53 protein-coding genes (2 of these 53 running past the window's edge) are annotated in these 56,474 nt (G+C 68.4%); 27 read left to right on the top strand and 26 right to left on the bottom strand.

Annotated elements, in window-relative coordinates; translation table 11 throughout:
* On the top strand, positions 1 to 1,359 hold the 3' portion of the coding sequence (locus ACIRD7_RS30390; RefSeq protein WP_403458604.1) for a YibE/F family protein. The gene continues 195 nt to the left of window position 1, outside the view; only the last 1,359 of its 1,554 coding nucleotides appear in the window; its start codon lies off the left edge, out of view; it ends in the stop codon at positions 1,357 to 1,359.
* A 350-nt stretch (positions 1,360 to 1,709) separates the two neighbouring features.
* Here ACIRD7_RS30390 and ACIRD7_RS30385 read toward each other — a convergent pair whose 3' ends face one another.
* The 4 genes from ACIRD7_RS30385 to ACIRD7_RS30370 form a co-directional block, all read right to left on the bottom strand.
* Entirely contained in the window at positions 1,710 to 2,147 is a 438-nt protein-coding gene (locus ACIRD7_RS30385) for an SsgA family sporulation/cell division regulator (RefSeq protein ID WP_403458603.1), read from the bottom strand.
* A gap of 98 nt (positions 2,148 to 2,245) precedes the next feature.
* Positions 2,246 to 3,106 (bottom strand): IclR family transcriptional regulator, encoded by an 861-nt coding sequence (locus tag ACIRD7_RS30380; protein WP_403458601.1) that lies wholly within the window; start codon positions 3,104 to 3,106, stop codon positions 2,246 to 2,248.
* A gap of 196 nt (positions 3,107 to 3,302) precedes the next feature.
* Complete coding sequence (locus tag ACIRD7_RS30375; protein ID WP_403458599.1) at positions 3,303 to 3,515, bottom strand: DUF5326 family protein; 213 nt, start codon at positions 3,513 to 3,515, stop codon at positions 3,303 to 3,305.
* Positions 3,516 to 3,695: 180 nt separating this feature from the next.
* Positions 3,696 to 4,013: a cupin domain-containing protein gene (locus ACIRD7_RS30370; protein ID WP_403458597.1), complete on the bottom strand. Its 318-nt coding sequence runs from the start codon at positions 4,011 to 4,013 to the stop codon at positions 3,696 to 3,698.
* A gap of 60 nt (positions 4,014 to 4,073) precedes the next feature.
* Between ACIRD7_RS30370 and ACIRD7_RS30365 the strand changes: the two genes are divergently transcribed.
* The 5 genes from ACIRD7_RS30365 (at position 4,074) to ACIRD7_RS30345 (ending at position 7,859) form a co-directional block, all read left to right on the top strand.
* Entirely contained in the window at positions 4,074 to 4,451 is a 378-nt protein-coding gene (locus ACIRD7_RS30365) for a phage holin family protein (protein ID WP_403458596.1), read from the top strand.
* 7 nt (positions 4,452 to 4,458) lie between these two features.
* The gene (locus ACIRD7_RS30360) at positions 4,459 to 4,974 is read left to right on the top strand and encodes a low molecular weight protein-tyrosine-phosphatase (RefSeq protein ID WP_403458595.1); all 516 of its coding nucleotides are present in this window, start codon (positions 4,459 to 4,461) and stop codon (positions 4,972 to 4,974) included.
* Between the two features lie 31 nt (positions 4,975 to 5,005).
* Positions 5,006 to 6,151, top strand: a complete 1,146-nt coding sequence (locus tag ACIRD7_RS30355; RefSeq protein ID WP_403458594.1) for a cystathionine gamma-lyase — start codon at positions 5,006 to 5,008, stop codon at positions 6,149 to 6,151.
* A 231-nt stretch (positions 6,152 to 6,382) separates the two neighbouring features.
* Positions 6,383 to 7,288 carry a LysR family transcriptional regulator gene (locus ACIRD7_RS30350; protein ID WP_403458593.1) on the top strand — a complete coding sequence of 302 codons (906 nt, stop codon included), beginning with the start codon at positions 6,383 to 6,385 and terminating at the stop codon, positions 7,286 to 7,288.
* Between the two features lie 88 nt (positions 7,289 to 7,376).
* A complete protein-coding gene (locus ACIRD7_RS30345; RefSeq protein ID WP_403458592.1) occupies positions 7,377 to 7,859 on the top strand; it encodes an NUDIX domain-containing protein in 483 nt (160 codons plus the stop codon).
* Between the two features lie 33 nt (positions 7,860 to 7,892).
* Here the strand turns inward: ACIRD7_RS30345 and ACIRD7_RS30340 are convergent, their stop codons facing one another.
* Both ACIRD7_RS30340 and ACIRD7_RS30335 read right to left on the bottom strand, forming a co-directional pair.
* Positions 7,893 to 9,572, bottom strand: coding sequence for a globin domain-containing protein (locus ACIRD7_RS30340; RefSeq protein WP_403458591.1), 1,680 nt, complete (start codon positions 9,570 to 9,572; stop codon positions 7,893 to 7,895).
* Between the two features lie 395 nt (positions 9,573 to 9,967).
* Positions 9,968 to 10,600: an HAD family hydrolase gene (locus ACIRD7_RS30335; protein ID WP_403458590.1), complete on the bottom strand. Its 633-nt coding sequence runs from the start codon at positions 10,598 to 10,600 to the stop codon at positions 9,968 to 9,970.
* A gap of 250 nt (positions 10,601 to 10,850) precedes the next feature.
* On the opposite strand from ACIRD7_RS30335, the gene ACIRD7_RS30330 reads away from it, so the two are divergent.
* Complete coding sequence (locus tag ACIRD7_RS30330) at positions 10,851 to 11,717, top strand: GNAT family N-acetyltransferase (protein WP_403458589.1); 867 nt, start codon at positions 10,851 to 10,853, stop codon at positions 11,715 to 11,717.
* A gap of 82 nt (positions 11,718 to 11,799) precedes the next feature.
* Here ACIRD7_RS30330 and ACIRD7_RS30325 read toward each other — a convergent pair whose 3' ends face one another.
* Positions 11,800 to 12,222, bottom strand: coding sequence for a heme-binding protein (locus ACIRD7_RS30325; protein WP_403458588.1), 423 nt, complete (start codon positions 12,220 to 12,222; stop codon positions 11,800 to 11,802).
* Positions 12,223 to 12,328: 106 nt separating this feature from the next.
* Positions 12,329 to 13,540 (bottom strand): MFS transporter, encoded by a 1,212-nt coding sequence (locus tag ACIRD7_RS30320; RefSeq protein ID WP_403458587.1) that lies wholly within the window; start codon positions 13,538 to 13,540, stop codon positions 12,329 to 12,331.
* A 142-nt stretch (positions 13,541 to 13,682) separates the two neighbouring features.
* On the opposite strand from ACIRD7_RS30320, the gene ACIRD7_RS30315 reads away from it, so the two are divergent.
* Positions 13,683 to 14,141 (top strand): MarR family winged helix-turn-helix transcriptional regulator, encoded by a 459-nt coding sequence (locus tag ACIRD7_RS30315; RefSeq protein WP_403458586.1) that lies wholly within the window; start codon positions 13,683 to 13,685, stop codon positions 14,139 to 14,141.
* A 9-nt stretch (positions 14,142 to 14,150) separates the two neighbouring features.
* Entirely contained in the window at positions 14,151 to 14,603 is a 453-nt protein-coding gene (locus ACIRD7_RS30310) for a GNAT family N-acetyltransferase (RefSeq protein ID WP_403458585.1), read from the top strand.
* A 47-nt stretch (positions 14,604 to 14,650) separates the two neighbouring features.
* On the opposite strand, the gene ACIRD7_RS30305 is transcribed toward ACIRD7_RS30310, so the two are convergent.
* Together ACIRD7_RS30305 and dnaB are read right to left on the bottom strand one after the other, a co-directional pair.
* Positions 14,651 to 16,042 carry a serine hydrolase domain-containing protein gene (locus tag ACIRD7_RS30305; protein WP_403458584.1) on the bottom strand — a complete coding sequence of 464 codons (1,392 nt, stop codon included), beginning with the start codon at positions 16,040 to 16,042 and terminating at the stop codon, positions 14,651 to 14,653.
* Positions 16,043 to 16,103: 61 nt separating this feature from the next.
* The gene (gene dnaB, locus ACIRD7_RS30300) at positions 16,104 to 17,582 is read right to left on the bottom strand and encodes a replicative DNA helicase (RefSeq protein WP_403458583.1); all 1,479 of its coding nucleotides are present in this window, start codon (positions 17,580 to 17,582) and stop codon (positions 16,104 to 16,106) included.
* Between the two features lie 460 nt (positions 17,583 to 18,042).
* Here dnaB and ACIRD7_RS30295 point away from each other — a divergent pair, with 460 nt between their 5' ends.
* On the top strand, positions 18,043 to 19,380 hold the full coding sequence (locus ACIRD7_RS30295) for an MATE family efflux transporter (protein WP_403458581.1): 1,338 nt from the start codon (positions 18,043 to 18,045) through the stop codon (positions 19,378 to 19,380).
* A 193-nt stretch (positions 19,381 to 19,573) separates the two neighbouring features.
* Here ACIRD7_RS30295 and rplI read toward each other — a convergent pair whose 3' ends face one another.
* The 4 genes from rplI to rpsF all read right to left on the bottom strand — a co-directional run bounded on the left by rplI (position 19,574) and on the right by rpsF (position 21,301).
* The gene (rplI, locus tag ACIRD7_RS30290) at positions 19,574 to 20,020 is read right to left on the bottom strand and encodes a 50S ribosomal protein L9 (RefSeq protein ID WP_389337743.1); all 447 of its coding nucleotides are present in this window, start codon (positions 20,018 to 20,020) and stop codon (positions 19,574 to 19,576) included.
* Positions 20,021 to 20,038: 18 nt separating this feature from the next.
* A complete protein-coding gene (rpsR, locus tag ACIRD7_RS30285; RefSeq protein ID WP_003949403.1) occupies positions 20,039 to 20,275 on the bottom strand; it encodes a 30S ribosomal protein S18 in 237 nt (78 codons plus the stop codon).
* Between the two features lie 57 nt (positions 20,276 to 20,332).
* Positions 20,333 to 20,932 (bottom strand): single-stranded DNA-binding protein, encoded by a 600-nt coding sequence (locus tag ACIRD7_RS30280; protein WP_403458580.1) that lies wholly within the window; start codon positions 20,930 to 20,932, stop codon positions 20,333 to 20,335.
* A gap of 78 nt (positions 20,933 to 21,010) precedes the next feature.
* A complete protein-coding gene (gene rpsF, locus ACIRD7_RS30275; protein ID WP_005482942.1) occupies positions 21,011 to 21,301 on the bottom strand; it encodes a 30S ribosomal protein S6 in 291 nt (96 codons plus the stop codon).
* Positions 21,302 to 21,564: 263 nt separating this feature from the next.
* Between rpsF and ACIRD7_RS30270 the strand changes: the two genes are divergently transcribed.
* The 3 genes from ACIRD7_RS30270 to ACIRD7_RS30260 all read left to right on the top strand — a co-directional run bounded on the left by ACIRD7_RS30270 (position 21,565) and on the right by ACIRD7_RS30260 (position 24,336).
* Entirely contained in the window at positions 21,565 to 21,870 is a 306-nt protein-coding gene (locus ACIRD7_RS30270) for a hypothetical protein (RefSeq protein ID WP_403458579.1), read from the top strand.
* Positions 21,871 to 22,087: 217 nt separating this feature from the next.
* Positions 22,088 to 23,206, top strand: coding sequence for a peptidoglycan bridge formation glycyltransferase FemX (femX, locus tag ACIRD7_RS30265; RefSeq protein WP_403458578.1), 1,119 nt, complete (start codon positions 22,088 to 22,090; stop codon positions 23,204 to 23,206).
* 98 nt (positions 23,207 to 23,304) lie between these two features.
* Positions 23,305 to 24,336, top strand: a complete 1,032-nt coding sequence (locus ACIRD7_RS30260; RefSeq protein WP_403458577.1) for an alanine racemase — start codon at positions 23,305 to 23,307, stop codon at positions 24,334 to 24,336.
* A 176-nt stretch (positions 24,337 to 24,512) separates the two neighbouring features.
* On the opposite strand, the gene ACIRD7_RS30255 is transcribed toward ACIRD7_RS30260, so the two are convergent.
* Both ACIRD7_RS30255 and ACIRD7_RS30250 read right to left on the bottom strand, forming a co-directional pair.
* Entirely contained in the window at positions 24,513 to 26,012 is a 1,500-nt protein-coding gene (locus ACIRD7_RS30255; RefSeq protein ID WP_403458575.1) for a glycosyltransferase family 87 protein, read from the bottom strand.
* A gap of 170 nt (positions 26,013 to 26,182) precedes the next feature.
* Positions 26,183 to 28,816, bottom strand: a complete 2,634-nt coding sequence (locus tag ACIRD7_RS30250; RefSeq protein WP_403458574.1) for a transglycosylase domain-containing protein — start codon at positions 28,814 to 28,816, stop codon at positions 26,183 to 26,185.
* 351 nt (positions 28,817 to 29,167) lie between these two features.
* Here ACIRD7_RS30250 and ACIRD7_RS30245 point away from each other — a divergent pair, with 351 nt between their 5' ends.
* The 4 genes from ACIRD7_RS30245 (at position 29,168) to ACIRD7_RS30230 (ending at position 32,966) form a co-directional block, all read left to right on the top strand.
* Positions 29,168 to 29,851 (top strand): PadR family transcriptional regulator, encoded by a 684-nt coding sequence (locus tag ACIRD7_RS30245; protein ID WP_403458573.1) that lies wholly within the window; start codon positions 29,168 to 29,170, stop codon positions 29,849 to 29,851.
* A 43-nt stretch (positions 29,852 to 29,894) separates the two neighbouring features.
* The gene (locus ACIRD7_RS30240) at positions 29,895 to 30,977 is read left to right on the top strand and encodes an inositol-3-phosphate synthase (RefSeq protein WP_403458572.1); all 1,083 of its coding nucleotides are present in this window, start codon (positions 29,895 to 29,897) and stop codon (positions 30,975 to 30,977) included.
* Between the two features lie 96 nt (positions 30,978 to 31,073).
* Positions 31,074 to 32,351 (top strand): MFS transporter, encoded by a 1,278-nt coding sequence (locus ACIRD7_RS30235; protein WP_403458571.1) that lies wholly within the window; start codon positions 31,074 to 31,076, stop codon positions 32,349 to 32,351.
* A gap of 111 nt (positions 32,352 to 32,462) precedes the next feature.
* Positions 32,463 to 32,966 carry a hypothetical protein gene (locus tag ACIRD7_RS30230; RefSeq protein ID WP_403458570.1) on the top strand — a complete coding sequence of 168 codons (504 nt, stop codon included), beginning with the start codon at positions 32,463 to 32,465 and terminating at the stop codon, positions 32,964 to 32,966.
* A 98-nt stretch (positions 32,967 to 33,064) separates the two neighbouring features.
* On the opposite strand, the gene ACIRD7_RS30225 is transcribed toward ACIRD7_RS30230, so the two are convergent.
* Entirely contained in the window at positions 33,065 to 34,507 is a 1,443-nt protein-coding gene (locus tag ACIRD7_RS30225; protein ID WP_403458569.1) for a CCA tRNA nucleotidyltransferase, read from the bottom strand.
* 269 nt (positions 34,508 to 34,776) lie between these two features.
* On the opposite strand from ACIRD7_RS30225, the gene ACIRD7_RS30220 reads away from it, so the two are divergent.
* From ACIRD7_RS30220 to trxA, 7 genes are all read left to right on the top strand, one after another.
* On the top strand, positions 34,777 to 37,188 hold the full coding sequence (locus ACIRD7_RS30220; RefSeq protein WP_403458568.1) for a DUF6049 family protein: 2,412 nt from the start codon (positions 34,777 to 34,779) through the stop codon (positions 37,186 to 37,188).
* Positions 37,189 to 37,233: 45 nt separating this feature from the next.
* On the top strand, positions 37,234 to 39,462 hold the full coding sequence (murJ, locus tag ACIRD7_RS30215; protein ID WP_403458566.1) for a murein biosynthesis integral membrane protein MurJ: 2,229 nt from the start codon (positions 37,234 to 37,236) through the stop codon (positions 39,460 to 39,462).
* Between the two features lie 137 nt (positions 39,463 to 39,599).
* Positions 39,600 to 41,324: a protein kinase family protein gene (locus tag ACIRD7_RS30210; protein ID WP_403458565.1), complete on the top strand. Its 1,725-nt coding sequence runs from the start codon at positions 39,600 to 39,602 to the stop codon at positions 41,322 to 41,324.
* A 31-nt stretch (positions 41,325 to 41,355) separates the two neighbouring features.
* On the top strand, positions 41,356 to 42,096 hold the full coding sequence (gene sigM, locus ACIRD7_RS30205; RefSeq protein WP_403458564.1) for an RNA polymerase sigma factor SigM: 741 nt from the start codon (positions 41,356 to 41,358) through the stop codon (positions 42,094 to 42,096).
* Positions 42,093 to 43,013 carry an anti-sigma factor family protein gene (locus tag ACIRD7_RS30200; RefSeq protein ID WP_403458563.1) on the top strand — a complete coding sequence of 307 codons (921 nt, stop codon included), beginning with the start codon at positions 42,093 to 42,095 and terminating at the stop codon, positions 43,011 to 43,013. Before sigM ends, ACIRD7_RS30200 begins: the two co-directional genes overlap by 4 nt.
* A 172-nt stretch (positions 43,014 to 43,185) precedes the next feature.
* Positions 43,186 to 44,154, top strand: a complete 969-nt coding sequence (gene trxB / locus ACIRD7_RS30195) for a thioredoxin-disulfide reductase (RefSeq protein ID WP_403458562.1) — start codon at positions 43,186 to 43,188, stop codon at positions 44,152 to 44,154.
* A gap of 41 nt (positions 44,155 to 44,195) precedes the next feature.
* On the top strand, positions 44,196 to 44,528 hold the full coding sequence (gene trxA, locus ACIRD7_RS30190) for a thioredoxin (RefSeq protein WP_403458561.1): 333 nt from the start codon (positions 44,196 to 44,198) through the stop codon (positions 44,526 to 44,528).
* Between the two features lie 52 nt (positions 44,529 to 44,580).
* On the opposite strand, the gene ACIRD7_RS30185 is transcribed toward trxA, so the two are convergent.
* The 9 genes from ACIRD7_RS30185 to rpmH form a co-directional block, all read right to left on the bottom strand.
* Positions 44,581 to 45,198 carry a GNAT family N-acetyltransferase gene (locus ACIRD7_RS30185; protein WP_403458560.1) on the bottom strand — a complete coding sequence of 206 codons (618 nt, stop codon included), beginning with the start codon at positions 45,196 to 45,198 and terminating at the stop codon, positions 44,581 to 44,583.
* A gap of 318 nt (positions 45,199 to 45,516) precedes the next feature.
* Positions 45,517 to 46,614, bottom strand: coding sequence for a ParB/RepB/Spo0J family partition protein (locus ACIRD7_RS30180; protein ID WP_403458558.1), 1,098 nt, complete (start codon positions 46,612 to 46,614; stop codon positions 45,517 to 45,519).
* Positions 46,611 to 47,684: a ParA family protein gene (locus tag ACIRD7_RS30175; RefSeq protein ID WP_403458869.1), complete on the bottom strand. Its 1,074-nt coding sequence runs from the start codon at positions 47,682 to 47,684 to the stop codon at positions 46,611 to 46,613. Before ACIRD7_RS30175 ends, ACIRD7_RS30180 begins: the two co-directional genes overlap by 4 nt.
* Before the next feature lie 298 nt (positions 47,685 to 47,982).
* The gene (rsmG, locus tag ACIRD7_RS30170; protein ID WP_403458557.1) at positions 47,983 to 48,699 is read right to left on the bottom strand and encodes a 16S rRNA (guanine(527)-N(7))-methyltransferase RsmG; all 717 of its coding nucleotides are present in this window, start codon (positions 48,697 to 48,699) and stop codon (positions 47,983 to 47,985) included.
* A 127-nt stretch (positions 48,700 to 48,826) separates the two neighbouring features.
* Positions 48,827 to 49,339, bottom strand: a complete 513-nt coding sequence (locus ACIRD7_RS30165) for a protein jag (RefSeq protein WP_403458556.1) — start codon at positions 49,337 to 49,339, stop codon at positions 48,827 to 48,829.
* A gap of 15 nt (positions 49,340 to 49,354) precedes the next feature.
* Positions 49,355 to 50,623, bottom strand: a complete 1,269-nt coding sequence (gene yidC, locus ACIRD7_RS30160; RefSeq protein ID WP_403458554.1) for a membrane protein insertase YidC — start codon at positions 50,621 to 50,623, stop codon at positions 49,355 to 49,357.
* A 3-nt stretch (positions 50,624 to 50,626) separates the two neighbouring features.
* Entirely contained in the window at positions 50,627 to 50,980 is a 354-nt protein-coding gene (gene yidD / locus ACIRD7_RS30155; protein WP_403458551.1) for a membrane protein insertion efficiency factor YidD, read from the bottom strand.
* Positions 50,977 to 51,348: a ribonuclease P protein component gene (rnpA, locus tag ACIRD7_RS30150; RefSeq protein WP_403458549.1), complete on the bottom strand. Its 372-nt coding sequence runs from the start codon at positions 51,346 to 51,348 to the stop codon at positions 50,977 to 50,979. The genes yidD and rnpA overlap by 4 nt, the downstream gene beginning before the upstream one ends.
* Positions 51,349 to 51,369: 21 nt before the next feature.
* Positions 51,370 to 51,507: a 50S ribosomal protein L34 gene (gene rpmH, locus ACIRD7_RS30145; RefSeq protein WP_015659252.1), complete on the bottom strand. Its 138-nt coding sequence runs from the start codon at positions 51,505 to 51,507 to the stop codon at positions 51,370 to 51,372.
* Between the two features lie 383 nt (positions 51,508 to 51,890).
* On the opposite strand from rpmH, the gene dnaA reads away from it, so the two are divergent.
* The 3 genes from dnaA to gnd all read left to right on the top strand — a co-directional run.
* Positions 51,891 to 53,864, top strand: coding sequence for a chromosomal replication initiator protein DnaA (gene dnaA / locus ACIRD7_RS30140; protein WP_403458545.1), 1,974 nt, complete (start codon positions 51,891 to 51,893; stop codon positions 53,862 to 53,864).
* A gap of 893 nt (positions 53,865 to 54,757) precedes the next feature.
* The gene (gene dnaN, locus ACIRD7_RS30135) at positions 54,758 to 55,888 is read left to right on the top strand and encodes a DNA polymerase III subunit beta (protein WP_403458543.1); all 1,131 of its coding nucleotides are present in this window, start codon (positions 54,758 to 54,760) and stop codon (positions 55,886 to 55,888) included.
* 178 nt (positions 55,889 to 56,066) lie between these two features.
* Positions 56,067 to 56,474, top strand: the beginning of a protein-coding gene (gnd, locus tag ACIRD7_RS30130; RefSeq protein WP_403458542.1) for a phosphogluconate dehydrogenase (NAD(+)-dependent, decarboxylating). 468 nt of this gene lie beyond the right edge of the window; 408 of the gene's 876 nt are visible here — the first part of the coding sequence; it begins with the start codon at positions 56,067 to 56,069; its stop codon lies beyond the right edge, outside the window.

The raw sequence follows: 56,474 nt of genomic DNA, 5'->3' as shown, positions 1-56,474 counted from the left end.
CGTGATGGGAACGGCGGACATGGGCCGGGGAACGGTCATGGGCACTCGCACAGTCACGCCCACGGTCCGGCGGCTCCCGTCTCGCAGCATTTGCGCAAGGTCATCGCGGCGGTCCTGATCCCGTTCGCCGCGGCGGTGGTCGTCGGGCTAGCGGTGCTGTGGCCGGGCGGTGCCCCGCCGCACGAGCGCACCGGGGTCGGCTTCGACCGGCAGACCCAGCAGGCCACCGTGACCAAGGTCGTTGAGGTGAACTGCAAGGACGTGGGCGCCTCGGGAGTGCCCCCGACCGGCGACACCTCCACCGCCGAGGGGTCCGCCGCGGTGCAGCAGGAGAAGGGGACCTGCAAGAAGGCGACGATCCGTGTCGACACCGGCAAGGACAAGGGCCGTACGTTCACCGAGATCGTGCAGCCCGACCAGTCGCGCCAGCTGCACGAGGGCCAGGAGGTCGTGGCCGCCTACGAGCCATCCGCCCCCAAGGACCTGCAGTACTCGGTGACCGACGTGAACCGGCGCGTTCCGTTGGCGGTCCTCGCCGGGATCTTCGCACTCGCCGTCGTGGTCGTCGGGCGGTTGCGGGGCCTCATGGCGCTGATCTCGCTGGCCATCAGCTTCCTGGTGCTGAACTTCTTCATCCTGCCCGCGATCCTCCAGGGCTCGAACCCGCTGGTCGTGGCGGTGGTGGGATCGAGCGCCATCATGCTGATCGCCCTCTATCTGTGCCACGGTCTCTCGGCCCGTACCTCGGTCGCGGTACTCGGCACCCTCATCTCACTGCTGCTGATCGGCGTCCTCGGCTCGGTGTTCATCGACTGGGCCGCGCTCACCGGGAACACGGACGACAACACCGGCCTCATCCACGGGCTGTATCCGTCGATCGACATGAGCGGTCTGCTGCTCGCCGGCATCATCATCGGCTCGCTCGGTGTCCTCGACGACGTGACGGTCACGCAGACGTCCGCGGTCTGGGAGCTGCACGAGGCGAACCCGACGATGGGCTGGCGTGGGCTGTACCGCGCGGGCATCCGCATCGGCCGTGACCACATCGCGTCCGTCGTCAACACCCTCGTCCTCGCCTACGCGGGCGCCGCGCTGCCGCTGCTGCTGCTCTTCTCGATCGCGCAGAGCGGCGTCGGCACGGTCGCCAACAGCGAGCTCGTCGCGGAGGAGATCGTGCGCACACTGGTCGGCTCCATCGGACTGGTCGCGTCGGTACCGGTCACCACGGCCCTCGCGGCCCTGGTGGTCTCGGCCGACCGACCGGAAAAGGGTGCGGTGCCGGTCGGTGCCGAGCCGGTTCCGGCGAGCGGTCAGGCAGCTCCGGGACGGGGCGGGCGGGGTCGTCGGCGCAAGCGGTGACGTGTCAGGGGGAGGCTTCGGTGGGCGGCTCGGGGGGTGGGGCTTCGGTGGGCAGGGCTTCGGTAGGTAAAGCTTCGGTAGGTAGGGCTTCGGTAGGCGGGGCTCCAGACGTCGGCCGACAGAGGCGATGAGGCCCCAAGCCCCGTCGTCGGCGCCCAAAGCCCCGTACCCGGCACCCCAAGCCCCGTACCCGGCACCCCAAGCCCCGTGCCTTCGCCCAGAAGCCCCGCAGCCGACTCCGCCCATCCGGCGGAGCGCGAAGCACACTCCGCGGGGCGGAAGCGCCCTCACGCGCCCCTTGTGCACCCGCTGAAGCGTTACGCCACCCTGGCCCACGCAGACGTAACGCTTCAGCCGGCGCTCTGCTCCTCCGCCAGGATGCGGTCCAGAGCCTCGTCGAGGTGGGCGTCGAAGTCGGCGAGCGTGCCCTCCTGCCCAAGCGGCACCAGCTTGTCCGTGCGGTCGAGAAAGGCCACCAGCGGCGCCACGGAGGACCGGAACAGCGCCTGATCCGCGCCGACCTGAAGCCGGATCAGAACGTCACCCAGCGTCTCGGCGCCCGCGGGCGAGACCCGCACGTCTCCCTCCCCGCACGGCCGGCCCACCCCGTCGACCAGCAACTCGCGGCCGAAGGCCCAGGTCACCGGGGCATCGCCGGGCAGATGGAAGGTCAGTCGCACCGCATAGGGATCACAGGTCTCGTACCGCAGCTCCACCGGGATGCGGAAGGAGAGCTCCTCGGACACGAGAAAGCTCATCATGACCTCTGCCTGTACGGACTCTCGCATCGCCCTACCCCGTCGTTTGCCTTCGACTGGCCGGGACCGGACCCCGAGCCTGGTGGAATCTTGCTGAACGTACACGAGAGATCACAAGGAGTGAGTTTTCAGATACTGATAGAGATCGCCAGTGACCCCAGACGCCGCCCGACTTCCTCCTGCAGCTGACGTGCCGCCTCGAACAGGCGGTCGTCCTGCTCGACGGGCAGGGAAATGGCCATCGTCGCGGCCGTGGTGCCCACCGTGATCGGGATCGCGGCGCACACCGTGCCCAGGGCGTACTCCTGACGCTCGGTCACCGGCTCCATCCGACGCATCCGTTCCAGCCGCCGGAGCAGCGTGCGGCTGTCTCGGACCGTGTACGGGGTGATGGCCTGCACGGGATGGCGGTCCAGGTGATCGCGCCGGGCGTCCTCGTCCAGCTGGGACAGCAGGCACTGACCGATGGCGTGCGCGTGGCCGGTCTCACGGAAGTCGGCCCACTCCTCGACCGCCGGGTTACCAGGGGTGTCCGAGACGCACATGACCTCGATCTCACCCTCGCGGTACTGGGCGTAGTACACGGGTACGCCGATGGCGTCGCGGCACTGGGCGAGCGCGTCGGCAACCGTGCTGCGACGTTTCTGCTCGGCTCCGCTGCTGCTCAGCCGCACGGCTGCCTCGCCGAGGAAGAACAGCCCCCGGTCGCGTTGCAGATAGCCCTCGTGCACCAGTGTGCGCAGGAGGTGGTAGGCGGTGGGCAGTGCCAGGCCCGTCTCACGGGCGAGTTGCTTGGCGGGGGCGCCGCACTCGTGGTCGGCGACGCATTCCAGCAGGCGCATCGCGCGCTGGACGGAACTGATGAGGGTCGCGGAGTTGGACTGCGCGGTGGGTTCCGGGGAGGCCTGGCGCGGTACCTGAGGTACGGCGGAGCGGGGCCGTCCGGGGGGTGCGTGGGGTGCTGAGCGTGCGGTGTCAACCGTGGCCAAGGGTCACTCCCGAAGCGCGAGGGGGGCAGCCCGTGCGGGGAACACGGGTGGGGGTGTACGCCGCTCGCGGGGTCGTCCCCGCGTCGATTTTCGGACTCTATTGGTCCGTCGACGCCTGTGAACGCCCTGTCCGGGAAACTTCCCTCCCCCGAGGGAACCGGTGATTCCTGTTACCGCCCACCGGTCCCCAGGGGCCTCACCAGTCCCTGCGTGACGAAGAGCTCGACATGAACTTACGTACGACGTAGATCAGTCCACCGACCAGTGCCACGAACACCAGCACCTTGAAAAGGAGTCCGATCACGAACCCGACCACGCTGGCTATCAGCCCGCCGAAAACGACCAGGGCGATGACCGGCACCGCGATCCACTTCACCCACCACGGCAGTCCCGCGAAGATCTCACGCATCGCCCTCGTCCTTACCTCTCCGCCCGTGCTGTGCCGGGTCCTGATTCCTCGAATCCGCTGGGGAACCTTCTGACTCCTTGATTCCCTGCACTCGATGCTAGGACCGACAGGTGCCCGAGCGGGGGCCTCGCAGCCCTTGTCCTCCCCTGATCGATCCCCTAGGGAACCCCGGGGCCCGGGTCAGCTCTCGGGCGGAGAGAACACCACGAGCACCCGCAGATCCTCGCTGATGTGGTGGAACTTGTGGGCCACCCCGGCCGGGACGTACACCACGCTGCCGCGCGCCACCTGCGTGGTCTCCATGCCGACCGTGATCTGCGCGCGGCCGCTCACGACGAAGTAGACCTCGTCCTGGTTGTGCGGTTTCTGTGGATCATGCTCGCCGGCGTTGAGCGCGTACAGGCCGACGGACATGTGCCGTTCCCGCAGAAACTGCAGGTAGGCGCCCTCGTTGGCGGCGCGCTCCGCCTCCAGTTCGTCCAGCCGGAAAGCCTTCATCGCTGTTGTCCGCCCTCGTCCCTGTCCTCATGGCCGATCTCGTCTGCCACGATCAGACACATGAAGAATTTCGTAGTCAAGACGATCGCCAACGCGGGCGCCCTGGCGGTCGCCGTCTGGCTGCTCGACAAGATCACCCTCACCGGTGACAGCACGGGCAAGAAGATAGGCACCCTGCTCCTCGTCGCGCTGATCTTCGGCGTGGTGAACTTCCTGGTCAAGCCCGTGGTCAAGCTCCTGAGCCTGCCGCTGCTCATCCTGACGCTCGGTCTGTTCACCCTGATCGTCAACGCGCTGATGCTGCTGCTGACCTCGTGGTTCGCCGACAAGCTCGACCTGAGCTTCCATGTCGAGGGCTTCTGGACCGCCGTGCTCGGCGGCCTGATCATCTCCATCGTCTCCTGGGCGCTCAACCTCGCCCTGCCCGACGGGGACTGAGCATCCGATGACCTACCGCGTCTGCTTCGTCTGCACCGGCAACATCTGCCGCTCCCCGATGGCCGAGTCCGTCTTCCGCGCGCGTGTCGAGGAGGCCGGGCTGGACGGCCTGGTCGAGGTGGACAGCGCGGGCACCGGCGGCTGGCACGAGGGCGACCCGGCCGACCCGCGCACGGTCTCCGTCCTGGAGGAGCACGGCTACGACGGCGGCCACACGGCCCGGCAGTTCCAGCCGTCCTGGTTCGCCCGCCTCGACCTCGTCGTCGCCCTCGACTCCGGTCACCTCAAGGCCCTGCGCCGGCTGGCGCCGTCGCCGGAGGACGCGGCGAAGGTGCGGCTGCTGCGTTCGTACGACCCCGCCGCGGGCGACGACCTCGATGTGCCCGACCCGTACTACGGAGGCCGGGAGGGCTTCGAGGACTGCCTCGAGATGGTGGAGGCGGCGAGCACGGGTCTCCTCACGGCGGTCCGCGAGCAGGCGGGGACCGGCGGCATGAGCGACGGGGAGGCACACTCGGCATGAGCGGCGTGATCGGCAGGGAGGCAGGCGCGGCATGAGCGGTACGGAGGCGCGAGGGCTCGGCGGCGACGGCACGCGCGCCGTGCGGGCCGGTCTGCCCGAGCCGGTCAAGTACGAGCCGACCCTGCCGGGTCCGGTGTTCGCGGCCCACTTCCATCTGCCGGGCGAGCCCACGGGGCCGTACACCTACGGCCGGGACGAGAACCCGACCTGGACCCACCTCGAGCGGGCCATCGGCGAGCTGGAGGCGCCGGGGGAGGACGGTGTCGAGACGCTGGTCTTCGCCTCGGGCATGGCCGCCACGTCGGCGGTGCTCTTCTCCCGGTTGCGGGCCGGGGACGCGGTCGTCCTGCCCAGCGACGGCTACCAGGCGCTGCCTCTGGTCCGCTCGCAGCTGGAGGCGTTCGGCATCGAGGTGCGCACCGCGCCGACCGGCGGGGACGCACAGCTCGGCGTCCTGGACGGCGCGAAGCTGCTGTGGATCGAGACCCCGTCGAACCCCGGTCTCGACGTGTGCGACATCCGGCGGCTCGTCTCGGAGGCGCACGCGCGTGGCGCCCTCGTCGCCGTCGACAACACGCTCGCGACGCCGCTCGGACAGCGCCCGCTGGAGCTCGGCGCCGACTTCTCCGTGGCCAGCGGCACCAAACAGCTGACCGGACATGGCGACCTGCTGCTGGGATACGTCGTCGGCCGCGAGGCCGGGGCCATGGCCGCCGTACGGCGGTGGCGCAAGATCGTCGGGGCGATCCCGGGGCCGATGGAGGCCTGGCTCGCCCACCGTTCCCTCGCCACGCTCCAGTTGCGCGTGGAGCGGCAGAACGCCAATGCCCTGGCCGTCGCCGAGGCGCTGCGGGACTGGCCGGAGGAGCTCGGAGTGCGCTATCCGGGGCTGCCCGGCGACCCCTCGCACAAGATCGCCTCGCAGCAGATGCGGGGCTACGGGTGCGTGGTGTCGTTCACGCTGCCCACGCGCGCGCGTGCCGAGCGCTTCCTGGAGGCCCTGCGGCTCGTCGACGAGGCGACAAGCTTCGGCGGGGTACGGTCCACGGCCGAGCGGCGCGGACGTTGGGGCGGCGACGCCGTACCGGAGGGCTTCATCCGTATGTCGGTCGGCGCCGAGGATCCTCAGGATCTGGTGGCGGACGTGCTGAGCGCCCTGGACGAATCTGCGCGGTGAAGGGCCCCGCCGCGTGCCCATCGGTGTCCGGTCACGGATCACGGGCGGTCCGAACCTCCCCCCTCGTGGCTCGGACCGCCCCTCGGTTCCGCGCGCGAAGAACCGCGCGAACAAGGCTAGTTGACTGTCTGTCAGTGTCCAATCACAGTAGCGACAGAGACCTATCGACTTATTTATAGTTGGGCCCTGCCCTGGGGGTGAGGAGAAGGGCGGGGAAGGAGAGGGTGGAGCATGGATCTGGCCTTGTTGCGCACCTTTGTGACCGTGCACCGGGCCGGCTCCTTCACTCGCGCCGCCGCGCTGCTGGGACTGTCGCAGCCGGCCGTGACCTCACAGATCCGCACGCTGGAACGGCAGTTGGGCCGCCCCCTCTTCCTGCGGCAGGCCCGTGGCGTGACTCCGACGACCATCGGCGACGAGCTCGCCCACAAGGCCGCCCCGCATCTCGACGCCCTCGTGGAGATAGCCGAGACGGGCCTCGACGACGAGTCCTCCCTGCGCACCCTGCATCTCGCCGGCCCTCCCGAGTTCACCGCCGAACGCGCACTGCCCGCGCTCACCGAGCTGACCGGCGACGACGGCCAGGGCTTCGCCCTGCGTGCCTCCTTCGGCAACGCCGAGGAGACCCTGGAAGGGCTGTCCGCGGGGCATCACGATCTGGCCATCAGTACGGCCCGTCCGCGAGGCGCTCTGCTCACGGCGACTGCGCTCTGCGACGAGGAGCATGTACTCGTCGCCGCCCCCCGCTGGGTGGACCGCATCGGCGAGGGACAGCTGCGCCACAAGGGGGCCCATGCGCTGGAGGACGTCCCAGTGGTGGAGGTTCATGAATCCCTCCCGTTCGTCTCCCGCTATTGGGCCGCGATCTACGACTCCCGCCCAGCCGCCCCTGGCACTGTGATCGTCCCCGACCTGCGCGCGGTCCTCGCCTGTACGGTCGCGGGAGCCGGCCTCGCGGTCTTACCCCGCTATCTGTGCGCCGACGCACTGGACCGCGGCGAGGTCGTCGCCCTGCACGATCCGCCGGTGCCGCCCCTGCGGACGTATTTCCTGGTGGTCCGCACCGGGACGCTGGCAATGCCGCATATCGCCCGGGCTCACGAGTGGCTGCTGCGGGCGGCCGGCGACTGGGCCTGACCAGGGCTTTCCGGGGCGGCACGCGGTTGGATCGAGCAGTGACGTCGCTCGATGTTTCACGTGGAACCAGCCGGGCCACATTTCTCCCATGACCGTCCGACCCGTGGTCAAGCGCACCGCCCGCGCCGTTCTGCTGGACGGCGACGATCTGATCCTGATCAAGCGCACCAAGCCCGGCATGGATCCCTACTGGCTCACGCCCGGTGGCGGAGTCGAGCCGACGGACTCCACCGTCGTCGACGCCCTGCACCGCGAGGTGTACGAGGAGCTCGGCGCCAAGGTCACCGACGTGGTGCCGTGCTTCGTCGACACCGTCGAGCACATCGGCGAGGACGGCGGAGCGACCGGCGTAAAGGTGCAGCACTTCTTCGTCTGCCGCCTGGGGTCCATGGACCCGTCCTTGCGACACGGCCCCGAGGTGGACGAACCCGTCGGCGAGTACGAGATCGTGCGGGTGCCGTTCACCCGGGTCGGGATCGCCTCCGTCCATCTCGTGCCGCTGTCACTGCGGCACTACCTCGACGGGAACATCGAGGGCGTCCGGGCCATGCATGCCCCCGACCTGGGCTGACACCGGGCGGCGTCCTGGCCCTCGGCCGCTGGGTCAGTTCGCGGCGGCGACGAGCTCCTCCACCGAGTCATGGCGTATGCGCTCGGCCGGGACGCCGAGGTCCCTCAGTACGTCGACACCGCTGCGGATCATGCCGGGCGGCCCGGAGACATAGGCGTCGTGCTCGGTCCAGGGTCCGTACTGCCGGATGGCTTCGGGGAGCTGGAGCAGTCCGTGCCGATCCACTACTGGCCGGACCTCCAGCCAGGGGTGGGACTGCTTGAGCCTGAGCATCGCGTCGATGTCATACAGGTCCTGGTCCCTGCGGGCGCCGTAGAACACCTCGACCTGCCGCCGCTCGCCGTGTTCGGCGACGTCCTCGATCAGCGCCCTGATGGGCGCTATGCCGGTGCCACCGCCCAGGCAGAGCAGACCGCTGTCGGTCGTGTGGTCCACGGTCATCGAACCGGCCGGCGGACCGAGACGGATGATGTCTCCCGGCCTGGCCCGGTGCACCAGAGCGTTGGAGACCCACCCCGCGGGCACGGCCTTCACATGGAACGTCAGCAGGCCGTCGGAGCGGGGCGCCGAGGCGAAGGAGTAGTGCCGCCAGATCCTGGGCCACCACGGCGTCTCCAGGCTTGTGTACTGCCCGGCGAGGAACGGATAGGGCTGGTCGGGCCGCACGGTGACGACCGCGACGTCCGCCGTTCTGAGGTCGTGCGCCACGACCTCCGCGTACCACCAGGCGGGGGCACGCAGTTCGTCGGAGGCCGCTGCGTCGATCATGACCTGAGAGATCGTCGTGTACGTCCGGACCCAGGCGGCCTCCGTCTCCGGGTCCCAGATGCCGGCGGCATACTTGCTCAGCGCGCCGATGAGGCATTCGCCGACGGCCGGGTAGTGCTCGGCCCTCGTGCCGTACTTACGGTGACCACGGCCCAGATTCTGCAGGTAGTCCACGAGGACCGGTGTGTTGTCGATGTGCTCGGCAGCGGTGAGCAGAGCCTTGAGCAGCCGGTCGCGCTGGGTGTCCATGGCGGCCGGGAACAGGGAGCGCAGATCGGGGTGGCGTACGAAGAGCAGGGCGTAGAAGTACGACGTGACCTTGTCGGCCACCGGGCCGACCTCGGCCATGGTCCGGCGGATCAGCACAGCGTCCGGAGAGGCGGGCCGGGCGGGGGCGGGGCGCTGAGCCGGGACATGCGGCTGCGCGACGGGCTGTGCGAGGGAAGTCGGCGGCGCCTGTGCGGCGGGCGCTGTGAGGGGCATGGAGCCCGATGGGTGAGGCCTCGCTGCGGCGGCCTGGGCGGCGGCGTACGGCGCGTGACTTGAGGCCGGGGCCGATGCGGGGGCGGGCGGCGAGTGCGTGGGCGGGATGTGCCCAGTGGGGGGTGGTTCGGGGGTCGATATCGCGGCCGGTTGCGGGTGCGCCGTCGGGGTCGATATCGAGGCCTGTGCCCCCTGTTGAGTGGCCGTTACCTCCTCGCCCGCCCGGTGCGTGTCATCGGGGCCCGGCGCACTGTCCTGGGGCGGGGCCGTGTCGTCCGCCGTCGCTGTCCTGCCCACCGGCCGCATCGCGGCCAGGCGCCGGCCCTCGGCCGCCTCCTGTTCGCCGCCCGGAGTGGTCGCCGGCTGCTTGCGCGGCGTGAACCAGCCGCCCCCGCCGCCGGAAGTGCCGTTGTCGGCCGACGTGGTGGTCGGAGCGTCCATGGTGTGCCTCGCCTCGAACATCTTTCGGTCGGTCTGCGCACTTCCTCAGTCGGAAGGTGCCTGCTTCCCCCGCGTGGCTTGCGTTCCCCGTTCGTGACCGCGATCCAATACGGCCACATTCAACCCGCATTCCCACCCGGTACGGACAAGTAAGGCGAGAGTGTGACATTGGCCGCAGTACTCTCACCGCAGCATCCCACCGCGTGTCGGCGCCCGGCCCCCATAGCCGAGAATGCGGGTCTTCGATCTCTCCGTCCCATTAGGCTGCCGTGCCTTGCGCACGGTCCGTGCCGGGTACGTCTGCATCACAGCTCGGACACGAACCGGAGTCGACCATACCGGCCGCCGCCCCGATCACAAGTCCCCCCTTGCTTGCTCACGAATTGGACGAGGGGATGAACGGTCAGTTCCTTCAATTACCTTCCGCTGCGCACCAATTCATAGGCTTCCCACAGGTCCATCCCCATGTAGGAATGGGTCGCGAGCCCGGCCAGATGGCCGTCCGCATTGACCGCGACGGATACCGGGACGACGCCGAACAGGTCCTTGTCGGACAGCGAGTCGCCGTAGGCGACGCATTCGTCCCGGGTCACCCCGAACTCGGCACAGAGCCGATCCGCGATACGAACCTTGGCCGCGGCGTTGAGGGCTCCCGCCGGATCGAGGGGCGCGGTGAACGGCACCGCCGGAAAACGGGAACCGTACGCCGCGTGCGCGCCCCAGTCCGTCAGTCGCTCCACGAAGAAGGACGGCGAAAGCGAGACGACGGCGCAGTAGTCGCCCTGCCCCCTGATCTCCGCCCAGACCTCACGGATCCGGGCCAGCCAAGGAGCGGCCTCGAAGGCGGCCTCCACATGCGACTCGGTGAGTCCGGCCCACAGCGCGTACACCCGCTGCGCATACTCCGGAGGGCCGATCAGCCCTGCCGAGATCTCCCGGTCGAGCGCCACGGTCTCCTCTTCCAGGCCGAGCTGACGTGAAATCTCCACGGGCGCGGTGGTGCCGTGCAGGAGCGTGCCGTCCAGATCGAAGAGATGAAGTCTCGCCATGGGACATGAGGCTAATGGCACAGGGATTCGCCCTCTTGGGCGGAGAGCTTGAGCTCTTGGGCGGAGAGCTTGAGCTCTTGGGCGGAGAGCTTGAGCTCTTGATGGATGCTGGCCGTTCGCTCATGTTTCACGTGAAACACCCAGCGCCCTGTCGACGCGCTGTGCGGCGGACCATGAGATGGCCAAAAGGTCGTACGTCTCACCGGAAACAGGTGGACGACCATGGGCGTTGTCAGACAGCCTGACCTGCGTGCCGACTCCTTCCCTCGCCGCTCTGCCCATTCGCCGTCTGACGCCTCGCGACCTCACCGCCTGCGCCGACTTGTCCGAGGACCGGGGTTGGCCCCGTGAGGAACACAAGTGGGGGTTCCTCCTCGCAGCAGGGACGGGGTACGGCATCGATGACCCCGACGGCGGGCTCGTCAGCGCCTGCGTCGTCACCGAGTACGGACCCAAGGCGCGCCCCGGGCTGGGAGCGATCGGCATGGTCCTGGTCGCCGAGCGGCATGCCCGCCAGGGCGTCGGACGCCGGTTGATGCGGCACGTCGTGGACTCGATGGGCACGACACCGCTGACACTGCACGCCACGCCGTACGGCCAACCGCTCTACGAGGAGCTCGGATTCAAGGTCACCGGCCGGGCGGAGATGCTGCGCGGCCACTTCACGCCCGACGCCTCGGCGGCCTCGGTGGCCACCCGCGCGGCCACCGCCGAGGACCTCAGCGCTCTCATGCGGCTGGACGAGGAAGTGTTCGGCGCCGATCGCATGCACATCATCACGCGGCTGCCCGCTTTCACCGACCAGTTGCGCGTCGCCGAGGAGCACGGCCGGATCATCGGTTACGCGGGCGCCTGGCCCAACATGGACACTCAGGTCGTGGGTCCGCTGATCGCCCGTGACACCGAGACCGCGAAGGGGCTCGTCGCCTCCCTCGCCGCCCACACCGAACGCCCCCTGCGCACGGACATCGACGTACGCCATGAGGAACTCCTGACCTGGGCGAAGCAGCACGGTCTGAGCTCGGTCGCCTTCAACGCGGTCATGACGTACGGCATCTCGGAACTCCCCGGCGACTGGACCCGGCGCTTCGCTCCCCTCACGGTGGCGGCGGGCTGAGGCCCTCGACCGCGGGCTGAGCCCACGAAAAACGCCGGTCCCCATCGGTAACCGGCGTTTCCTCGTCGATGGTGCGGTGCCGTCAGGCCAGCGCCTCGATCGCGGCCACCGCGAACCCGTGGTCCTGCTCGGGCGCGCCGCCGCCGACACCGATCGAGCCGATCAGCCGGCCGTCCCGGTGGATCGGCACACCACCCGCGATGAAGAGCAGCGGTCGATCGAGCGCCGTGGGCAGCGTGTGGAAGAGCCCACCGGGCTGTACGGCGTCGACGAGGTCGGCGGTGGGGGCGCCGAGCTGAAGTGCCGTGTAGGCCTTGCGCGTGCTGGTCTCGCCGGCGATCAGTACGGCCCGGTCGTCCCGCCGGAAGGCGAGCAGATGACCTCCGGCGTCCAGGACCGTGACGCTGACGGTCACCCCGGCCTCCTCGGCCGCACGGTGTGCCGCGGCGACGAGGACGTCGGCGTCCTGGGTGGTCAGGGGGGCGACTGCGGTGGCGGTGCTCATGGGGGTTCTCCTTGCGGTTGTGCGCTGGGGGGCAGAAGTGGTGCTGAGGTGGACTGACTTGGGGCCGGATGTGCGGGGGCGGCCCTGACCCCGCACATGCATCTGCTCAGTGGTGGACGACGGCTCGCTGTTCGGCGTTCGCGGCGCCCGTGACGACGTTGTTGGAGGCAGCTCCGTCGCGGCGCTCCAGTGCGGCCGAGAGGAAGGCGAGCAGCAGCGCGGCCGCCGCGAGGGCGGCGCCCACCCAGTTCGGGGACGTGTAGCCGAAACCGGCGGCGATGACGAGACCGCCGAGCCAGGCGGACAGGGCGTTGCCGAGGTTGAAGGCACCGATGTTCACGGCCGAGGCCAGGGTGGGGGCGCCGTGTGCCTGGTCGAGGACGCGCTTCTGGAGTGGGGGCACGGTCGCGAAGCCCAAGGCGCCGATCAGGGCGATGGTGACGGCCGCGAGGACCTTGTTGTGTGCCGTGAGCGTGAACAGCGCGAGCACGACGGCGAGGGCGCCCAGGGAGACGTACAGGAGGGGCATCAGCGCGCGGTCCGCGTACTTGCCGCCGATCAGGTTGCCGCCGACCATGCCGAGCCCGAAGAGGACCAGCAGCCAGGTGACGGAGCCGTCGGCGAAGCCGGCTACGTGGGTCATCATCGGCGCGATGTAGGTGATGGCCGCGAAGACGCCGCCGAAGCCGAGGACGGTCATCGCCATGGCGAGCAGGACCTGGGCGTTCTTGAACGCGGCCAGCTCGTGACGCAGCCGTACGCCCTGGGGCTTGGGCAGGTCGGGGACCAGCTTGGCGATGCCCACCAGGCCGACGACGCCGAGGGCGGCGACGACGCCGAAGGTGACGCGCCAGCCCGCGGACTGCCCGACGAACGTGCCCAGTGGGACGCCGACGACATTGGCGACGGTCAGGCCGGTGAACATCATGGCGATGGCGCCGGCCTTCTTGGCCGGGGCGACCAGTTCCGCCGCGACCACCGAGCCGATGCCGAAGAAGGCGCCGTGGGCGAGCGAGGCGACCACACGGCCGATCAGCATGACGGCGAAGGCGGGAGCGAGGGCGGACAGCAGATTGCCGACGATGAAGAGTCCCATCAGCAGCATCAGCATCCGCTTGCGGGAGACCTTGGTTCCCAGCACGGTCATCAGCGGAGCGCCGAGGACCACACCGAGCGCGTAGCCGGTCACGAGAAAGCCGGCGGTGGGGATGGAGACCCCGAAGTCACTCGCGACCTCGGGCAGCAAGCCCATGATCACGAACTCGGTGGTTCCTATTCCGAAGGCCCCGATCGCGAGGGCCAGAAGCGCGAGAGGCATGGAGGGGTGACACCTTCCCGGAAGATTGCAGGAGCGCTTTACGTTTGAAGACAATACTTGCACACGCGGCATACTTGCAAGCGCAGGCTATTGCACACCCGCTCTACCCTGGATTCAGCCGCTCCGGTACGGAGGAAACGCCATGACCGCCACGGATCCCGCGCTCACCGCCCTCGCGCAGGGCTGGTGCGCCCTCTCCCTGCTGCACGGCAGGATCGAGTCGCACATCGAGCGCGCCCTGCAGGCCGGGCACGACCTCAGCGTGCGCGAGTACTCACTCCTCGACGTCCTCAGCCGCCAGCACAACGGCGAGGGCGGCCACCTGCAGATGAAACAGGTCGCCGACGCCGTCGTCCTCAGCCAGAGCGCCACCACCAGGCTGGTGACCCGCCTCGAGGACCGCGGACTGCTCTCCCGCTACCTCTGCCCCACCGACCGCCGCGGCATCTACACCGACGTCACCGAAGCCGGCCTCAAACTCCTGACAGAAGCCCGGCCCACCAACGACACGGCCCTGCGCGAAGCACTCGACGAAGCGGCGAAGAGCGCCGAGCTCGCCCCGCTGGTGCGGGTCGTGGAGTCGCTTCCGGCGCCCGCATAGGGTGCGGGCATGGGAGATCTTGAGATACGCCCCGCTGTCGCCGATGACATCCCCGCGATCGTCGGCATGCTCGCCGACGATCCGCTGGGCGCACAGCGTGAGTCGCCGGACGACCTAACCCCCTACCTTGCCGCGTTCGAGCGGCTGAGCAGCGACCCGAACCAGCGCATGATCGTCGCCGTCCGCGAGGGCCGTGTCATCGGCACGCTTCAGCTCACGGTCATTCCTGGGCTGTCCCGGCGCGGCGCCACCAGGTCGATCATCGAAAGCGTTCGCATCCACGCCGACGAGCGCGGCAGCGGCCTGGGTACCCAGCTCATCGAGTGGGCGATCGATGAATCCCGACGCCTGAACTGCCAGCTGGTACAGCTGACGTCCGACAAGAGCCGCGCGGACGCCCACCGCTTCTACGAGCGGCTCGGCTTCACGGCCTCGCACACGGGCTTCAAGCTCGAGCTGTGAAACACCGAAGCGCCTGTTTCACGTGAAACAGGCGCTTCGCCCGGCGGTCAGGCCCCTGCGATCCCCCGCCACCCATCGGGATCCACTCCACCCGGCACCGCAGCCCCTTCGTCGTACGGCTGACGCGTGAACACGAATGACCCGAGGTCCAGGTGGTCCACGGTCCCGTCAGGGCGCCGTACGGCCTTCAGGCGCTCGCCCGCGTAGTAGCCCTCCAGTCCCGTCCAAGTGCCGTCACCATGAGGTCGGAAGCGTGAGCGGCGGCCCTTGCCGGAGAGCGGCTCCAGGGAGAGCAGTCCATCGGCCGTCAGTCGCAGGGCGAAGGCGTGCGTCCCCCAGTACCACTGCCCGGCCAGCTCCAGAACCGCCGCGTCGAGGTCCGGCATCGGACGCCACGGCTCGGGGATCCGCGGCTCTGCGTCGGCGACGATGCGGACGAGGTCGGCGGCGACCGTGAACGGCATGGGACCCGAGGTGCAGTTGGCCAGGACGACCGCGGCGAGATCGTCCTCCACGCTGACAGTCAGGGCGGCCAGGAAGCCCGGCAGGGATCCCGTGTGTCCGAGCAGATTCCTGCCGTCCAGGTGCCGGATCTCCAGACCCAGGCCGTAGGCGTAGCCGCTCGCCACGTCCGACGCCTCCTGAGGAGCCGCGGGTGTCCTCATATCGCGCAGCGACTCCGCACTGAGCACACGGTCGTCGCCCTTGATCAGAAAGGCTGCGAACCGTGCCAAGTCCGCTGTCGTCGACCAGAGTTGACCGGCCGACGCCATACGCCCGAGGTCCTCGAGCGGCTCGGGAAGCATCACATCGGCCCAGGGATGCACGGCCCACCCGCCTGCGTGCGGCGCCTGCGCTCGCGCGCTCGTGCGGTCCAGCCCCAGGGGTTCGAGCACTTCACGCCGGAGTACGTCCTCCCACGAAGCCCCGCGCAACTTCTCGACCAGCCCGCCCAGCAACGTGTAGCCCGGGTTCGAGTAGTGGAACCGGCGGCCCGAGGGATGCACGAAGGGCTGTTCGCCGAGAACGTCGGCCAGTTCGGGCCGCAGGGATCCGGAGGTCCGCTCCCACCACGGCCCAGGTGACTCCGCCGCCAGCCCGCTGGTGTGCGCGAGCAGTTCGGCGATCGTGGCCTCCCCCGCACCGGTGCCCGGCAGATGCTTCTCCAGCGGGTCACCGAGAGCGAGGCGGCCCTCGTCACGCAGTCGCAGGACGAGAACGGCTGTGAAGGTCTTGGTGATCGAGCCGATGCGGTACTGCACCTTCTCGTCGGGCCCGTGCCCGTCCACCGAAGTGCGCGAGCCGTGCCACACCGTCCGGCCGTCCCGCACGACCGCGGCCACGAGGGACGGCGCCCGCCCTTCGGCCTGGGCCACGGCGATGCGGTGCAACAGCGCCCGGCGCGTGGCAGGCAGCAGATCGTCCTGAGAAGTCGTCATGCCCCCAGTCCACCCCGCCGGCGGCTCGGGAGTCGAGCGCACATCCGCCCGGAGAGCGCGATCAGGTCTGCGCCATGTCCACGAACCGCGAGTAGTGGCCCTGGAAGGCGACCGTGATCGTCGCCGTAGGACCGTTACGGTGCTTGCCCACGATGATGTCCGCCTCGCCCGCCCGCGGCGACTCCTTCTCGTAGGCGTCCTCTCGGTGCAGCAGGATCACCATGTCGGCGTCCTGCTCGATGGAGCCGGACTCACGCAGGTCGGACACCATCGGCTTCTTGTCGGTGCGCTGCTCGGGGCCACGGTTCAGCTGCGAGAGCGCGATGACCGGGACTTCCAGTTCCTTGGCGAGGAGCTTGAGGTTACGGGACATGTCCGAGACCTCTTGCTGACGGCTCTCGGAACGCTTCGAACCACCGGACTGCATCAGCTGCAGATAGTCGATGATCACGAGCTTGATGTCGTTGCGCTGCTTGAGCCGGCGGCACTTCGCGCGGATCTCCATCATCGACAGGTTCGGGGAGTCGTCGATGTAGAGGGGCGCCGCCGAGACCTCGGGCATCCGCCGCGCCAGCCGCGTCCAGTCCTCGTCCGTCATGGTTCCGGACCGCATGTGATGCAGGGCCACGCGTGCCTCGGCCGACAGCAGACGCATCGCGATCTCGTTGCGCCCCATTTCCAGGGAGAAGATGACGCTCGCCAGGTTGTGCTTGATCGACGCCGCCCGCGCGAAGTCCAGCGCGAGCGTGGACTTACCCATCGCCGGTCGGGCCGCGATGACGATCATCTGGCCCGGGTGCAGTCCGTTGGTGAGCGAGTCGAGGTCCGTGAACCCCGTGGGTACACCGGTCATCTCACCGGTGCGCGAGCCGATCGCCTCGATCTCGTCGAGCGCGCCCTCCATGATGTCGCCGAGCGGCAGGTAGTCCTCGCTGGTGCGCTGCTCGGTGACCGCGTAGATCTCGGCCTGTGCGCGGTTGACGATCTCGTCGACGTCGTCGTCGGCCGCGTATCCCATCTGCGTGATGCGCGTGCCCGCTTCGACCAGGCGGCGCAGCACGGCCCGCTCGTGCACGATCTCGGCGTAGTACTCGGCGTTCGCCGCCGTCGGCACTGTCTGGACCAGGGTGTGCAGATACGAGGCGCCGCCGACCTTGTTGATCTCGCCGCGCTTGGTGAGCTCGGCGGCGATGGTGATCGGGTCGGCCGGCTCGCCCTTGGCGTAGACGTCGAGGATCGCCTGGAAGATGGTCTCGTGTGCGGGCTTGTAGAAGTCGTGGCCCTTGAGGACCTCGACCACGTCGGCAATAGCATCCTTGGACAGCAGCATGCCGCCGAGCACGGACTGCTCGGCGTCGAGGTCCTGCGGCGGGACGCGCTCGAAGGCCGGACCTCCGCCGTCCCATTCACCGGTGTCCCGGCCTCGGTCGTGCTGCTCGTCGCGCCCTCGGCCACCTTCGCCGCGTCGACGGGAGGCGGGCAGACGATCACTGGGGCCGCTGTCGGCCCACGGGTCGTCCAAGGGCTCGGAAATGCTCACCGAGCCACCTCCTCACGTCCGCCGAGCGGACCTCGCCGTGCCCCTCAGTTCTACGGCACGCCACTGACAAATAAGAGGCCCAACTCCGGTTCTGGCACGTCGGTTTTGTGTCGTTTCCACGACCGAAAGACGGAGCGGGCAGCCGGACCACGGTAGGCCCGCGGGCACCGTCAGCCAATCTGGTTATCCACAGGCCATGTGGACGACGGCCCCGATGCTGTGGAGAACTCCGCAAAACCTGTGCACGACACGGTGGACAGCCCTGTGAACAAGCTCCCAGCAATTCCTGCAAAGCGCCTCTGACCAGCTTCTTTGCCATCCACCGGCTGTGCAGAAGAAAAACTTCCCCAGTCGGACCAAGATCGCTTCGAACGGTACACGAAAGCACACGGCACGAGACCCTGAGTAAGGGTCACTACTCAATTGCATCTCTTACCTGTGGACGATTAGATTGGTGGCCATGACACAGGCCCCCGCGACCACCAAGGCCGGCCGGCGACAGCACGATCGAGAGATCGTCGCACTTGCCGTACCGGCCTTCGGCGCACTCGTCGCCGAGCCCCTCTTCGTGATGGCCGACAGCGCGATCGTCGGCCATCTCGGCACGGCACAACTCGCCGGGCTCGGAGTCGCTTCGGCCCTCCTCATGACAGCGGTCAGCGTCTTCGTCTTCCTCGCCTACGCCACCACCGCGGCCGTCGCCCGACGCGTCGGCGCCGACGACCTCCAAGCCGCGATACGCCAGGGCCTGGACGGCATCTGGCTGGCCATACTCCTGGGCTTCGCCGTCGTCCTGGCCGTCCTGCCCACAGCCCCGTCCCTCGTAGAACTCTTCGGCGCCTCCGACACCGCCGCCCCGTACGCGACCACCTACCTACGCATCTCGGCCCTCGGCATCCCGGCCATGCTCGTCGTGCTCGCCGCCACGGGCGTCCTGCGCGGCCTGCAGAACACCAGGACACCGCTCTATGTGGCTGTCGCGGGCTTCATCGCCAACGCCGCCCTCAACGCGGGTCTCGTCTACGGCTTCGACCTCGGCATCGCGGGATCGGCCTGGGGAACCGTCATCGCCCAGTGGGGTATGGCCGTGATCTACCTTGTGGTGGTCGTCCGCGGCGCTCGCGAACACGGCGCCTCCCTGCGTCCCGACGCTGCCGGCATCAGGGCCTCCGCTCAGGCCGGAGTGCCCCTCCTGGTCCGCACCCTCTCGCTGCGGGCGATCCTGATGATCGCGACGGCCGTGGCGGCCCGCCTCGGAGACGCCGACATCGCGGCACACCAAATCATCCTCTCCCTGTGGAGCCTGCTGGCCTTCGCACTGGACGCCATAGCCATAGCCGGGCAGGCCATCATCGGGCGCTTTCTCGGCGCCGACGATGCCGACGGGGCCCGTGCCGCTTGTCGCCGCATGGTGGAGTGGGGCATCGCAGCCGGCGTCGCCCTGGGCCTGCTCGTGGTGATCAGTCGGCCGCTCTTCCTGCCCCTGTTCACCAGCGATTCGGTCGTCAAGGACGCTGCCCTGCCCGCCCTGCTCGTGGTTGCGCTCTCCCAGCCGATCTGCGGAGTCGTCTTCGTCCTGGACGGCGTCCTGATGGGCGCGGGGGACGGCCCCTACCTTGCCTGGGCCATGGTGCTCACCCTGGCAGTGTTCACCCCGGTCGCGCTCCTCATCCCTGTGGTCGGTGGCGGACTGACCGCGGTCTGGGCGGCCATGACCCTGATGATGGCGGTGCGCATGCTGACGCTCTGGTTGCGGGCCCGCTCGGGGCGCTGGATCGTCACGGGCGCGACGCGCTGAATGTTTCACGTGAAACACGCTGTTTCACGTGAAACGGACCCTTGAAGAGCCCCTTCCCGCCCTGCCCTGCGCCTTGAAGGCCGCGCCTCCCCGCCCTGCACAGCGCAGGCCTCTTCCTTCCCCGCACAGCGAAAGGGGCCGTACCCCAGCGGGTACGGCCCCTCCACTCAGCTGTTCAAGCCGAACGCGGTGATCAGGCCGCGATGACCTCGATGTTGACCTTGGCGGCAACCTCGGGGTGCAGACGCACGGACGTCTCGTGAGCGCCCAGGGTCTTGATGGGCGCGCCGAGCTCGATGCGGCGCTTGTCGACCTCGGGGCCACCGGCAGCCTTGATCGCCGAGGCGATGTCGGCCGGGGTGACGGAACCGAAGAGACGACCGGCGTCGCCGGAGCGAACGGCCAGACGGACCTTCACGCCCTCGAGCTGGGCCTTCACAGAGTTGGCCTGCTCGATGGTCTGGATCTCGTGGATCTTGCGAGCACGACGGATCTGCTCGACGTCCTTCTCGCCACCCTTGGTCCAGCGGATAGCGAACTTCCGCGGGATCAGGTAGTTGCGAGCGTAACCGTCCTTGACGTCGACGACGTCGCCCGCGGCACCGAGGCCGGAGACCTCGTGGGTGAGGATGATCTTCATGTTTCGGTCACCCTTCCCTTATCGCGCGGTGGAGGTGTAGGGCAGCAGCGCCATCTCACGGCTGTTCTTGACGGCCGTGGCGACGTCACGCTGGTGCTGCGTGCAGTTACCGGTCACGCGGCGGGCACGGATCTTGCCGCGGTCGGAAATGAACTTCCGCAGCATGTTCGTGTCCTTGTAGTCCACGTACGTGACCTTGTCCTTGCAGAAAGCGCAGACCTTCTTCTTCGGCTTGCGCACAGGCGGCTTCGCCATGGTGTTTCTCCTGTGTGATCAAGAAGTTTGGGTACGACCCGCCCTCGACCCGAAGGTCTAGAAGGGGGGCTCGTCCGAGTAGCCGCCGCCACCGCCGCCGCCGGAGTTTCCACCCCAGCCGCCGCCACCGCCGCCGCCCTGGTTGCCACCGGCGGGAGTGCCGGTCGCCCACGGGTCGTCGGCAGGAGCGCCGCCGCCCTGCTGGCCGCCACCGGGGCCACCGCCCCAGCCGCCGCCACCCTGGCCGGCACCGCCACCGCCGCCGTAACCACCCTGGCCACCACGGGCGCCACCGGAGGTCTTGGTGACCTTCGCCGTGGCGTTCCGCAGGCTGGCGCCGACTTCCTCGACGTCCAGTTCGTAGACCGTGCGCTTGACGCCCTCACGGTCCTCGTAGGACCGCTGCTTCAGCCGGCCCTGCACGATGACGCGCATGCCTCGCTGGAGCGACTCGGCGACGTTCTCCGCCGCCTGACGCCAGACCGAGCAGGTCAGGAACAGGCTCTCGCCGTCCTTCCACTCGTTCGTCTGACGGTCGAAGGTGCGGGGGGTGGACGCGACACGGAACTTCGCGACCGCCGCACCGGAAGGGGTGAAGCGCAGCTCGGGGTCATCGACAAGATTGCCGACGACCGTGATGACGGTCTCGCCTGCCATGGGGGAACCTCTCGGCGGGTTTGCTGCTGGCTGCTTGGTGCTGCTACTCGAATCCCGAGATCAGCTGAGCGGGAGAGCTCAGTGGGTCTCGGGGCGGAGGACCTTGGTCCGGAGGACCGACTCGTTCAGGTTCATCTGGCGGTCGAGCTCCTTGACGACCGCAGGCTCGGCCTGCAGGTCGATGACCGAGTAGATGCCCTCGGGCTTCTTCTTGATCTCGTACGAGAGACGACGACGGCCCCAGGTGTCGACCTTCTCGACCTTGCCGTTGCCCTCACGGACGACGGAGAGGAAGTTCTCGATCAGGGGGGCGACAGCGCGCTCCTCCAGATCGGGGTCGAGGATGACCATCACCTCGTAGTGACGCATGTGGAACCCACCTCCTTTGGACTCAGCGGCCACGGTCGTTCCGTGGCAGGAGGGTTGTGATGCGTACGCAACGGTATCGGCCGCCACTGACAATCGGGGGTGACCTCGCGGTTCCCCGAGCTGGCCCGGGCAGACACCGGTGCAGACGGTACACACTACCTGCACACCCGCTTCCGGTTGAAATCCGGCCGCCGTCGCCCACAATCTGTACACATCGGGTGTGTATGGCGCTACGATGCGCCGTCTTCCGCAGGAGGTGCCCTATGGCACAGGCATTGCGACCCAACACCGTCGGAGGCCTCTTCGCCACGGACGGAAAGCCCCACCCCCTCCAGGACACCCTGCTCGTGGTGACCCTGGTGCTGGGGATCACGTCCTTCGTCACGGCCCAGTTCCATTTCCTGCACCTGCTCAGCTCCTGGACCGGTCTTGTTGGCATCCTCACCGGTGCGTACGGCCAGTGGATCTCGGTGACGACCCGTGAACGCTTCGGCCTGATCCTGGGTCTCGGCGCCTCGGGAGTCGGCTTCTTCCTCGGCATGGCGCACGGCGGGCTCTTCGACCTCTGACGCCTAAGACCGCGCCCTCCTCGAACCGGTCACGGAGACCGACCTCCGAACACCGGTAGAACGGCGCATAGAACACCCTCGAACGCCGCGGCTGCTCGAAAGCCGGGGCGAAGCTTCCGTACGCCCAGTCGAGGCGCTCCAAAGGCGCAGTAGGCTTCGGCGCTAGAGCCGGAGCCCCTGTACCCATGGGGACACACCAGCCCGAGGAGCGCCCCGAATGAGCCTGACCCTGAGGACGATCAGTCGCGAGCAGCATCTGGCATACATCCAGAGCCTGCCTGCGGCGAGCCACATGCAGGTCCCGGCCTGGGCTGACGTCAAGGCGGAGTGGCGCTCGGAGAGCCTCGGCTGGTTCGACCGGAGTGGCGAGCTGGTGGGCGCGGGCCTCGTCCTCTACCGGCAGCTTCCCAAGATCAAGCGCTACCTCGCCTATCTGCCCGAGGGCCCGGTCATCAACTGGTTCACGCCGAATCTGACCGAGTGGCTGGAACCGATGCTCGCGCACCTGAAGAACCAGGGCGCCTTCTCCGTGAAGATGGGCCCGCCGGTGATCATCCGGCGCTGGGAAGCCACTTCCATCAAGGCGGGCATCCAGAACCCGGACGTGAAGCGGCTGAGGGACATCGAGGCCGACTTCATCGAGCCGCGCGCCTTCGAGGTCGCCGACAAGCTGCGCCGCATGGGCTGGCAGCAGGGCGAGGACGGTGGCGCCGGCTTCGGTGACGTCCAGCCGCGCTACGTCTACCAGGTCCCGCTGGCGAACCGCTCCCTGGAAGAGGTCCACAAGAACTTCAACCAGCTGTGGCGGCGCAACATCAAGAAGGCCGAGAAGGCCGGCGTCGAGGTCGTCCAGGGCGGTTACGAGGACCTCGCGGAGTGGCAGCGCCTGTACGAGATCACGGCTGTGCGCGACCACTTCCGGCCGCGCCCGCTGTCGTACTTCCAGCGCATGTGGACGGCCCTCAACACCGAGGACCCCAACCGCATGCGGCTGTACTTCGCCCGCCACAACGGCGTGAACCTGTCCGCGGCGACGATGCTGATCGTCGGCGGCCACGTCTGGTACTCCTACGGCGCCTCCGACAACATCGGCCGTGAGGTCCGGCCCTCGAACGCGATGCAGTGGCGCATGCTGCGCGACGCCTACGCGCTCGGTGCCACCGTCTACGACCTGCGCGGCATCTCCGACTCGCTGGACGAGACCGATCACCTCTTCGGCCTGATCCAGTTCAAGGTGGGCACGGGCGGGCAGGCCGCCGAGTACCTCGGGGAGTGGGACTTCCCGCTCAACAAGCTGCTCCACAAGGCGCTCGACATCTACATGTCGCGTCGCTGACCTCGCGTTCTCTGCTTCGATACCGTCAACAGCTGCACCGTCGATAGCTTCCATATCTCTGATACACCGCAGCCACCAGAAAGGTTCCAGGTCCGGCCATGGCGCTCACGCTCTACGTCGACACCGCGCGCTGGCGGGCGCACCACAAGCACGTGCAGGAGCAGTTCCCGGGTCTCGTCCCGGTCTGCAAGGGCAACGGCTACGGGTTCGGGCACGAGCGGCTCGCGGAGGAGGCCACGCGGCTCGGATCCGACGTCCTCGCCGTCGGCACGACGTACGAGGCCGCGCGCATCAAGGACTGGTTCGGCGGTGACCTGCTGGTGCTGACGCCGTACCGGCGCGGCGAGGAGCCGGTGCCGCTGCCCGACCGGGTCATCCGCTCGGTGTCGTCGGTGGACGGCGTGTACGGCCTGGTGGGCGCCCGTGTGGTCATCGAGGTGATGTCCTCGATGAAGCGGCACGGCGTGAGCGAGCGCGAACTGCCGCAGCTGCACGCCGCCATCGAGAACGTCCGGCTCGAGGGCTTCGCCATCCACCTGCCGCTGGACCGCACCGACGGCTCCGACGCCGTCGAGGAGGTCATCGGCTGGATGGACCGGCTGCGCGCGGCCCGGCTGCCGCTGCACACGATGTTCGTCAGCCACCTCAAGGCCGAGGAACTCGCCCGCCTCCAGCAGCAGTTCCCGCAGACCCGCTTCCGCGCCCGTATCGGCACCCGGCTGTGGCTGGGGGACCACGACGCCACCGAGTACCGCGGCGCGGTCCTGGACGTCACGCGCGTCTCCAAGGGCGACCGGTTCGGCTACCGGCAGCAGAAGGTGGCCTCTGACGGCTTCCTGGTGGTCGTGGCGGGCGGTACGTCGCACGGCGTGGGTCTGGAGGCCCCGAAGGCCCTCCACGGCGTCATGCCGCGCGCCAAGGGCGTCGCACGGGCCGGCCTCGCCACGGTCAACCGGAACCTTTCTCCGTTCGTCTGGGGCGGCAAGCAGCGCTGGTTCGCGGAGCCCCCGCACATGCAGGTCTCGATCCTGTTCGTCCCGGCGGACGCCCCCGAGCCGAAGGTCGGCGACGAGCTGGTCGCCCATCTGCGGCACACCACCACGCAGTTCGACCGTCTCGTCGACCGCTGACCCTCCGCCGCTCGGCCGCGCAGGACCAACACCGCCCGGCAACGCCGTAGCGACGAAAGGCCGTACACGGGCTCCTCCGTGTACGGCCTTTTCGCTGTAAGGCGCTTGTACGGCTCTTGTCCGTCTCTCCGGGGGCGGTCCGACGGTCGTCGTAGCCCCTCAGCCGCCCTGTTCGCTCAGAGCGAACTGCCGGGTGCCCCCTGGCTGCCCCACTCCACCTGCGGCCCTTCGAAGTGAGCCGCGTGCCGCGGCGGATGGGCCGCGGAACCGAGCACGAACACGTCCTCGGCCCGGTCGAGGACACCGCCCGAGGGATCGTCCTCGCCGGCCCGGCGCACCGGGTCGCGGTCCGGCATGAGGATGTCCCGCACGATGACGGCACACAGGTACAGCGTTCCGAGCAGGTGCACGCCGATGGCCCAGTGGTAGCCGTCCGGCGGCAGCCCCTTGTGGGCGTCCCCGCTGGTCGTGTAGGCGAGGTACGTCCAGATCCCGAGGAAGTACGCCACCTCACACGCCTGCCAGATCAGGAAGTCCCGCCACCGCGGCCGGGCCAGAACGGCCAGGGGCACCAGCCACAGGACGTACTGCGGTGAGTAGACCTTGTTGGTCAGGATGAACGCCGCGACGATCAGGAAGGCCAGCTGGGCGAAGCGTGGACGACGGGGCGCGGTGAGCGTGAGGGCGGCGACGCCGGCGCAGCACAGCAGCATCAGCAGCGTGGCCAGCGTGTTGACCGTCTCGGTGCTCAGCGGGTCGTCGGAGTTCTGGGCCATGATCAGCCAGAACGAACCGAAGTCGACGCCCCGCTCCTGGCTGAAGCGGTAGAACTGCGACCAGCCGTCCCAGGCGAGAAGCATCACCGGCAGGTTCACGACCAGCCAGGCGAGAGCGGTTCCCCCCAGAGCCTTCCCGAAGTCGCGCCACTTGCCCGCACGCCAGCACAGCACGAACAGCGGGCCGAGCAGGAAGACGGGATAGAGCTTGGCGGCCGTGGCGAGGCCCAACAGGATGCCGAAAGCCAGGGAGCGGCCACGCGACCACGCAAGCATCGCCGCGGCCGTCAGAGCGACCGCCAGCAGGTCCCAGTTGATGGTCGCGGTCAGCGCGAAGGCGGGCGCCAGGGCGACGAGCAGGCCGTCCCAGGGGCGCCTGGCGTGCGTGCGGGTCACGCAGACGGCGATGACGGCCGCACAGACCATCAGCATCCCGGCGTTGACCATCCAGTACCACTGCTCCTGGTCCTGGATGCTGCCGCTGCCCGGCGTGAGCCAGGCGGCGACCTCCATGAAGACGCCGGTCAGCACCGGGTACTCGAGGTACTGCATGTCGCCGGCGAGCTTGTCGAAGTACGGCACGAGGCCGTCGGCGAAGCCACGGCCCTGGTAGAGGTGCGGAATGTCCGAGTAGCAGGCGTGGGTGTACTGCGAACTGGCACCGAAGAACCAGGCACCGTTGTAGCAGGGCGCCTTCTGGACAAGACCGAGCGCGAACATGCCGATCGCGACGAGCGCGATGATCCGCACCGGAGTCCACCAGGACGTCCCGAGCAGGGCGCGCCGTCCGATGGGGCCACCGATCAGCTCACTCCCGCGCGCGGCGACCTCGTCCTCCTTGGTCGGCCGCACCGGATCCGGCTCGTGCACGCTCGTGGGCGTCGTCTCTGCGCTGGGCATGGGGCACATCCTGCCGTACGTGTCTGAGAACGGTGCGAGGGCGACCGGCGTGGGACGGTCGAGTGTTTCACGTGAAACCGACGTTTCACGTGAAACAGCGGCAAAGGCCGGTGGCCGGCACCCCGCATGGGATACCGGCCACCGGCCTGTCGGATCAGTGAGCTCGCGACTCAGCCCGATGGTCCACCGAAGATGCCACCGCTGCCGTTGCCATTGCCGTTGCCTCCGGAGTCATCGGTGGCTGTCTCCGTTGGCGTCGGTGACGTGGTCGTGCCTCCGTCCGAGCCACCGTTCTGTCCGCCGTTGCTGGTGTTGCACTGCCAATCGAATTCGCTGCACGTCTCGGTCGGTGTCGGCGTGGGCGTGGGCAGCGTCTGCGACGGTGTCGGGGTCGGCGTGGGGCTCTCCTCTACGGTGTCGGTGGGCGACGGCGCCACGGTCGGCGTCGGGGTCTCCTCGATGATCTCGCCGATGGGCTCGGCGTCGGGGAACTCCTCGTAGTCGATGCCCTTCATGGCCTCGGCCATGTAGTCCTTCCAGACCTGCGCCGGAATGTCACCACCGTGGATGGAGGGGACACCGCCGGTGCCGTTCATGGAAAGGAGCTTGCCCTTGCCGGGATCCGTCCGGAACAGCGTTACGGCCGTGGACAGCTCCCTGGTGTACCCGACGAACCACGCAGACTTGTTCTCGTCGGTCGTTCCCGTCTTGCCGGCCACCGGGAACCCGATGTCCGCGACCTTCTTGCCGGTGCCGTTCTTGACCACGTTCTCCAGGACGTCCGTCACGTTGTTCGCGACGTTCTCATCCATGGCGGTCTGCTCCTCCGGGGCCTCGAACCCGTCGAGGGGCTCGCCGTCCTTGAGCACCTTGGTGACCGAGTACGGCTCGTAGTGCGCTCCCGAGGCGGCGAAGGTGCCGTACGCGTCCGCCATGCGGATGGCGCTGGGGGTCGAGGTACCGAGCGAGAAGGACACGTTGTTGATGTTGGCCTTGTCGAAGAAGGCCGACGAGATGCCCATCTTGTTGGCCATCTTCTGGGTGTTGCGCAGGCCCACATCGATGCCCAACTGCGCGAAGGGGCTGTTGATCGACTGCTCCATGGCCTTCCTGAGCGTGACATCGCCCCAGGCCGTGGTGCCCTCGTTCTTCTGCCGGAACGGCTTTCCGTCGTTGCCCATGATCGGATCGCCGTTCTGATCCTTGATCTCGAGCAGGTCGTCGCCGTTGTACTTGGCCAGCGGGGAGAGCGGCTCACCCTCGGTCTTGTAGGTCCCGTACTCCATCGCCGCGGCCAGCACGATGGGCTTCCAGGTCGATCCGACCGGTACACCCAGGGTGTTGGCGTTGTTGGAGTAGTGCCCCTTGTCGTAGCCCTCGCCGCCGTACAGCGCGACGATCGCTCCGCTCTTGGGGTCGACCGAGGCGCCACCGAACTGGACGTACTTGTCCTTCTCGCGCTTCTTGGGGTCGAGGAAGCTCTTCCGGGTCTTCTGGACGGCCGCCGCCAGCTCGTTGACCTTGTCCTTGTCGAAGGTCGTGTAGATGCGGTAGCCGCCCTTTTCCAGATCCTCCGGGGACAGACCCGCCTTCTTGGCGACGTACTCCTTGGCGATGTCGATCAGGTAGCCGGACTGCCCGGACAGGTTCGAGCTCTGCTTCTTGAACTTGGGGAAGTCGCCGACCTTGGCACGGTCCGCCGCCGGGAGGCGCCCCACCTCGACCATGCGGTCGAGGATCCACGACCAGCGGTCCTTGGCCCTCCTGGTGTTGTCCTCCGCCGAGGCACCCGCTCCCACACCGCCGTCGGGGTTGTAGAAGTTCGGACCCTTCAGCACGGAGGCGAGGAACGCGCACTGGGAGGTGGTGAGGTTCTTGGCGTCCACACCGAAGTACGCCTGAGCCGCCGCCTGGATGCCGTAGGAGTTACGGCCGTAGTAGGCGGTGTTGAGGTAGCCCGCGAGGATGTCGTCCTTGGACAACTGCTGGCCCACCTTGATGGAGATGAACAGCTCCTTGAACTTACGGGAGATGGTCTGTTCCTGGCTCAGGTAGGTGTTCTTCACGAACTGCTGGGTGATCGTCGAACCACCCTGCGTCTCGCCGCCCTTCGCCATGTTGAGGAGGGCGCGGGCGATACCGGCGGGGTCGATGCCGTTGTCCTTGTAGAAGGACGCGTTCTCGGCGGCGACCACCGCGTTCTTCATGTCCTTCGGGATCTCGGCGTTGCTCACCAGCTGGCGGTTCGTCTGGCCACCGGTCGAGGCCATCTGCTTGCCGTTGGACCAGTAGAAGACGTTGTTCTGCGCCATGGCCGTGTCCTGGGCCTTGGGGATGCCCACCATGGCGTACCCGATACCGGCCGCGGCGACCAGGCCGCCCATGAAGGCGAGGAAGACTCCGGTGACGAGCTTCCACGACGGCAGCCAGCGCGCCATGCCGTACTTGCCCGCGCGCGGATAGTCGATGAACCGCTTCCCGGCCGGCGGGGCCGCACGCCCTCGGCCGCGCCCGGGGCCGTGCGGCCCGTCGGGAGCTGCGCGGCGGCCACCCCTACCCGGTTCGGCCGCTCTGCGGCGGCCACCGCCGCTTCTCTGGGCCGCGCGGCGTGCTTCCGCGCGGCCTCCGTACGGACGTTCCTCGCCACCCGAACCGACAGAATCCGACCTATACGTGTCGGAGAGGGATCCGGTGGCGCCTCGCGGTGCCGCTCGGCGGCCGGAGGACGAGCCGGCCTGACCGCGTCGGGCCGCGGCACGTCCGCCTCCCTGCGGCGGCGGCGGTTTGCGACGGTGCTCGCTCATCGAACGACTACTCCTCGGGCAGGCGCACCCCTGGGCGCCTGACAACGGCGGCAGATTTCCGGTCCCCCCGGAGTACGGATGCGGTCGGTTCCGCATTCACCCGTACTGCACCAAGGATGACGACGCCCTCGGGCGTCACTCGGTTCCCAGTGCTGTGCATGGCGCACAGACTACGCACCGCCAAAGTCCTCCTAGTCCCGAACTTCACCCCAAATCAGGCAACTCGCTCCACATGAATCGTTGATGTGATCCCGTTCACCGTTCCCCCACTTGTGGCGCCCGGAAGGCCGTTCTATCGTCGTGATGTATCGAGTCGATACATCAGCGCGAGATAAGACGAGGAGGCGAGGGGTGAGCCGACGTTCCGGGATCCTCGAATTCGCCGTACTCGGACTACTGCGCGAGTCCCCGATGCACGGCTATGAGCTGCGCAAACGACTCAATACGTCGCTGGGCGTGTTCCGTGCCTTCAGCTACGGCACGCTCTATCCCTGCCTCAAGACGCTGGTCGCCAACGGCTGGTTGATCGAGGAACCGGGGAACACCACCGAGGACGCACTCGCCGCACCCCTCGCGGGCCGTCGCGCCAAGATCGTCTACCGGTTGACGGCTGAAGGTAAGGAGCACTTCGAGGACCTGCTCTCCCAGACCGGACCCGACGCGTACGAGGACGAGCATTTCGCTGCCCGATTTGCCTTCTTCGGACGCACACCCCAGGACGTGCGCATGCGCGTGCTGGAGGGCCGTCGCAGTCGGCTGGAAGAGCGCCTGGAAAAGATGAGCGCCTCTCTGGCGCGCACCCGGGAGCGCCTCGACGACTACACGCTTGAGCTCCAGCGCCACGGGATGGAGTCCGTGGAGCGCGAAGTGCGCTGGCTGAATGAGCTCATCGAGAGCGAGCGGGCCGGGCGGGACCTCAAGGGTCCCGTCTCCGGGGGGTCCGACTCGCGGGACACCACATCTGGAGCGCCGGGCGGCCTGCCCCGGCCGGAGGACGACCTCCGACCGGATACGCCCGGCGACACCGCCACGTGAGATCCACTCAGGACCTCACTCGTACACACAGGGAGCAACCGGAATGGGTTCGGTTCGCGTAGCCATCGTCGGCGTCGGAAACTGCGCCGCGTCGCTGGTTCAGGGAGTCGAGTACTACAAGGACGCCGACCCGGCGTCGAAGGTCCCCGGCCTCATGCACGTGCAGTTCGGCGACTACCACGTCCGTGACGTCGAGTTCGTCGCTGCCTTCGATGTCGACGCGAAGAAGGTCGGCCTCGACCTGGCGGACGCCATCGGCGCCAGCGAGAACAACACCATCAAGATCTGCGACGTGCCGCACACCGGCGTGTCCGTCCAGCGCGGCCACACCCTCGACGGCCTCGGCAAGTACTACCGCGAGACCATCGAGGAGTCCGCCGAGGCCCCGGTCGACGTCGTCCAGGTCCTCAAGGACAAGCAGGTCGACGTCCTGGTCTGCTACCTGCCGGTGGGCTCCGAGGACGCCGCGAAGTTCTACGCCCAGTGCGCTATCGACGCCAAGGTCGCCTTCGTCAACGCGCTGCCGGTCTTCATCGCCGGTACGAAGGAATGGGCGGACAAGTTCACCGAGGCCGGCGTGCCGATCGTCGGTGACGACATCAAGTCCCAGGTCGGTGCCACCATCACGCACCGCGTCATGGCGAAGCTGTTCGAGGACCGCGGCGTCATCCTGGACCGCACGATGCAGCTGAACGTCGGCGGCAACATGGACTTCAAGAACATGCTCGAGCGTGACCGCCTGGAGTCCAAGAAGATCTCCAAGACGCAGGCCGTCACCTCGCAGATCCCCGACCGTGAGCTCGGCGAGAAGAACGTCCACATCGGCCCGTCCGACTACGTCGCGTGGCTCGACGACCGCAAGTGGGCGTACGTCCGCCTCGAGGGCCGCGCCTTCGGTGACGTCCCGCTGAACCTGGAGTACAAGCTCGAGGTCTGGGACTCCCCGAACTCCGCCGGCGTCATCATCGACGCCCTGCGCGCCGCGAAGATCGCCAAGGACCGCGGCATCGGCGGCCCGATCCTGTCGGCGTCGAGCTACTTCATGAAGTCCCCGCCGGTCCAGTACTTCGACGACCAGGCCCGCGAGAACGTCGAGAAGTTCATCAAGGGTGAGGTCGAGCGCTGAAGCATTCGGCGCCGCACTAGAACGCTCCTGCCAGAGCTGCCGAGGGTCCCCGGGTTCTACCACCCGGGGACCTTCCCGTATGTGAGGCTTTTCCCCATGTCCGTCGTACGCGACCTGCGGGTCCTGCTGCGCCTGCGGAACTTCCGGCGCCTGCTCGTCGTACGCCTGCTCTCGCAGGGCGCCGACGGCGTCTACCAGACCGCGCTCGCCACGTACGTCGTCTTCTCCCCGGAGAAACAGACCTCGGCCACCGCGATCGCCTCCGCCATGGCGGTACTGCTCCTGCCGTACTCCCTGGTGGGCCCCTTCTCCGGCGTCCTCCTGGACCGCTGGCGCCGCCGCCAGGTCCTGCTGTACGGCAGCCTGCTGCGCACCCTGCTGGCCACGGCCACCGCCGCCCTGATCGTCACCGACGTGCCGGACTGGCTCTTCTACGTCTCCGCCCTGTGCGTCACCGCCGTCAACCGCTTCGTGCTGTCCGGCCTGTCCGCCGCCCTGCCGCGCGTGGTCGACGACGAACGGCTCGTCATCGCCAACTCCCTGTCCCCGACCGCGGGAACGCTCGCCGCGACCGCCGGCGCCGGACTGGCCTTCGTCGTACGGCTGGTGGTCTGGGACTCGGATGCCGCCGTCGTGCTCCTGGGTGCCGTCCTGTACCTGTGCGCCGGGCTGGCTTCCCTGCGCATGGCACCGGAACTGCTCGGCCCCGATCGCGAGTTGGTGCAGCCACGCCTCATGACGGCGCTCTCCGGCACCGCGCGCGACCTGGCCGCCGGAGTACGCCATCTCTCCGCTCCGCCCCGCCGAGAGGCCGCCTGGGCGCTCTTCTCCATGACCCTGATGCGCTTCTGCTACGGCGCCCTGCTGGTCATGCTGCTGATGCTGTGTCGGTACGCCTTCTCCTCCGACACCGATGACGGACTCGCCCTGCTGGGGCTGGCGTTGGGCGTCTCCGGCGCCGGCTTCTTCGCGGCGGCCGTGCTGACGCCGTGGACCGCGGCACGGCTCGGACCCGGACGGTGGATCGCCGTGTGCGCGGGGGCGGCCGCCGTCCTGGTGGCCGCCCTCGGCCTGCCGTTCGCCACAACTCCCATGCTGGCCGCGGCATTCGTCCTGGGTCTGACGACACAGGGCGCGAAGATCGCGACGGACACGATCGTGCAGTCGTCGGTGGAGGACGGTTTCCGGGGCCGAACCTTTTCGGTTTACGACGTGCTGTTCAACGTCGCCTTCGTCGGAGCGGCCGGAGTGGCCGCTCTGATGCTGCCACCGGACGGCCGTTCGGCCCCTCTTGTGGTCACAGTCGCCGTTATCTACGGGGCAGTTGCTGTGGCTATGGCCCGCTTTGAGGCTCGAGCTGTGTCACATCAATGACACAGAGCCACTCCTGAGTACTGAGTTGTCAGTGGGTGCCGGTAGCTTACGTCCGTCTTACATCGCGCCATTGTTCGCGATCACGCACCCATGTTCTAGGGGGACCCCCAAGTGACAACGCCGCCGCAGGGCAATCCATTCGCCCAGGGCCAGAACCCGTACGCCCAGGGCCAGCCGCCGCAGGGCCAGGCCCCGTACCCGCAGCAGCCGGGCCAGCCGGGGTTCCCGCAGGGTGGAGCGCCGTACGCACCGGTTCCGCCGCAGCAGCCCAGCCGCAAGCTCAGCTTCAAGACGATCAAGAACATCGTTATCGGTGTGGTCGTCGTGACGGCGGTCGTCGGTGGATACATAGCCAGCCGCGACGACGCGAACACCGCGGCGGTCGGTGACTGCATGCACCGCGGCAGCACCAGCGACACCAACCCGGACCTCGAGGTCGTCGACTGCAGCTCTTCGGAAGCCCAGTACGAGGTGATGGCCAAGATCGAGGGCACGTACCTGACGCAGCTCTCCGCCAGTAACAAGTGCGAAGCCGAAGCTAAGGGCTTCCAGTACACGTACACGCAGAGCGGCGACGGCTCCGAGTTCCTGCTCTGCCTCAAGGACAAGAAGTAGGGCGGACAGCAAAGAGGGCGGTGTTTCACGTGAAACACCGCCCCACAGCACCCGCACCGGGGCCATGTTTCACGTGAAACATGGCCCCGTTTCACGTCTCAGCTCTGCTCGGCCCACCACTCCTTGAGCGCGGCCACCGCCTCATCGTGTTCCATCGGCCCGTTCTCCAGCCGCAGCTCCAGCATGTGCTTGTACGCGCTGCCGATGACCGGACCGGGCCCGACACCGAGGATCTCCATGATCTGGTTGCCGTCGAGGTCGGGGCGGATGGAGTCGAGTTCCTCCTGCTCCTGGAGCTGGGCGATGCGCTCCTCCAGGCCGTCGTAGGCGCGGGACAGCGCCGCCGCCTTGCGCTTGTTGCGGGTCGTGCAGTCCGAGCGCGTCAGCTTGTGCAGACGGTCCAGGAGCGGGCCGGCGTCACGGACATAGCGACGGACCGCGGAGTCCGTCCACTCGCCCATGCCGTAGCCGTGGAAGCGCAGGTGGAGTTCGACCAGACGCGAGACGTCCTTCACCAGCTCGTTGGAGTACTTCAGCGCCGTCATGCGCTTCTTGGTCATCTTCGCGCCGACCACCTCGTGGTGGTGGAACGAGACGCGGCCGTCCTTCTCGAATCGACGCGTACGCGGCTTGCCGATGTCATGCAGGAGCGCCGACAGCCGGAGGGTGAGGTCGGGACCGTTCTCCTCCAGCGCCATCGCCTGCTCCAGGACGATCAGCGAGTGCTCGTAGACGTCCTTGTGACGGTGATGCTCGTCGCTCTCCAGCCGCAGAGCCGGCAACTCGGGCAGCACATGTTCGGCGAGCCCGGTGTCGACCAGCAGCGTCAGGCCCTTGCGAGGGTAGGCGGAGAGGATCAGCTTGTTCAGCTCGTCCCGGACCCGCTCCGCCGAGACGATCTCGATACGCCCGGCCATCTCCTTCATGGCCGTCACGACCTCGGGAGCCACGTCGAAATCGAGCTGTGCCGCGAAGCGCGCCGCCCGCATCATGCGCAGCGGGTCGTCCGAGAACGACGCCTCCGGCGTGCCCGGCGTCCGCAGCACACGCTCCGCGAGATCCTCCAGCCCGCCGTGCGGGTCGACGAACTCCTTCTCCGGCAGCGCGACGGCCATCGCGTTCACCGTGAAGTCACGCCGGACGAGGTCCTCCTCGATCGATTCGCCGTAGGACACCTCGGGCTTGCGCGAGGTTCGGTCGTACGCCTCCGCGCGGTAAGTCGTGACCTCGATCTGATAGCCGTCCTTCTGGACACCGACCGTGCCGAAGGCGATCCCGACCTCCCAGACCGAGTCCGCCCACGGGCGCACGATCTTCAGTACGTCCTCGGGGCGGGCATCGGTCGTGAAGTCCAGGTCGTTGCCGAGCCGACCGAGGAGCGCGTCCCGGACCGAGCCGCCGACCAGGGCGAGTGAGAACCCGGCCTCCTGGAAGCGGCGAGCGAGGTCGTCGGCGACAGGCGCGACGCGCAGCAGCTCGCTCAGCGCGCGCTGCTGCACCTGACTCAGGACACTGGACTTGTCTTCGTTGGCGTTCGGCACAACAGAAAAGGGTACGTGGCCCGGGCAGCGCCGAGCGCCTCCATTAAATGTGCACACGATGCGCACGGACGCGCCTGTCCATACGCGCACAAGGCCTGCGCTCGAGACGCAGGGAAACGCTCCCCTTTATTCCCGCACATACAGGACAGCCCGGCGAGCTGGACCGATCTTGCGGGACGGTCCGCGGCACTTCCCCTCAGCGCGCATCGTTACCATGCGTGGACGCACATTCCGACGACCACTGACGACGACGAGGGACGGGCGAGCGCGTGGCCGAGGCGGCAGACTTCCAGGGGATGAGTCCCTCACCTGCCCGCCGCTGGCTGCGGCGCACCGGAGCACTGATCGCCGGGGCGCCGCTGCTGGCCGGCCTGCTCCAGCTGCCTGCCGCCGCGCCCTCGCACGCCGCGGGACAGGACTCCCTGAAAGCCGCTTCCGGCTCCGACACGGTGGCCGTCGCTGTGGACTCGCTCACCCCCTCCGTCCCCAGTGAGGGCGACACGCTGACGGTGTCCGGCACGGTGACCAACGAGGGCAAGCAGGCGGTCACCGACGCTCAGGTGGACCTGCATCTGGGTTCCGCGCTGAACACGCGCTCGGACATCGACGCGATCGCCCAGCAGCCCGATCAGCGCTCGGGCCTCGCCGGGGCCCCGGTGGGCGGAAAGTACGTCCAGGAGTTCGCCAAGCTCACGCCCGGCGTCTCCCAGCACTTCAGCATCTCCGTGCCGGTCGACAAGCTGGACCTCGGCGGGGACGGCGTGTACCAGTTCGCCGTCTCCCTGTCCGGCGAGACGGCCGCGCAGCCCTGGGAGCGGCTCCTCGGCGTCCAGCGGACGTTCCTGCCGTGGCAGCCGGAGGAGTCCGACACGAAGACCCGGACGACGGTTCTGTGGCCGCTCATCTCCTCGTCGCACATGACGGCCGAGACGGGGTCGGACGAGGCGCAGACGCCGGTCTTCCGTGACGACGATCTCGCCCAGGAGCTCGCCCCGGGCGGCCGTCTCCAGCAGCTCGTGGCGCTGGGGAAGCAACTCGACGTCACCTGGGTGATCGACCCCGACCTGCTTGCCTCCGTCGACGCGATGACGGACAGCTACCGCGTGCAGGGCGAGGGCGACGCGACCACGGCGGGTACCCACCAGGAGGTGGCCAAGCGATGGCTGGCCGACCTCCAGCAGGCGGTGCAGGACAAGGAGGTCGTCGCCCTCCCCTTCGCCGACCCCGACCTGGCGTCCCTGGCCCACAACGGCACGAACGTCACCGGCTCCCTGAATCACCTCAAGGAGGCCACCGACGTCGCCTTCGACACCGTCGCGTCGATCCTCCACGTGGAATCGACGACCGACTTCGCCTGGCCCGTGAACGGCGCCGTCGACCCGTCCATCGTCAAGGTCGCCACCTCCGCCGGCGCGGACAAGGTGATCGCCCGCAGCGACAGCCTCGTGGAGACCGGCGGCCTGCCCTACACGCCCTCCGCCGCCCGCCCCATCGGCGGCGGCACGACGGCGGTGGCGGCCGACGCGCGGATGTCGACGGTGTTCCAGGGGAACCTGACCAGGGCATCGAGCTCGACGCTCGCCGTACAGCGGTTCCTCGCCCAGAGCCTGGCCCTGAACCACCAGACGGGCAAGCAGCGCAGCATCGTCGTCGCCCCGCAGCGGATGCCGACGGCGAGCCAGGCCCAAGCTATGGCCGACGCGGTGACGGCGCTCCAGGACGGCACCTGGTCCGAGCCCCAGGAGCTCACCGCAGCCGCCTCGGCCAAGCCCGACTCCGGCGCCGCCACCAAGGTGCCGTCTGCGTCCCGGTACCCCTCCTCGCTGCGCAAGCAGGAGCTGCCGCGCGCGGCCTTCGAGCAGATCGAGAACACGCGGGACAAGCTCGACAACTTCAAGGTGATCCTCACCAACCAGTCTCGGGTCGTGACCCCCTTCGGGCGGGCCATGAACCGCGAGATGTCCACCTCGTGGCGCGGACGATCGGCGGAGGCGGCCGACTATCGCAACGGCGTAGAGGCGTACATCAACTCCCTGGCCGGCCAGGTCACTCTGATCGAGAAGTCCGAGACCAAGCTCTCCGGACGCAGCGCCACGATCCCCGTCACCGTGCAGAACAACCTGGTGCAGGACGTCGACCATCTGGTGCTGCGCCTCACCTCGACGAGCCCGAGGCGCCTGGAGATCGACGGCGACACCTACTCCGAACAGGACGTCTCGGTCTCCGGCGGACACAGCCAGACGGTGAAGTTCAGCACCTCGGCCCAGGCCAACGGCCAGGCCACCGTGATCGCCCAGCTGTACACGGAGGACGGCCAGAAGTACGGTTCGCCCGTCACGTTCGACGTGAAGGTCACCGAGTTCACGGCCACCGTGATGCTGGTCATCGGCGGCGGCTTCCTGCTGCTGGTCCTCGCCGGATTCCGGATGTACACGCAGCGCAAGCGCGCGGCGGCGGCCCGGGACGCCGGGGAGGACGGCTCCCAGGAGAACGGTGAGACCGACGGCGATCCGGAGAACCCGGAAGACACCGAGAGCCGTCTCACTCCCGAGGACCTTCTCAAGGAGGAGTCCCGTGCGGGTACCCGGGCAGACGCCTCGGAGCAGCCGAGTGACCCGACACCGGACACCGCAGCGGAAAACGCCGACCCGTCCGGCACGGGTGAGAGAGTGGACCGTTGAGCGATGTCGTGGCCGGTGGGCCCGGGACGATGAGGTGGGGTAGCCATGAACGCGCCGTACGACGGTGACCGCGGCCAGGCCGCGGGCAGCTCGGGGCACCCCGAGGGCCCGCCGCCCGAGAACGGCCAGGTACCGCCGCAGCACCCGGCGGACATGTACCTCCAGGACGCCTACGACCAGGACCCCTACCGAGGCCAGGAACTCTCCGCTCAGGACCCGGTCGCCGAGGCGCTGTACGACCGCGCCGCGCACCCGCCGCCCGCGCCCGGCACGTACCCGCCGCAGCAGCCGTTGTACGGTCAGCCGCCCCAGTCCCCGTACGCCCCCGACCCCCGGGTGTGGGCCCAGACCCCGGCGCCCGAGCCGGAGGGCCCGACCCAGTACCTGCCGTACGGCGACGACCCCCGTACCACCCAGTACGTGGGCGTGGACGACCTCGTCTCCCACTCGACCGACCAGCAGCCCGAGCACGACGCCTTCGCGCACCTCTTCCGGGACCAGCAGCAGGGCGGCCACCCCCAGTACCAGTCCCCGGCCACGGTCCCAGCGCCCGCCCCGGCGCCCGCCGCAGCGGTCCCCACGCCGCCCGCAGGCGACGAGGAAGCCGCGCCGGCTCCCGCCCCGGCTCCTGCCGCGAAGAAGGGCGGGCGGGCCGGCGGCCTGCTGAAGTCGAGCGCCGTGATGGCCGCGGGCACGATGGTGTCCCGGCTCACAGGGTTCGTCCGGTCGGCCATGATCGTCTCCGCGCTGGGCCTCGGACTGCTCGGCGAATCGTTCCAGGTGGCCTACCAGCTGCCGACGATGATCTACATCCTGACTGTCGGCGGCGGCCTGAACTCGGTGTTCGTGCCGCAGCTCGTCCGCTCCATGAAGGAGGACGAGGACGGCGGCGAGGCGTACGCCAACCGGCTGCTGACGCTCGTCATGGTCATCCTCGGTCTGCTCACCGCGCTCGCCATGTTCGCCGCGCCCCTGCTCGTCCGGGCGCTGTCGACCCCCTTGGCCAACGACGCGGCCGCCAACGAGACCGCTGTCACCTTCACCCGCTACTTCCTGCCCTCGATCTTCTTCATGGGCATCCACGTAGTGATGGGACAGATCCTGAACGCCCGCGGCCGCTTCGGCGCGATGATGTGGACCCCGGTCCTGAACAACATCGTCATCATCGTGACGCTCGGCGCCTTCCTGTGGGTGTACGGCACCGCCGATCACTCCGGCATGAAGGTCACCAACATCCCGGCGGAGGGCGTTCGGCTGCTCGGCGTCGGCGTACTCCTCGGCCTCGTCGTTCAGGCGCTCGCGATGATCCCGTACCTGCGGGAGACCGGATTCAGGCTGCGGCTCCGCTTCGACTGGAAGGGCCACGGCCTCGGCAAGGCCGCGATGCTGGCCAAGTGGACGATCCTCTTCGTCCTCGCCAACCAGGCGGGCGCCCTCGTCGTCACCCAGCTGGCCACGGCCGCGATCACGGATTCCGGCGTCGCCGGCACGGGCTTCAGCGCCTACGCCAACGCTCAGCTCATCTGGGGCCTGCCGCAGGCCATCATCACCGTCTCTCTGATGGCCGCTCTGCTGCCCCGCATCTCGCGCTCGGCCGCCGAGGACGACGCCGGTGCGGTACGCGACGACATCTCGCAGGGCCTGCGCACCACGGCGGTCGCGATCGTGCCGCTCGCCTTCGGCTTCCTGGCGCTCGGTATCCCGATGTGCACCTTGATGTTCGGCTCCTCGGGCACCAGCGAGGCCACCAACATGGGCTACATGCTGATGGCCTTCGGCCTCGGCCTGATCCCGTACTCGGTGCAGTACGTCGTCCTGCGCGCCTTCTACGCCTACGAGGACACCCGAACGCCCTTCTACAACACCGTCATCGTCGCGGCCGGCAACGCCCTCGCCTCGGCCCTCTGCTACGTCGTTCTACCGGCCCGCTGGGCCGTGGTCGGCATGGCCGCGTCGTACGGACTGGCCTACTCGATCGGCGTCGGCGTCGCCTGGCGCAGGCTGCGCAAGAAGCTGGGCGGCGACCTCGACGGCACCAAGGTGATGCGGACGTACGCCAGACTCGGCATCGCCTCGGTGCCCGCGGCCCTGCTGAGCGGTGCCGCCTGCTACGGGATCACCCAGACCCTCGGTCAGGGTGTCCTCGGTTCCTTCGCCGCTCTGCTGGCCGGTGGAGCCGTGCTGCTCGGGACGTTCTTCATCGCCGCGCGCCGGATGCGCATCGACGAGCTGAACTCACTGGTCGGCATGGTTCGCGGGCGTCTGGGTCGCTGAGGCGGGGGTACGCGCACAACCATCGTCCGCCACCGTGTGTCGTGCATAGCGGCGGACTGTGGGCACAATTGGTTTCGGCGTCGGACGGCGTGCTCGTGGTCCAGGAGTACGCAACGGATGGGGAGGCAGGAACGACGGTGGCGGAACGGAGCACAGCTGCCGTCGACGTGGCAGACAACAGCGGTGACGAGCCGCTGACCGCACACGCGGACCAGTCCACGGCCGACGGGGTGGCCAAGAATCGGGAGCGGGACACGGACATCGACGAGGCACAGGGGAGTGGCGGGACCGAGGGTCCCGAAAAAGCCTCACCGCCCGAACTGCACAGCGGTCACAAGCTCGCCAGACGCTACCGCCTGGAGGAGTGCGTCACCCGTCTGGACGGTTTCAGCAGCTGGCGTGCGGTCGACGAGAAACTCCGTCGCGCGGTCGGCGTGCACATCCTGCCCGCGGATCATGCGCGGGCCCGTTCGGTACTGGCCGCGGCCCGCTCCTCGGCGCTGCTCGGCGACCCCCGTTTCGTCCAGGTCCTCGACGCCGTCGACGAGAACGACCTCGTCTACGTCGTCCACGAATGGCTCCCCGACGCCACCGAGTTGACGACGCTGCTCGCCTCCGGCCCGCTGGAGGTGTACGAGGCCTACCAGATGGTCACCCAGGTGTCCGCCGCCATGGCCGCCGCACACCGCGAGGGCCTGGCCCATCTGCGGCTCAACCCGAACGCCGTGCTGCGCACGTCGACCGGCCAGTGGCGCATCCGCGGCCTCGCGGTGAACGCCGCGCTGCGCGGCATCAGTTCGGAGACCCCGCAGCGCACCGACACGGAGGCCATCGGAGCCCTGCTGTACGCCGCGCTCACCCAGCGCTGGCCGTACGAGAGCGACGCCTACGGCCTGTCCGGGCTGCCCAAGGACGTCGGTCTGATCGCCCCGGACCAGGTGCGGGCCGGCGTGCACCGCGGTCTGTCCGAGCTCGCCATGCGCGCGCTCGCCAACGACGGCGCGACCGCCTCCCGCCACGAGTCCGCGTGCACCACGCCGGAAGAGCTGGTGAAGGCGATCGGCGAGATGCCCCGCATCCGCCCGCCGGAGCCGACGTTCACCGCTCCGCCGGACTACCAGCGCACGACGTACCAGCAGGGCACGTACGGCCGCCAGGCGCCGCACCCCGGCGCCACCCAGGTGTTGCCGACGCCGCCGCCCCCGCTGCAGAGCCGCACCGGCAAAGCACTGAAGTGGGCCGTCTCCGCGCTCCTGATCGCCGCCCTGGGCCTGGGCAGCTGGCAGCTCGCGGACGCCCTCATGGACCAGGGCAACAAGTCCGAGGACTCCAATCAGACGCAGACGAACGACGGCGACAACGACAAGACCGGCGACAAGAACAAGCCGGCCAAGCCCCTCAGCATCGAGGGTGCCCAGGAGTACGTGGCCGAGGGCGACGCCCAGCACCCCGGCGACGTGGACCTGACGTACGACAGCAGCACAACGACGGGGTGGCGCACCAACAGCTACAACGACGGCCCGAAGATAGTGATCAAACCCGGTGTCGGCATCGTCTACGACCTCGGCTCCAGCCAGGAGGTGTCGAGCGCGACGCTTTCCCTCCGGTACGGCGGCGATCACACCACCGTCAAGCTGTACGCGACCGACTCGCTGGACTCGTCCACACCGCTGAGCTCGATGAAGGCGCTGGGCGAGGCGACGACGAGTGGCACCTCTGCGAAGGTGACCGTCGACAAGCCGGTGAAGAGTCGCTATGTGCTGGTCTGGCTGACGGCGATGCCCTATTCCGGAGAGGATTCCGCCAACTTCAGCCGCCCCGGCTACAAGCAGGCCATCACCGACGTGAAGTTCGCCGGCTGACAGCTCACCACATCCCAGGGGAGGGGGTCCGATGGCAGATGACACCGCATACGGCGACGCGAGCGACCAGGACCTCCTGGCACGGCATGTAGAAGGCGATCACGACGCCTTCGGTGAGCTCGTGCGGCGTCACCGTGACCGCCTCTGGGCGGTGGCCCTACGAACGCTGGGCGACCGCGAGGAGGCCGCTGACGCCGTCCAGGACGCCCTCGTGTCCGCCTACCGGGCCGCCCACACCTTCCGGGGCCAGTCGGCCGTCACGACGTGGCTGCACCGGATCACAGTGAACGCCTGCCTCGACCGCGCCCGCAAGGCGGCCTCCAGGAAGACCTCCCCCGTCGACGACACCGAGCGCCTCGAGCAGCTGCTGGAGCCGCACGAGTCCGCCTCGGCACCCGCGGAGCGCAACGATCTGCACCGCCAGCTGCTGGAGGCACTCGGCACGCTCCCGCCCGACCAGCGAGCCGCGCTCGTCCTCGTGGACATGCAGGGGTACCCGGTCGCGGAGGCGGCCCGAGTACTCGATGTGCCGACCGGCACGGTCAAGAGCCGATGTGCGCGTGGCAGAGCCAGACTCCTGCCACTCCTGACGCATCTCCGTCCGGAGACTGCCAGAGACGGCAAGGATTCCGGCGAGCGGCGGAACCGGACGCAGGGGACATCCGTCCCACCGGCAGCGGGTCCACAGGGCACGGGGCCACAAGCCACGGATCCGCGCGACAACGGGCCGAGTGATTCAGCTGCAGTGAAGGGCGGAGGTGGGCGAGCGTGACATCCACGACTGACACGACCGGGCACCCGGACGTCGCCGAGATCTCCGACCTCACCGAGGGCCTTCTCTCTCCGTCCAGGACCGCCGATCTACGCCGGCATCTGAACGAGTGCGAGCTGTGCGCCGACGTCCATGCCTCGCTGGAGGAGATCCGGGGACTGCTCGGCACGCTGCCCGGCCCGGCACGCATGCCCACCGATGTCGCCGAACGCATCGACGCCGCGCTCGCCGCAGAGGCTCTGCTGAGCGCCACGGCCCCCGAAGACGTTGACCACGCGAAGCTCGCCGGCGCCGGGCACTCGGTCTCCGCCGTGGACGACGGTGCGCATGTTTCACGTGAAACATCGGCATCGGCAGGGCGCCCTTCGGGCCACGCCCGCTCCTCGACCACCGGCCCCGGCCGCAAGGACCGCAAGAAGGGCGGTCGACGCAAGGTCGCCGTCCTGAGCGCCGCGTTCACGGCCGCCGCCCTGGGCCTCGGATCCGTGCTGCTGACGTCACTCATGGGTGGCGGAGGCTCCGGTCCAACGGCTGACGGCGGGAAAGGCGACACCTTCTCCGCAGCGAAGCTGGAGAAGCAGGTCTCCTCTCTTCTTGCCAAGAGCGAAGGCTCCGCGGAGGGCTCGAAGAAGCCCGACCGCAGCCTGGGCATGCAGGGCACCCACGACCCCGCGGGCCCTCGGACCTTCCGCGAGGTCACCGTGCCCGACTGCATCCGCCAGGGCATTGGTCGCGACGACACCGCCCTCGCTGCCGAGGAAGGCCGCTTCAAGGGCAGGGAAGCTCTGCTCGTCGTGTTGCTCGATGCCTCTGATGTCAGCCGGGTCACCGCCTACGTCATGGATGCGACCTGTGTGAAGCAGCCATCGACCGCCAAGGCCGAGATCCTCCTGAAGGACTCCTACGCGCGCGGCTGAGAGGGACGACGATTCGTCCTCCGTCCGAGGCCGGGAACCCCACAATGTGACGTCACCGTGTGCCCGGACACAGTGGGAATGCGCGCCCCTTAGGATCCGTTGGGTGGGGTGAGAGTCCTGAAAGGGCCTCTCCCCGGTCCGACGACGCATTCCAGAGACGAGGAATCAAGCCGTGAGCGACGTCCGTAACGTGATCATCATCGGCTCCGGGCCTGCCGGCTACACGGCGGCGCTCTACACCGCGCGCGCGTCGCTGAAGCCGCTGGTGTTCGAAGGAGCCGTCACCGCTGGCGGTGCGCTCATGAACACCACCGAGGTCGAGAACTTCCCCGGCTTCCAGGACGGCATCATGGGCCCCGAGCTCATGGACAGCATGCGCGCCCAGGCCGAGCGCTTCGGCGCCGAGCTCGTCCCGGACGACATCGTCAACGTCGACCTGAGTGGTGAGATCAAGACCGTCACCGACACCGCGGGCACGGTCCACCGGGCGAAGGCCATCATCGTCGCCACCGGCTCGCAGCACCGCAAGCTCGGCCTGCCGAACGAGGACGCCCTCTCCGGTCGCGGCGTCTCGTGGTGCGCCACCTGTGACGGCTTCTTCTTCAAGGACCAGGACATCGCCGTGATCGGCGGTGGCGACACCGCGATGGAAGAGGCCACCTTCCTCTCCCGCTTCGCCAAGTCCGTGACGATCGTCCACCGCCGCGACACCCTGCGCGCCTCCAAGGCGATGCAGGACCGCGCCTTCGCCGACCCGAAGATCAAGTTCGTCTGGGACAGCGAGGTCGCGGAGGTCCAGGGCGACCAGAAGCTCTCCGGCCTGAAGCTGCGCAACGTCAAGACCGGTGAGCTCTCGGACCTGGCGGTCACCGGCCTGTTCATCGCGATCGGCCACGACCCGCGCACCGAGCTGTTCAAGGGCCAGCTGGAGCTGGACGAGGAGGGCTACCTCAAGGTCAACGCCCCCTCGACCCGCACCAACCTCACCGGTGTCTTCGGCGCCGGCGACGTGGTCGACCACACCTACCGGCAGGCGATCACGGCAGCCGGCACCGGCTGTTCCGCCGCTCTCGACGCCGAGCGCTTCCTCGCCGCCCTCGCGGACGAAGAGAAGGCCGAGCCCGAGAAGACCTCCGTCTGACCCCCATCCGCCCCACGCACCAATCAGTAAAGGAGCCCGCCGTGGCCGGCACCCTTAAGCATGTGACTGACGACTCCTTCGAGCAGGACGTCCTCAAGAGCGACAAGCCTGTCCTGGTCGACTTCTGGGCCGCCTGGTGCGGTCCGTGCCGCCAGATCGCGCCGTCTCTCGAGGCGATCGCCGCCGAGCACGGCGACAAGATCGAGATCGTCAAGCTCAACATCGACGAGAACCCGGGTACGGCCGCCAAGTACGGCGTCATGTCCATCCCGACGCTGAACGTCTACCAGAACGGTGAGGTCGCCAAGACCATCGTTGGTGCGAAGCCGAAGGCCGCGCTCCTGCGCGACCTCGAGGACTTCATCGCCGAGTGACGTTTCACGTGAAACACGAATGGGCCAACCCCCTCGGGTTGGCCCATTCGCTTTAGAGGGGACGCAGCGCCGGCTCCTTCTGCACAGCGCCCAGCAGCCGGTCGATCGCCATCTCCACGTCTTCCTTCCACGACAGCGTCGTCCGCAGTTCCAGACGCAGGCGCGGGGAAGTGGGGTGAGGGCGGACCGTCTTGAAGCCCACGGCCAGGAGATGGTCTGCGGGCAGCACACAGGCCGGCTCTTTCCACCGTGCGTCCCCGAACGCCTCAATCGCCTTGAAGCCCCGCCGCAGCAGATCCTTGGCGACCGTCTGAACCATCACGCGCCCCAGCCCCTGCCCCTGATAGCCCGGCATGATGAACGCCGTCATCAGCTGCACCGCATCGGGCGAGACAGGGCTCGTGGGGAACGCCGTCGAGCGGGGCACGTAAGCCGGAGGCGCGTACAGCACAAAGCCGACCGGCACCTCGTCGACGTAGACGACACGGCCGCAGGAGCCCCAGTCCAGCAAGACGGCGGAGATCCAGGCTTCCTTCTCCAGGGCGGGCGTCCCGGCCTTCAGCGCGGCCTCACCGCTGACCGGGTCCAGCTCCCAGAAGACACACGAGCGGCAGCGCTTGGGAAGGTCCGGAAGGTTGTCCAGCGTGAGCGGTACGAGCCGACGCCCCATGAAGGCTGTTCCTCGCTTCCTTCGCCCGCGGCATCGCGAGCGGCTGTCAGGGCGCTTCGTTCCCTGAGCAGGCTGCCGACGAATCCGCCGACCGCGCCCAACCCAAGACCCGCGCTCACCAGTCCGGTGCGGCTCACCGTTCGCATGGACCCCGCCTCCCCTAAGAGGTCTGCCAGGTGGATGCGCCATACCCGATCGCATCGTATCCACGATGCGATTCCATCGATACCGCCTGAAAGCAAAGTGCGGGCCGTGTTCCGGTACACACCGGACACGGCCCGCGTGAATGGTCGGGCAACAGACCCGACCCGGCGTGACTCAGTCCTCGAATTCCTCCGCGTCCTCGCCCTGAAGGCTTCGCTGCAGGGCGAGCTTCTCACCCGGAGCGAGTGTGCTGAGGATCCGCTCCAGGTCGTCCGGGGAGGCGAACTCCACGGTGATCTTGCCCTTCTTCTGACCGAGCTCGACCTTCACTCGCGTCTCGAAGCGATCCGAGAGCCGAGTGGCGAGGTCGGACAGCGCCGGCGACGGCACCGAGCCGGCCCGGGGCCCCCTGGCACGCGAAGCCTTCTGCGGCCGTGAGCCCATCAAGGTCACGATCTCTTCGACGGAACGGACGGAGAGCCCCTCGGCGACCACCCGGTAGGCCAGCCGCTCCTGCTCCTCCGGATCCTCGACCGAGAGGAGGGCCCGGGCGTGCCCGGCGGAGAGCACGCCGGCGGCCACCCGGTTCTGGACCTTGGGCGAGAGCTTCAGCAGACGCAGGGTGTTGGAGACCTGAGGCCGGGAGCGGCCGATGCGGTCGGCCAACTGGTCATGCGTGCAGTTGAAGTCCTTCAGCAGCTGATCGTAGGCGGCGGCCTCTTCGATCGGGTTCAGCTGGGCGCGGTGCAGGTTCTCCAGCAGCGCGTCCAGGAGAAGCTTCTCGTCATCCGTGGCCCGGACGATCGCCGGGATCGCGTCCAGGCCGGCCTCGCGGCATGCCCGCCAGCGACGCTCGCCCATGATGAGTTCGTAGCGCGACGGAGCGATCTGCCGGACGACGATCGGCTGGAGGAGGCCGACCTCCTGGATGGAGGTGACGAGCTCCTGCAGGGCGTCTTCGTCGAAGATCTCACGCGGCTGACGCGGGTTCGGCGTGATCGCGTCGAGGGGGATCTCCGCGAAGTGAGCGCCCATGGGAGCCGCGGGCGCCTCTGCGGCGGGGTTCGCCGACGGCTCCTCGGTTTCATGTGAAACAGGCGGCAGCGTGGCCACCTTCGCCGCGGCCACCCCGCGGTCGGTCAGCATCGGGACACCGGCCGAGGGTGCGGAAGCAGCTCCCCCCATCGCGGCCGGGGGCACCGTCTTCTCGGTCGGTGCAGCAGGGATCAGTGCGCCGAGACCACGACCCAAACCCCTTCGTCGCTCGCTCACTGGATCCCCTCCACCATGCTCGGGTTGCTCTGGGCGCCGATGTGGGCGCTCGTCGGGTCATAGCTGACCCCGACGCCCTTCAGCGCGATTTCTCGTGCCGCCTCAAGATAGGACAGGGCACCGCTCGATCCTGGATCGTAGGTCAACACCGTCTGTCCATAGCTCGGCGCCTCGGAGATCCGGACCGAGCGGGGAATGCTCGTCCGCAGCACCTCGTCGCCGAAGTGGCTGCGCACCTCGTCTGCGACCTGGGACGCGAGCCGCGTCCGGCCGTCGTACATGGTGAGCAGGATCGTCGAGACATGCAGGGCAGGGTTGAGGTGCCCCCGCACCAGGTCGACGTTGCGCAGCAGCTGCCCCAGGCCCTCCAGCGCGTAGTACTCGCACTGGATCGGGATCAGGACCTCCTGGCCGGCCACGAGAGCGTTGACCGTCAGAAGACCGAGTGAGGGCGGGCAGTCGATGAGGACGTAGTCCAGGGGCTGCTCGTAGGCCTGGATCGCCCGTTCGAGCCGGCTCTCGCGTGCCACCAGAGATACCAGCTCGATCTCCGCACCGGCGAGATCGATCGTGGCAGGGGCACAGAAGAGACCCTCGACATCGGGGACAGGCTGGACGACTTCCGCGAGCGGCTTGCTCTCGACCAACACGTCGTAGATGGAAGGAACTTCGGCGTGATGGTCGATACCCAGGGCAGTGGACGCATTGCCCTGGGGGTCGAGGTCGATGACCAGCACGCGGCCGCCATGCAGGGCGAGCGACGCGGCAAGGTTGACGGTCGTCGTCGTCTTGCCCACGCCCCCCTTCTGGTTGGCGACCACGATGATGCGGGTCTGCTCAGGCCGTGGCAGGCCCTCGCCGGCGCGGCCTAGAGCCTCCACCGCCAGTTGGGCAGCACGACCGATGGGAGTGTCGTCCATCGGGGGCGGTGTTTCACGTGAAACATCCTCCCCCATCGACTCGGTACGGGGACCGGGGACCGGATCGGTCATCGGTCCCGCGATGTTGGCGTCGGACCGCAAGGATTCACTCTCCTCGACTTCAGGCTCGCAATGAACAGAGCCTCCCATGTCTTCGGGGTCGTGAACCAGTGAGGCCTGTTGTTCTGTGGAGAAATCCACCTCTGTGGAAATCTCCGTGCCCCTCAAGGATGACGGAGGGTCATCACTGGAACCGTCTCCGAGGGATCCGAGGGGCTTTCGGTCGCGGGGTTCTGCCGCGGCGCGGCCGCGACTGATGATGCCGTGCAGCAGTGAGCGACGTTTCACGTGAAACACGATGCACAGCAGACGGAGCCGAACTGTCGCGACACTCCGGCATGGATAGGTTTGCCAGCTTGTGTGGAGTACGTCTCGTCGTCAGGACGGATCAGCGCCGACGGCGGGTACGCCCTGTCCTGGCCGCCTTCGCCCGCTTCGCAGCGAAGCGCACGCCACCCGGACTCTCCCCGACCTCCACACGCACGACCGTGGACAGCGGATCCACCACGCCGTCACCTACATGGAGGATCGACGTCTCCACCGCGCCGAGCTTACTGAGAGCCGTGGCGGCGCTCTTCAGCTCCTCCTCCGCGGTGTCACCCTTGAGTGCCAGCATCTCGCCGTACGGGCGCAGCAGCGGGATCCCCCAGGTGGCCAGTCGGTCCAGCGGGGCCACCGCACGGGCGGTCACCACATGCACGGGATGCAGCGTCCCCATGACCTCTTCGGCCCGGCCACGCACGACCGTGACATGGTCCAGGCCGAGCAGCTCCACGACCTCCGTCAGGAAGTTCGTACGCCGCAGCAGAGGCTCCAGTAGCGTGATCTTCAGATCCTCCCGGACCAACGCCAGCGGGATACCGGGCAGACCGGCGCCCGAACCGACGTCGCAGACCGTGACGCCCTCCGGAACGACTTCCGAGAGCACCGCGCAGTTCAGCAGATGCCGCTCCCACAGGCGGGGCACCTCTCGTGGGCCGATCAGGCCACGCTGCACACCCGCCTCGGCGAGCAGTTCGGCATAGCGCACCGCATCAGCGAAGCGCTCACCGAACACCTCACGTGCCTGCTCAGGCGCAGGGGGAAGCTCCGCTGCCTCCGTCACGGGGGAACCGTCCTTCCGTACCGCACCGACGCTTCGGGCGCCGGCACCAGAACCACCAGAACTAACAGGCTGACAAAGTTCGGCCCCGCCTGCGCACAGACGGGGCCGGAGGGAACGTACGGGCCGATCAAGCGGGAAGCACGACGACGAACCGCTGCGGCTCCTCGCCCTCGGACTCGCTGCGCAGGCCCGCCGACTTGACCGCGTCGTGCACGACCTTGCGCTCGAACGGCGTCATCGGGTTCATCTTCACGGGTTCGCCGGTGCTCTTCACCTCGGCGGCGGCCTTGGCGCCCAGCTCGGAGAGCTCGGCGCGCTTCTTGGCCCGGTAGCCCGCGATGTCCAGCATCAGCCGGCTTCGGTCCCCGGTCTCCCGGTGCACGGCCAGGCGCGTGAGCTCCTGAAGCGCCTCCAGCACCTCGCCGTCACGCCCGACCAGCTTCTGCAGGTCTCGGCTGCTCGCGTCGCTGATGATCGAGACAGCGGCGCGGTCGGCCTCGACGTCCATGTCGATGTCGCCGTCGAGATCGGCGATGTCGAGCAGACCCTCGAGGTAGTCCGCCGCGATCTCGCCCTCCTGCTCCAGGCGGGTCAGGGTGTCAACACCCTCAGCAGCGGCGGAGGTGGTGCCTTCCGTCACGGGATGGGCTCCTTCTTACTTCTTGGACGGGGACTTGGGGCGCTGCGGGCCGCCCTTGCGCTGCCCGGACTGGGCCTTGCTGCGGGCGCTGCTACCGGGCTTCTGCGCGGCCTTCTTGGCGGCGCCGGGCTTGGCGTCCTCGGGCTCGTCGGACTTCTCCAGCGACGTCGGCTCGCCGGCCGCCTTGGGGCCGCCGTGCTGACGCTGGGACTTGGACTGCCGCTTCGGCTGCTGACGCTTGGGAGCCGCTGCGGTGGTCGGCGTACCGTCCTCGGCCACGGTGGCGACGGCGCCCTCGCTCTTCACCACGTTGCCGTCGCTCTGCGCCGCGAGACCGGCCTTGCTCAGGCCGTTGATGAACTTGCGCTCGTACTCGTTGCGGTCGCGGCCCTTGGCGACGATGGCCTTGATGATGACGCGCTCGCTGCGGCGGCGGGTCTTGCCGTGGCTCGTGACGTGCTTGGTCAGGCGCTCCAGGTAGGCGGCCTGGGCCTTGGAACCCGGGGTCGGGTTGTTGTGGATGACGTACATCTGCTGGCCCATGGTCCACACGTTGGTGGTCAGCCAGTAGACGAGGACGCCGACCGGGAAGTTGATGCCGAAGACGGCGAACATGACCGGGAAGACGTACATCAGCATCTTCTGCTGCTGCATGAACGGTGTCTTCACCGTGGTGTCGACGTTCTTCGTCATCAGCTGGCGCTGCGTGTAGAACTGCGACGCCGACATCAGGACGATCATGACCGCGGTGACGATGCGGACGGTGGTGATCGAGGCGTCCAGCGCGGCGGCGTCGGAGGCACTGTCGGTGAACTTCGCGGCCAGCGGTGCCCCGAAGATGTGCGCCTGCTGCGCGCTCTTCAGCAGGCTCTCGTTGATGACACCGATGGTGTCGTTGTTCGCGATGCTGTTGAGCACGTGGTACAGGGCGAAGAAGAACGGCGACTGCGCCAAGATGGGAAGGCACGAGGAGAGCGGGTTGGTGCCCGTCTCCTTGTACAGCTTCATCATCTCTTCGGACTGACGCTGCTTGTCGTTCTTGTAGCGCTCCTGGATCTTCTTCATCTCGGGCTGGAGCGTCTGCATGGCCCGGGTCGCCTTGATCTGCTTCACGAAAAGCGGGATCAGGCAGATACGGATGAGAATCACCAGGGACACGATGGACAGGCCCCAGGCCCACCCGGTGTCAGCGCCGAAGATGGCGCCGTACACCTTGTGGAACTGGACGATGACCCAAGAGACAGGTGTCGTGATGAAGCTGAAGAGGCTGGCAATCGTGTCCACTAATCATGCTCCTTGGACATGGGACGGGGTCTCTGCGGCCGGGCTCGAAGGAACATCACCTTCGATGGCCGTTTCGGCGGCGGAGGGCCCGCCCTTCCGTGCGCGCCACGCGTTGCGCAGCATCTCGTGCCACCGCGGACGCTTGCGCGGCGGGACATGGTCCACACCGCCCAGCGACCACGGGTTGCACCGCAGGATGCGCCAGGCGGTGAGCGCCGTGCCCTTGATCGCACCGTGCCGGTCGATGGCCGTGTACCCGTAGTGGGAGCACGACGGGTAGTACTTGCACACCGGTCCGAGCAGTGGACTGATCGTCCACTGGTACAGCTTGATCAGAGCCAGCAGTGGGTACTTCATCGCGCGCCCCCTCCCAGCAGCCGCTGCAGAGCGGCATCCAGGTCTCGGGCCAGCTGTGCATGGTCGGCATCACCCGCACCGGGCAACGCTCGTACGACTACCAGGCTACCGGGGGGCAGCTGGTCGACTCGGTCGCGCATCAGATGGCGAAGCCTGCGCTTCACCTTGTTCCGTACGACCGCGCCACCGACAGCCTTGCTCACGACGAAACCCGCACGCGTCGGGGGAGCGCTCTCCCCAGGCGCGTGCGGGTCCGTGGCACCGCTACGAAGGTGGACGACGAGTGTCGGGCGGCCTGCCCGGCGACCTCGTCGTACTGCGGTCGCGAAGTCCTCGCGCCGCCTCAGCCGGTTGTCGGTGGGCAGCACGACGTCATGACCTGATCAGGATCAGGCGGACAGGCTGGCGCGACCCTTGGCACGACGGTTCGCGAGAATCGCGCGGCCGGCGCGGGTGCGCATCCGCAGGCGGAAGCCGTGGGTCTTCGCGCGGCGACGGTTGTTCGGCTGGAAGGTGCGCTTGCTCACTCGGGGGCTCCAGAAATCAATCGGTAGTGGCGGGGTGCCGTCTTGGCTGTCACCGTGCGCCCACGAGTAGCTCGCGTTAACGCCCGAGTGCACCGCTTCCCGATCACCTGACGCGATCTGTGCCCATCGGAGGCAGGCGGCAGCAGCCATCGACAACTCGACCTGGTTACGGTACGCGCGGCTACGCCATCCGGTCAAACCAGAGGTCACTGGGAGACACTATCCACAGGCTGGGGACAACAACTTGAACCGCACCCGCCGCCCTGACTACCGTGGCTGGACTCCGATTCGTTCCCTTGTCTCCTTGAATCTGGCTCCACCCCTTTGAATCCCGACCCGTCCCACAATCACACGTTCGTGGGACCCGTGAGAGAGCGTGCCCTGTGGCTGACGTACCTGCCGATCTTGCCGCAGTGTGGCCACGAGTACTGGAGCAACTCCTCGGCGAGGGCCGCGGACAGGGTGTCGAGGCGAAGGACGAGCACTGGATCCGGCGCTGCCAGCCCCTCGCGCTGGTGGCCGACACCGCCCTGCTCGCCGTACCGAACGAATTTGCGAAGGGCGTACTGGAGGGCCGTCTGGCCCCGATCGTGAGCGACACGCTGAGCCGTGAGTGCGGCCGCCCGATCCGCATCGCGATCACCGTCGACGACTCCGCGGGCGAGCCCCCGGCCCCGCCTGCCCCGCCCAAGCCCCGCTACGAGGAGCCGGAGCTCCCTTCGTACGAGGGCTACGGGCGCCACCGCGCCGACGACCAGATGCCCGGCCCCTCAGCCGACCCGCTGCCCACGGCCCGCCCGGCCTACCCGGGCGAGTACCAGCGCCCCGAGCCGGCTCCCGGCAGCTGGCCGCGTCCGACGCAGGACGAGTACAGCTGGCAGCAGCAGCGGCTCGGCTTCCCGGAGCGGGACCCGTACGCGTCGCCGTCGCAGGACTCCTACAGCCAGGACTCCTACGGCCCTCCCGGACAGGACTACCGCCCGCAGCCGATGGAGCGCCCGTCCTACGACGGCCACCGCCCCGACTACGAGCAGCACCGGCCCGACTACGAACAGCACCGCCAGGACTACGACGGCCACCGCCCCGACTACGAGCAGCACCGGCCGGACTACGACCAGCACCGCCCCGACTACGAGCCGAAGCGGCCGGACTACGACCAGCCGCGCTCCGACTACGACCAGGGCCCCCGCCGTGAGCTGCCCGATCCGCCCGTCGGATCCGGGCATGTGCACCGCGGCGGTCCTGTCGGCGCGGCCCTGCCGACCACCGGCGCCCCCGGCCCGCTGGCCGCGCAGCCCGCGCCGGCGCCCGGTCCCGGCGAACCGACCGCGCGGCTGAACCCGAAGTACCTCTTCGACACGTTCGTCATCGGCGCGTCCAACCGCTTCGCGCACGCGGCCGCGGTCGCCGTCGCCGAGGCGCCGGCCAAGGCGTACAACCCCCTCTTCATCTACGGGGAGTCGGGACTCGGCAAGACGCACCTGCTGCACGCGATCGGGCACTACGCGCGCAGCCTCTACCCGGGCACGCGCGTGCGGTACGTGAGCTCCGAGGAGTTCACCAACGAGTTCATCAACTCCATCCGCGACGGCAAGGGCGACAGCTTCCGCAAGCGGTACCGCGAGATGGACATCCTGCTCGTCGACGACATCCAGTTCCTCGCGGACAAGGAGTCGACGCAGGAGGAGTTCTTCCACACCTTCAACACGCTCCACAACGCCAACAAGCAGATCGTGCTCTCCAGCGACCGGCCGCCCAAGCAGCTGGTCACGCTGGAGGACCGGCTGCGGAACCGGTTCGAGTGGGGGCTGATCACCGACGTCCAGCCGCCCGAGCTGGAGACGCGTATCGCGATCCTGCGCAAGAAGGCGGTCCAGGAGCAGCTCAACGCTCCGCCGGAGGTGCTGGAGTTCATCGCCTCCCGCATCTCGCGCAACATCCGTGAGCTGGAGGGCGCGCTGATCCGGGTGACGGCGTTCGCCTCGCTCAACCGGCAGCCGGTCGACCTGGGCCTGACGGAGATCGTCCTGAAGGACCTGATCCCCGGCGGCGACGACGCGACGCCGGAGATCACCTCGACGGCCATCATGAGCGCGACCGCCGACTACTTCGGGCTCACGGTCGAGGACCTGTGCGGCAGCTCCCGGGGCCGCCAGCTCGTCACGGCCCGCCAGATCGCCATGTACCTGTGCCGCGAGCTGACGGACCTCTCCCTGCCGAAGATCGGCGCGCTGTTCGGCGGCCGCGACCACACCACGGTGATGCACGCCGACCGCAAGATCCGCAATCTGATGGCGGAGCGGCGCTCCATCTACAACCAGGTCACCGAGCTCACGAACCGCATCAAGAACGGCTGACGGAGCCGGCCGGCAGCAGGGCCGCAGGGCCCGCCTTACGTCGCTGAGGGCGCTCCGGGACGAGATCCCGGGGCGCCCTTCGTCATGCCGGGACCGCACGTGTGGACACCCGCTGTTCGAATACCTGCCGGGTTACGGCCACTCTCCACAGATTCGGTGACTTTTTGCCGTCCACATCCTGGGGACCGGGAAGTTGTCCAGACTGTGTCCACAGGCGCCCCTGTTGAAAGACCATCAGACCAGGTCACCCGCATGTGGATTCGTGGACGAACGATCTCCACAGACTGTGGACAGCGAGAAGATCCACAGGCTGTGCACGGAGTTGTCCACCGGCAACCCACAGGCTGGGGCCGGTTGTCCCCAGTGATCCCCAGCTTCTCCACATCGCTGTCCACTGTTCGGCAACCCGACGCGCCCTCTCACCGTGTCGAGTGAAAGGCGTCACACAAAGATGCCGGGTTGGGCTGTGGGAAAGGTGGGTAAAGCTGGGGACGGCGTTGGGGAGAAGTCGCCTCAGGCTGTGCATGGGGTGTGCAGAACTTTCCGTTCTCCACAGATACGCCTGGTTGTCCACTGCCGTCGCCCACAGGGCCCGTGGACAAAATCTTGGCTCTGAGCTGGGAAAACAGGGTTATCCACGGTATCCACAGGCCCTACTACTACTCCCAACTAGAGAGAGCTGGGAATCCGTTTCGAAGGGGGTCCTGTGCACAACTTGCTGTCCGGCTCCCGGCTGCCCCTCGTCACGACTTGACCCCGAGAGGCACCTACTGTCAGTGGGGTGCGTCAGACTGTTCCCCGGTGTCCTTCCCCTCACTGGGACCGACGACACCGAGACAGACGACGAAGCCAGGCAGGCCGAGAAGCGCCGGCAACAGCAGGAGGCGGCAACAGTGAAGATCCGGGTGGAACGCGACGTACTCGCGGAGGCCGTGGCCTGGGCGGCGCGCAGCCTCCCGGCCCGTCCGCCGGCGCCTGTCCTCGCCGGCCTCCTTCTCAAGGCCGACGACGGTCAGCTGAGCCTGTCCAGCTTCGACTACGAGGTCTCGGCCCGTGTCGGCGTGGAGGCGGAGGTCGAGGAGGAGGGCACCGTGCTGGTGTCCGGCCGTCTCCTCGCCGACATCTGCCGCGCGCTGCCCAACCGGCCGGTGGAGATTTCCACAGACGGTGTACGGGCGACCGTGGTCTGCGGCTCCTCGCGATTCACACTCCACACCCTGCCTGTGGAGGAGTACCCGGCGCTGCCGCAGATGCCCACCGCCACCGGCACCGTCCCCGGCGAGGTCTTCGCCGCCGCGGCCGCCCAGGTCGCCATCGCCGCCGGCCGTGACGACACGCTGCCCGTCCTGACCGGTGTGCGCATCGAGATCGAGGGCGACACGGTGACGCTGGCGTCCACCGACCGCTACCGCTTCGCGGTCCGCGAGTTCCTGTGGAAGCCGGAGAACCCGGAGGCCTCCGCGGTCGCCCTGGTCCCCGCCAAGACGCTCCTGGACACCGCCAAGGCGCTGACCAGCGGCGACAGCGTCACGCTGGCGCTCTCGGGCTCCGGCGCGGGCGAGGGCCTGATCGGCTTCGAGGGCGCCGGCCGCCGCACGACGACCCGGCTGCTGGAGGGCGACCTCCCGAAGTACCGCACGCTGTTCCCGACGGAGTTCAACTCGGTCGCCGTGATCGAGACCGCCCCCTTCGTGGAGGCCGTCAAGCGCGTGGCCCTGGTCGCCGAGCGGAACACCCCGGTGCGCCTGAGCTTCGAGCAGGGCGTGCTCATCCTGGAGGCCGGCTCCAGCGACGACGCACAGGCTGTGGAAAGGGTCGACGCCCAGCTGGAGGGCGACGACATCTCGATCGCGTTCAACCCGACGTTCCTGCTGGACGGCCTGAGCGCCATCGACTCCCCGGTGGCCCAGCTGTCGTTCACCACGTCCACGAAGCCCGCGCTGCTGAGCGGCAAGCCGGCCCTGGACGCCGAGGCGGACGAGGCCTACAAGTACCTGATCATGCCGGTGCGCCTGAGCGGCTGAGCAGCCGACAGTTGTCCACAGGCCGGTGAAGAAGTGAGCCCGGCCTGTGGGAGAACCCGCAGGTGAGGGCGTACGTCTGAGCGCGTATGCCCACAGATGTGAGCGTGCGTCCGGGTTTAGGCTCGGACGTCGGTACGAATGTGCCTCACACGCCACAGCAACCTAAGGAACAACTCTGATGGAGCTCGGTCTCGTCGGCCTCGGCAAGATGGGCGGCAACATGCGCGAGCGGATCCGCCGCGCGGGCCACACCGTCGTCGGATACGACCGCAACGCTGACCTCGCGGATGTCCACAGCCTGGAAGAACTTGTGGGCAAGCTCGCGGGCCCGCGCGTGGTCTGGGTGATGGTCCCGGCCGGTGCCCCGACCCAGTCGACCATCGACGAGCTCGCGGAGCTTCTGGAGCCCGGTGACGTCGTCGTCGACGGCGGCAACTCCCGCTGGACGGACGACGAGAAGCACGCCGAGCAGCTCGCGGCCAAGGGCATCGGGTTCGTCGACTGCGGCGTCTCCGGCGGCGTCTGGGGCCTGGAGAACGGCTACGCGCTGATGTACGGCGGCGACGCGGAGAACGTCGCCAAGGTG

Source organism: Streptomyces sp. NPDC093568 (genome assembly GCF_044764945.1).
Classification (GTDB): Bacteria; Actinomycetota; Actinomycetes; order Streptomycetales; family Streptomycetaceae; genus Streptomyces.
This window is presented reverse-complemented; position numbering and strand designations above follow the sequence as displayed.

What these genes read in the sequence shown, in the direction of transcription:
- ACIRD7_RS30365 (WP_403458596.1), top strand. Translation starts at nt 4,074, where the DNA reads ATGAAGAATTTCGTAGTCAAGACGATCGCCAACGCGGGCGCCCTGGCG.
- ACIRD7_RS30175 (WP_403458869.1), bottom strand. Translation starts at nt 47,684, where the DNA reads ATGGGAGGCTCTGTTCATTGCGAGCCTGAAGTCGAGGAGAGTGAATCC.
- ACIRD7_RS30370 (WP_403458597.1), bottom strand. Translation starts at nt 4,013, where the DNA reads ATGAAGGCTTTCCGGCTGGACGAACTGGAGGCGGAGCGCGCCGCCAAC.
- ACIRD7_RS30255 (WP_403458575.1), bottom strand. Translation starts at nt 26,012, where the DNA reads ATGCCCAGCGCAGAGACGACGCCCACGAGCGTGCACGAGCCGGATCCG.
- ACIRD7_RS30355 (WP_403458594.1), top strand. Translation starts at nt 5,006, where the DNA reads ATGAGCGGTACGGAGGCGCGAGGGCTCGGCGGCGACGGCACGCGCGCC.
- ACIRD7_RS30280 (WP_403458580.1), bottom strand. Translation starts at nt 20,932, where the DNA reads ATGGCAGGCGAGACCGTCATCACGGTCGTCGGCAATCTTGTCGATGAC.
- ACIRD7_RS30260 (WP_403458577.1), top strand. Translation starts at nt 23,305, where the DNA reads ATGGCGCTCACGCTCTACGTCGACACCGCGCGCTGGCGGGCGCACCAC.
- ACIRD7_RS30320 (WP_403458587.1), bottom strand. Translation starts at nt 13,540, where the DNA reads ATGCCTCTCGCGCTTCTGGCCCTCGCGATCGGGGCCTTCGGAATAGGA.
- ACIRD7_RS30360 (WP_403458595.1), top strand. Translation starts at nt 4,459, where the DNA reads ATGACCTACCGCGTCTGCTTCGTCTGCACCGGCAACATCTGCCGCTCC.
- sigM (WP_403458564.1), top strand. Translation starts at nt 41,356, where the DNA reads ATGGCAGATGACACCGCATACGGCGACGCGAGCGACCAGGACCTCCTG.
- rpsF (WP_005482942.1), bottom strand. Translation starts at nt 21,301, where the DNA reads ATGCGTCACTACGAGGTGATGGTCATCCTCGACCCCGATCTGGAGGAG.
- ACIRD7_RS30325 (WP_403458588.1), bottom strand. Translation starts at nt 12,222, where the DNA reads ATGAGCACCGCCACCGCAGTCGCCCCCCTGACCACCCAGGACGCCGAC.
- ACIRD7_RS30240 (WP_403458572.1), top strand. Translation starts at nt 29,895, where the DNA reads ATGGGTTCGGTTCGCGTAGCCATCGTCGGCGTCGGAAACTGCGCCGCG.
- ACIRD7_RS30305 (WP_403458584.1), bottom strand. Translation starts at nt 16,042, where the DNA reads ATGACGACTTCTCAGGACGATCTGCTGCCTGCCACGCGCCGGGCGCTG.
- ACIRD7_RS30350 (WP_403458593.1), top strand. Translation starts at nt 6,383, where the DNA reads ATGGATCTGGCCTTGTTGCGCACCTTTGTGACCGTGCACCGGGCCGGC.
- ACIRD7_RS30335 (WP_403458590.1), bottom strand. Translation starts at nt 10,600, where the DNA reads ATGGCGAGACTTCATCTCTTCGATCTGGACGGCACGCTCCTGCACGGC.
- ACIRD7_RS30250 (WP_403458574.1), bottom strand. Translation starts at nt 28,816, where the DNA reads ATGAGCGAGCACCGTCGCAAACCGCCGCCGCCGCAGGGAGGCGGACGT.
- ACIRD7_RS30310 (WP_403458585.1), top strand. Translation starts at nt 14,151, where the DNA reads ATGGGAGATCTTGAGATACGCCCCGCTGTCGCCGATGACATCCCCGCG.
- ACIRD7_RS30235 (WP_403458571.1), top strand. Translation starts at nt 31,074, where the DNA reads ATGTCCGTCGTACGCGACCTGCGGGTCCTGCTGCGCCTGCGGAACTTC.
- femX (WP_403458578.1), top strand. Translation starts at nt 22,088, where the DNA reads ATGAGCCTGACCCTGAGGACGATCAGTCGCGAGCAGCATCTGGCATAC.
- murJ (WP_403458566.1), top strand. Translation starts at nt 37,234, where the DNA reads ATGAACGCGCCGTACGACGGTGACCGCGGCCAGGCCGCGGGCAGCTCG.
- ACIRD7_RS30270 (WP_403458579.1), top strand. Translation starts at nt 21,565, where the DNA reads ATGGCACAGGCATTGCGACCCAACACCGTCGGAGGCCTCTTCGCCACG.
- ACIRD7_RS30345 (WP_403458592.1), top strand. Translation starts at nt 7,377, where the DNA reads ATGACCGTCCGACCCGTGGTCAAGCGCACCGCCCGCGCCGTTCTGCTG.
- ACIRD7_RS30375 (WP_403458599.1), bottom strand. Translation starts at nt 3,515, where the DNA reads ATGCGTGAGATCTTCGCGGGACTGCCGTGGTGGGTGAAGTGGATCGCG.
- ACIRD7_RS30340 (WP_403458591.1), bottom strand. Translation starts at nt 9,572, where the DNA reads ATGTTCGAGGCGAGGCACACCATGGACGCTCCGACCACCACGTCGGCC.
- ACIRD7_RS30315 (WP_403458586.1), top strand. Translation starts at nt 13,683, where the DNA reads ATGACCGCCACGGATCCCGCGCTCACCGCCCTCGCGCAGGGCTGGTGC.
- yidD (WP_403458551.1), bottom strand. Translation starts at nt 50,980, where the DNA reads ATGAAGTACCCACTGCTGGCTCTGATCAAGCTGTACCAGTGGACGATC.
- ACIRD7_RS30295 (WP_403458581.1), top strand. Translation starts at nt 18,043, where the DNA reads ATGACACAGGCCCCCGCGACCACCAAGGCCGGCCGGCGACAGCACGAT.
- rpsR (WP_003949403.1), bottom strand. Translation starts at nt 20,275, where the DNA reads ATGGCGAAGCCGCCTGTGCGCAAGCCGAAGAAGAAGGTCTGCGCTTTC.
- ACIRD7_RS30385 (WP_403458603.1), bottom strand. Translation starts at nt 2,147, where the DNA reads ATGCGAGAGTCCGTACAGGCAGAGGTCATGATGAGCTTTCTCGTGTCC.
- rplI (WP_389337743.1), bottom strand. Translation starts at nt 20,020, where the DNA reads ATGAAGATCATCCTCACCCACGAGGTCTCCGGCCTCGGTGCCGCGGGC.
- ACIRD7_RS30185 (WP_403458560.1), bottom strand. Translation starts at nt 45,198, where the DNA reads ATGGGGCGTCGGCTCGTACCGCTCACGCTGGACAACCTTCCGGACCTT.